Source organism: Halomonas sp. TP35, assembly GCF_052375975.1.
In the GTDB taxonomy this organism is placed as follows: Bacteria; Pseudomonadota; Gammaproteobacteria; order Pseudomonadales; family Halomonadaceae; genus Vreelandella; species Vreelandella citrativorans.
In genome coordinates this window covers 57400-115070 of sequence record NZ_JBQSUZ010000010.1, presented here as the reverse complement: position 1 = coordinate 115070, position 57671 = coordinate 57400, and the positions used below count along the sequence as shown (strand labels likewise).

The window sequence follows — 57671 nt, the reverse complement described above, 5'->3', positions numbered from 1 at the left end:
TTGCGTTGGGCACGGGCGGCCTGATCGCCTCTTACACGCTGGTGGGTGGATTGGGCGCTCGGCAAGCGGGCTCGGTACTTGGCTTTGCGGTGTTGTTGACGCTCGGCAACGGCTTACTGACGTTTGTGATTGCCCTGATGTGGAAAGCCAGGGAAATAAAAAAAGTCGTATGCGGCAACTTGGCACCCGCCATCGCTGGCGGTGGAATGCAGGTTGGCGCGTATTGGATCGTTATCTGGGCGATGGCCTACGCGCCTCTTGGCATGGTCTCGGCGCTACGCGAAACCAGCGTGCTGTTTGCCGCGCTTATTTCCACCATCATTCTAAAAGAAGGCTTCGGCGTATGGCGGTTTGTGTCTTCGGGGCTGATCGCTTGCGGCATTGCGTTGACGCGTTATAAGCCTTAATAGGATAACGTGTCGCTTATAATGGATCGCCAAACAAGTTACCAATCTGAAAAATCCTGTAAAACAATAATGAATACTGCCAGCATCCTTTTAATTAGCGCTAACCTTTCTCAGGTCGGTCAAATTTATTCATAAAAACAGAGTGGAGCTTTCACCGCGATCATACGGCCTGTCTTACGTTTGATCATGTCTTCTTAATGTGCATTTTCGGGTGGAATAAGGTGTTGTGATAGTTGCCAAAAAGAGTAAGAACGAAAATCTTACGTAGGCTAAAAATGTAGGTTTACGTGTAAATGCTCTTAGCTTACAGTATGCAAATAAGACGAGAAGTGGAATGAAAAGCTACCATTACGGTAGCTTTTATCAGTGCTCTATCCTATTTTTTCGAGGATTTGCTAGGTTTCAATTCTGGAGTGTTTCCCGGCGTGCTTTTATTGTCGCGTCGGCGTTAATCAGGTTTTCCTGTTGATTCAGCAATTGGTTTTGGACCTGGTTTTAGAGCCATGATGGTTTTTCCTATATGTTTGAGAGCAAGTCTCTCATTTATTAATATAATCTCACTAATACACATTATCAATGAAAATAATAGGATTGTTTTAACTTGATAAAAAATTTTATTTAGATTTGCTTGATGTTAGAATTTTTGAGTTATGAGTTTTCCATATGATAAGTTTTTGCTTTGTATTATGAATTACATAGGAAAGATAAAGCTGTCCATGATTTGTCGAGTTAAGATAGTAAATATATAAGATAACAATGCGTTTAAGACGAATTTACAACTTTAGGTTTTCTTCATCTTTAATATTTGCCGGCTATGGAGTAGGCAAAGTGGTAGTGTTGTTAACTGCTTAAAGCGGCGTTATGTAGGCGTTCCCATCAAGAACCCATATGGCATTTAGTGAGTATGAATCAAAGACTGCTTCCAAGTTTCTGGAAGACCGAAGACCGCCAGTCAAGATCCTATCCACGTGAGGTTTAGACGTTTGGATTTCTGGCTAAAGTGTGCAGATTGTTGAGATTTGCTCTATTTCCACGAGTTGTTCACTGGATGCCTCGCAGGCAAGTGGGACCAAGGCGGAGCGCCGTAGCGCCCCGCCTCTTAGGCCTTACTCGCTCAGGCCAACCTTCTCCATAAACGCCCGCGCATGCACATCCACTGCTTTAATAGCGTGAACAATCTGCTTGGGCGTTAGCTCATACGCCAGGTTATGGCTTGATTCGCCCTCTTTAAGCGCCGCTTCGGCCACTCGGTAAAGATCTTCCTCACTTGCCTGGTCAAGCTTCAGCGCTTTCAGTGTCACCGGAAGGCCCAGCGCCAGGTAGAGATCTAAATACTCTTCAAGCTCCGCCTGAGGCGCTTGGTCGAGAATCAGCTGCGCGACTGTGCCGTAGGCTACTTTTTCGCCGTGGGTCAGGTTGTGGATTTCTCCATGCAGGGCGGTAAAACCGTTATGAATGGCGTGCGCTGCCGCCAGGCCGCCGCTTTCAAAACCCAGGCCGCTGAGCAGAGTGTTGGCCTCGACCACGGCTTCAAATGAGGGCGTGACGATCTGCGCCTCGTTGGCTTGGTAGGCCAGCATGGCATGCTCAAAAAGGATGTCTTCGCATTTCTCACCAATCGTAGCACCCAGCAACGTGGCTTTGCCGCCCGCCATGTTGTTGGCGTTAGCGCGGATGGCGGCGCGGGCCTCAACCCAGGTGGCCAGTGCATCAGCAATGCCCGAGGCCAGAAAGCGCGGCGGCGCTTTGCAGATGATGCCGGTATCGACCAGCACCAAGTCAGGGTTCTTGCTGTAGAAGCGGTAGGACTCAAACTCGCCATCGTCACTGTAGATGACTGACAAGGCGCTGGTAGGCGCATCGGTAGAAGCAGTGGTTGGCAGTATGGCACAGGCTGCTTCGAGCTTTTCAGCCACACCTTTGGCAGTGTCGATGGCTTTACCGCCACCAAAGCCGATAACGACATCTGCCTGCTGCTTGCGGCCGAGCTCAACGAGGCGGTCGATTTCGCGGGTAGAAGCCTCACCTTCGAACACTGCACGCTCGAAACTGACGCCTTCGCCTTCCAGGCTCGCGCTTAGCTCCTTACCCGCGATGTCCCAAACCACATCGTCGGCAATCAGCAGCGCCGTTTTCCCGAGCGCTGACACATAGTGTCCGGCGCGGGCGGTAACACCTTCCCCCTGCACGTAGCGGCCGGGGCTGATGAAGACTTTCTCGTTGATGGCTGTCATGGCAAATCGTCCCTAAAAGAGAGTGGGTTGCCTAACCATTGGTAACACATGAAAGGTGCATGTGTATTGCGGTCGTGTGACTTATTAGCGCTTATGTTGATCGCTGTCAGCTAAATAAAGGGGTGCCAAATGCTTACCACCCAGGATGGGGCCCCGCTGGCTAATTTAGACAGAGGCCTTGCCTACCACTTGTTACAACGGGCTACCGAAGGTATCGGTAAAGCGTGACACTCGGCGAAGTTAAGTGGCATTTTGGGTATTCAAAATATTGATATCGCAGAGCATGTTTCAGTACCTGACTTTATTGTTTATTAATGAGGGAGTAATGATCTCTTTAAATTTGGGGAGTCGTGGCAATATGAGCGATGCATACGAATAATGGCGGCAATTCAACCGATTCACACGTTGGCTGGGTATTTTTCTCACTGTTTAGCGGCCATGCCGATACCAATCAATAGATGCCCCGGAAGAATATGAACTTACTGTTTCTAGGCACCTCCGCCGGTGTGCCCACCAAAAGCCGAAACGTCACCGGCATTGCTTTGCGCGAGAGCAAGGGAAAAGGCTGGTACCTGATCGATTGTGGAGAGGGCACCCAGCATCAGGTTTTGCGCACAAAGCTGTCGTTTCATTCATTAAACGCCATTTTGATTACCCATGTGCACGGCGACCACTGCTATGGGCTGCCGGGCATACTGGCGAGCGCGGGAATGAACGGTCGAAAAGCGCCGCTTACCATTGTCGCACCCGCAGGCATCAAAGCGTGGTTGGAGGCTACTTGCGAGGCCACGCAGCTAGGTTTGCCCTTCGCGCTGGAATTTATCTGCTCAGATGACCTGCCGAGCATTGAGTTTGAAAACATGGCGGTTGCCACGTTCAAGCTTTCCCATGGGGTGGCGTCTTATGCCTATGCGTTGACAGAGAAAAACGTCGATGCTGCCCTGAACATCGAAAAACTCATCCAGAAAGGGGTTCCCAGAGGGCCGTTGTGGGGGCAGTTGAAAAGAGGGTTCGATATTGAGTTCGCGGGGGAGACATTAACAAGCCATGAGTGCTTACTCCTCAAGCATGAGGCCAGGAAAGTGGTCATCGCAGGAGACAATGCCCAGCCTGAGCTGTTGTGGGAAGCGTGCGCTGGGGCGCAAGTGCTGGTGCATGAAGCCACGTATACGCAGGAAATGGCCCAGAAGGCGCTTGAGGTGGGGCATAGCTACGCCAGGCTTGTAGCTGATTTTGCCGAATCGGTAGCGCTGCCAAACCTGGTGCTGACTCACTTTAGCCCGCGTTATCAGCTAAACCCCTTGGCATCGCCTTCCATCGAGGATATCCGCAAAGAGGCCCAAAGCGCGTATTCGGGATCGCTTTACCTTGCACGAGATTTTCTCGAATTTAGTCTGGATAAGTCGGGCCACTTTTCTGAAGTGGCGAGCGAATAAGTTTTCCCGGTTTTAACGATTCTTGCGAATGGGCGGCTACCCGAAAGCAGGTAGCCGCTTCTTGTGATTGCCGGGAAAATCAGTCGCGGCAGTAGCCTTCGCCTGCCTGAACTACCAGGCAGTCTTCCTTCTCCGCTAGCCATTTCAAGCCGGTGGCTTCGCCATCACCTGCGCGAAGTAGCTGCTGGCCGTCATCGCGGCTGAAGCTAATGCCGTCGTCTGTGGCTTGCCCTTCGAATGTGCCGCTTTGGTCGGCGTCCAGGCCGTACTGCATTTCAAGCAGATAATGGCCGGGGCCAGCGGAATCGTCCTGGCTGACGTCCAGAAATAATCCTTCCACACCGATCCATCGGCCAACCCACTGATCGGTCATCTCATGATTGGGCTGGCTTTGCTCGGCTCCAGCCTCTGTTGCTGGTGCGTTGGAAGCGGCGGTGTTGTCGTCGTTACACCCGCTGATCAATGTCATGGTGCATAAAGCTAACGATAGGGTTAACGCTGTTTTCATCATGGCGAGTGGCACCGGCGGTGGGGAAAGTTGAAGGGTAATCTGAGATTCGTCTTGATCAAGCCCTTTGGCGGAGATTAAAGGTACAGCACTCCCAATAGCGAGCTTTACCAGAAATAGACTACCCCTTTTTTTGCTCATCTATTCGCTAAAACACGGTGCTTATATTAGTCACTAACACCTTCTGAGCGTATTCAACCCACAGACCGCTGCATTAATATTCAGTATCATTTAGAAAATCCGATATTGTTGCGTTGGAATGTTGGGGTGCCTTACTGGCTGAAGGCAAGCAAATGCATCACTGCATTGGCAGTTATGCGGCACAAGTCAGCGCTCGCCAGGTATTTGTCTACCACATGGAAGCACCAGAAGCGTTAACCATCGCGCTCTCCCCACAAGGCAGCCAGTGGGGAGTGCAAGAAATACGTGGCTATTGCAATGCATTACCGAGCGAGGCGTCACTTGAGGCAATACAGCGATGGTTAACTGCTCACTATTAGGCGAGGGTTGTGGCTTGGGTTTCTGGCAGGAAGGCGTGCTCGTTCACCCATTTCGCTAAATCGCCCAGCGCTTTCATGGCGCCTGCTTTAGTGTACTCGTGGGGCCATGCACTCAATGCTAACCAGCGCCCTTTAACTTCGTACCAGGTATGCGTGTCATTGCCGTCTCTGTACCAGCTACAGCTCGGCTGTTTAGTGACAGGCGTTACATCCAAGAAAGCTTGCTCGATATTTTTTAGCCAAGGGTCATTGCTTGTTTGGCTTTCCAGATATACCCGAACTTCAAAACCGATACTTTCATCGCCTTCTGACGCTGAAGAAGGATAATAAACGAGACATATTTGTGAGTCCCCGTTGTTACCCCAACCGCTAGGGGAAAACCGACACACGCGCATATCGTCACCCCAAATATCTGGGTTTTTCTTGGTAGTGATATCCGTTGTCGCTATTTGCAACGCAGCAGCAATATGACTTTTACCTTCCGCCACCAGTTCTTGCTCGAATTGTTTCAAACGTTGAGATGCTTCATATAAGCTATTGAAATGCTTTAACGAAAAATCCAGTTCGTTTTTTGTCATCGTCTTTTCTTCGGTTGGGTGGGCGATAGAGGCGAGATGCTGTAATAATTCCTGGTAGAAAACTTGCCATTTTGTCTGATTGGACGGGGCCACGTCTTGCCCGTACAGTTCATACGCCGAGGCCACTATTTCCGAGTAGGATAGCGTTGGCCAGCCTGCGTTCTGGGCGGGTATCCGAACATCTTCTCTGGTGTCATCCGGGCATAAAACGCACTTGTAGGTGGTAACCGCGTAGCTTCCCAGCAATTTGTCATAGGCATAAAACGGATTATTCGTCGCTGAAGCCCATACTTTATGCTCAATGCCTAATACGAAGTCGTTTCCCGAAACCACTAAGTCCAAGCGTTTGGTTGACTCGCTTTCAACATTCCAGCTTCCTACTTCCCGTTCGGTAGTGATTGCTTCCCAGTCGACTTGCTGTAGATCGTCATGATCAAACTTACGAGCTAGCGCATGCAAAATGGCTTTGGCTAACCAGTGCGGTGCGCCGGGATAGCCGCCCATAAAGAAGGCCATTAAGTTGGATAGCCGGTTCTCATGCTGACCTGGCCCTGCAACGGAAAACAAATTGGGTGTTAAAGGTTCTGGTTTAGGCAGCAGTGCCAATTTCTCGAAAAAACGCTCCAACGCTGCCAAATCGGCCGATTCTGAAGACATTGATTAATCCTAAAGAGTGGTAAACGGATCCCGTCCATTAGCTTGCTGCCTAATTATACTATTGGCGAATGCGAATCGTATGACTAGGTAACCTTAAATTATCCAGCGATAATTGGTCACGCGATAGCATAGCGTTAAGGGAAACTGTCGGTATTCGTCATCAGCGCCAAGCGAGCCACTTGGCGATAACGCCTTCTACGTTAACTGATAAGAGCGAATTAAAAGCGCAGCAATAGCTCACAGGTAACGCAGATAGCGTTTCGCCCAGGGGCAAGCGCTCCTTGATGTTGCTCGCCGCCGATACCGACAGAGACCGCTTGAAGTGAGGGTTGCCCATCTTTCAATGTTCCATCGAGTATCAGTATTTCATTCGCGTGGCTTTTAAGCTGGTGGCCGTCTGTAAAACAGGTTTGCACCAGGCTTCCAAGGCCCATGATCTGTGCCGTATCAATGCCGTAGTGTTTAGCCGTTGCTGCTATGGCGGCATTGAGGTCTTGATTCGGGCGTAGCGTCAGTAAAAGTGCATTGGGCTTAGCGGCACTGTTGGCGCCCTGGTAAGGCGCAAAAAGAGGAAACCGGGTTTCTTCATCAGCCGTGACGGCCAAATAGGCGCCTTCTATCGCGATACACGACACCTCAATGTCATTGGCTAATATCGACACGGGCGCTAGCAGATGGCCAACTGAAGTATGCCCATCGCCTCGCTGCCATATCCCGTGGCAATGCAGGAAAGGTTCACCATCACGCAGGCCTACATGAATGCCTGCGGTGTGTATGTTTGCCGGTGGTGATAAGCGATGCGTTTCACTGTACCAGGCGGCATGTTGCCCACTTGGGTCATCGTCCGGGATGACATAGTGAAGCGTTTGCATCGCTGCATTATTGATCGTTAAGTACGCTGATGAGATGGCCTGCTTTTGAAGCGTCTGGACGATAGCGTCATGTAGCGTCTGGCCGCCTTCAAGCGTGAGTGATCGCTCTTGTGTATGGCAGAGCTGCGCCTGGTAGCGCGTTTGTGCAGGCGTGCCTGGGTGTTCGATATAGCCAAGCGCTACCGCATTGCTGGGAGGAGAACTCATGTTGCCTCCTGTAATTCACCACGCTCAGTTAATGTTTCACGAATGAGCTTTTTAGTGATTTTTCCGTAAGCCGTTTTGGGCATTTCTTCCCAGAATACGTAGCTTTTAGGCATCTTGTAGCGAGCAATGCGCTCACTCAGCCATGCATTCAAGGAGGCAGTATCCAGTGGCTGGCCGGGGTAAAGCACACACACGGCCATGCCGACTTCACCCCAGACAGGGTCAGGTACGCCCAATACGGCTGTTTCGGAAATGGCAGGATGGCTAAGCAGCTTCTCTTCGATCTCGCGAGGATAAATGTTGGAGCCGCCCGATATATACATATCCGAAACGCGCCCGGTCAGGTAAATGAATCCTTCTTCATCCCGATGGCCCAGGTCACCCGTTAAAAACCAGCCATCTCGAAAGCTCTTTTGATTGGCTTCGGCGTTATTGTAGTAGCCCGCAAAAACAGCCGGCCCGATGACGGCGATTTCTCCCGTTTCACCGGCGGCCACTTCAGCACCGTTGCTATCCTGAATTTGCACCTGCATGCCGGTACGCGAAAAGCCGCAGCTCCCGATTTTCATGTGGTTATCGTCAACGTGGTGAAGCGCAGGGGGCAGCACCGTTATATTGCCGGTTACCTCGCCAAGCCCGAAATACTGAACCAGCACAGACCCTAATGTTTCCAGCGCTTTCACCTGGTCGGACCGGTACATGGGCGCACCAGCGTAGACAACGTAGCGTAAGGAAGAGTGGTCATGCCGCTTTACACTGGAGTGCTCAATGAGCATTTTGACAATAGTGGGCACGGTGAATAGGTTGGTCACGTTCCACTTTTCAACCAGTTGCCAAATCACCTCGGGGTCAAATTTCTCGTCCGCCGGGAGTATGGTTTTAACGCCGTGAGCGACTTGGGCAAGCTGATGAACGCCCGCGCCATGAGACAGAGGCGCGACGACGATAGACGCGTCAGAGGCGTTGGTTCCTGGCATCAAGTCACATAAATGATTCGTGACAACGAAGGCCATTTGGCCATGGGTCAGTACCGCTGCCTTGGGGCGCCCGGTGGTGCCAGAGGTGAAGAAAAACCACGCAGGGTCATCGCGATTAACCGCGGCGGTTGGCATGTGCTGGCCTGAAAAGCGTTCCACCAGCGTTTCGTAATCGACGGCGAAATCACTCTCTCCAATCGAGATCGTCACATCAACAAGAGGGGCGCAAGCGGTGGCGTGACGGGGAAAGCTGGCGCCACAAAGCAGGCCTTTTGCCCCAGAGGATTCAGCCAGGTAAGCCACTTCGTCGGGCGACTGACGATAGTTGGTCGGCACCCATACGGCGCCTATTCTCCAACAGGCAAACATCGCTTCAAACATTTGGTGGCAGTTGGAGGACTGAACCAGTAAGCGGTCACCCTTTTGCAGGCCCATTTCATGGCGGAGCGCGTACGCAAACGCTTGTGAACGCTCCTCCATCTCTTTCCATGTCCAGGTCTTTTCGCCCCACACAAAACCAATCTCATTCGAGAAGCGGCGCGAGCTTTCGGTGAGAAGGTGAGACAGATTCATCACTCGGGTAGAAACAGGCACGAGGCTATTGTGTTCATTCAGGCTCATTTCACACGCTCCAGAATAGACACGTAATTAGTGACCGCCGCGCCGCCCATATTGAAGACGCCAGCCAGGTTTGCATTGGGTATTTGCATTTGTTCCGCCTCACCCATTAACTGCATGGCGGCCATTACATGCATGGAAACCCCGGTAGCGCCGATAGGATGACCTTTGGACTTTAGCCCGCCGGATGGGTTGACGGGCAAGGCGCCATCTTTTTGCGTGATACCTTCCTGAATAACACGATAGCCCTCCCCCTTCTTGGCGAGCCCCATCGCTTCGTACTCAAGCAGCTCGGCGATAGTGAAGCAGTCGTGTGTTTCGACGAGGGATAAATCCATAATGTTGACGTCAGCGCTTGCGAGCGCTTTCTGCCAGGCCATCGATGCCCCACGAAACTCCAATATGTCTCGTCTTGAAAGCGCCATTAAGTCATTGGCTTGCGTTCGTGCCCGAAAGGCAATCGCACGCTTTAATTGAGCGGCCGTCTCAGCATCGGCAATAATCATGGCTGCGGCGCCATCCGATATGAGCGAGCAGTCTGTGCGACGCAAAGGGCCTGCGACCGTCGGGTTGTGGTCTGAAACGGTGGCGCAGAAATCGACGCCGATATCTTTGCGCATTTGGGCATAGGGGTTAAACACGCCGTTGGCGTGGTTTTTGGCCGCGATCATGGCGAGTTCGTAGGAGCGGTCCCCGTAGGTTTGGAAGTAACGTTCCGCAATTTCGCCGAACACCCCCGCAAAGCCCCCCGCAATATGGGCTTCTTCACGGTGATAGCTGGCGCTTAGCAGAATGTTGCCCACTTCAGCAGTGGGCGTTGCCGTCATTTTTTCAGCGCCGATGACCAGGGCGATGCGCCCACGCCCAGACTCTATAAAGTCGAGCGCGCCATGCAGCGCTGCGCTGCCTGTTGCGCAGGCATTTTCGTAACGCGTGGCGGGCGTGTGCGCAAAGCGCTCGTCGCCCATCGCCACCAGGGCTGCTTGGAAGTCCTGAGCCGAGAAACCGTTGTTATAGACACCGACAAAAATGCCGTCGATAGCCTCATGATCGACGCCTGCATGAACGAGCGCATCCTGAACCACGCTTTGCATCAGCGCTTGGGTGTCGGGTTCGGGCAATTTTCCAAAAGGGGAGTGGGCCCAACCGACGATCTGTGCTTTTGTCATTATTTGCTCCTGGCGAGGGGAGTGGGAGATGTTTGATGTCTTGTAAATTCAGCGGCTAACAGATGCTCAATCGCTAACGCCTCTTCTTTTAATCTCGGCACAAGCGTTTGGGAACGACGTGGTTCCTGCATACGGCTCTCTATCGCTGCTAGCGAAAGTGAGCCGGCCAGTACGCCATCAGGCCAACGTAGGGCAATGCCGATTCCCCATGAATCCGCAAACACCAGCCCAGGGTTAACGGCATAGCCCTGCAACCGCGTTTCGTTCACCAGGTTTACCATATGCTCTGGAGCCAGTTGGGGGTACTGCTGTTCAAGGAGCGGGCGTTGTGCATCTAATACGTGGGTAATTTCAGCGTCAGGCAGCGCTGCCAACATGGCGAGTGAGCCTGCGCCTACTCCCAGAGGATGATAGGCGCCTTGCACAAGGGCATGGGTCCGAATGGGATAAACGCCGTCTTCACGATACAGACACAGCGAGAAGTGGCCTCGGCGGATAGAAAGACAGGCGGCATCTTCCGTTCGCTGCGCTAAACGAGCGACATTGCACGTAGCCAGTCGCGTCAGGTTATGTTGCTCGGAAGCTCTGTGGCCCAGCAAATAGGCTTCTGGGCCTAATTGATAATGATGATTAGCGGGCGATTGCTCTACCATTCCTGCATTAATAAGTGCCAGCAGCAATCGTCTTACCGTGGGCTTGTTTAAACCACTGTGCCTGGTTAAATCGGCCAGTGAGCTGCCTTCGGCTTGTCGAGCAATCAGGCTTAATAACCCCAGTGCACGGTCGACGCTTTGTGCACCAGCGGTTGTGCTCTCCGTTATTAAGGCTTTGTGTTCCATATTATGGACCGATTGTTGTTTTAATGGCGCGTGTATTGAGCTTATTTTGCTGATACTTTGACTTTCTGGAGTGCTTTTGGCAAATTTTTATTGTCGTATATATAACGAATGGTCCATATTGTGGATTATAACAATCAAGTGCGTTAGCACGGATACGCCACGAGGAATAGAACATAATGAAACGCCATGCTTTTTTAAAAACTGTCTGGGCCACCTCTGCTGCAAGCTTGCTTTTTGCCAGTGCGGCATCCGCTGAAACATTAAGGCTTTCTCATAACACCGGTGACACCACCACGTGGCATGAAGCCGCTGAACTCTTTAACGACTTGTTAAATGAAGCCTCAGAAGGCGAACTGTCGGTTCGTACGTTTCCTAACTCGCAGTTAGCGGGTGGCGACCAGATGCGCCAGTTTGAAATGGTGGGTAGGGGCGCTATTGATTTAGTGATGACCTCCGCCATTAATGTCACGCCGTTAATACCTGAAATGGCTGTTTTTTCACTGCCTTATCTCTACGACGGTTATGATCAGGTAGACGCCACCATGAACGGCGAGCCGGTTAAGTTGCTTGAAGAGATCATGGATGAAAAGGGCGTTAAGGTGCTGGCCTGGGGTGAAAGCGGTTTTCGTGAACTGACCAATAGTAAACGGCCGATTCGTAGCCCTGACGATATGCGCGGGTTAAATATGCGCGTGGCAGGTCCTATGTATGTTGATGTTATGGATGCATTGGGCGCCAACCCGCAGCAAATGCAGTGGGTCGAGACGATCTCGGCATTGCAGCAAGGCGTTGTTGACGGTCAGGAAAATGGAATTGGTGCCGTTATCATTCCCCAGCGTATTTATGAAGTGCAAGACTATATAACGCTCTGGCACTACTCGTATGACCCTATCTTTTTAGGCATTTCCAAGCAGCGTTGGGAAAGCTTCGATGCTGAAACGCAGGAGATGGTTCAGCAAGCGGCTGACCAGGCCATGGCGCATCAGCTCGCCATTACACGCGAAAATACGGCTGAGGGCGTCGACTTCCTTCGTGAACAAGGCATGGATATTACCGAATTGACCCCGGAAGAGATCGAGGTATTTAGGCAAGCAACGGCACCTGCCTTTGATATCTGGGCTGAAAGAGTCGGTCCTGACATCGTTTCCAGCTTTGTCGAAACGATAGAAAGTTCCAAGCAGCAATAACGAATAGCATTTACTGACAATAACTCTGACTAACCTTAGTCAGAGTTATTGGTGTCAGTATAGGGTCAATGCCTTATGAAATTTATAATTAACGAATTTGAAAAAATAGTATGCACTGGCCTCTTCTTGAGTATGGCGCTACTTGGCTTCGCTAATGTCGTTGTTCGATACGGTACTAACTACTCGCTTGCCGCGACAGAAGAACTTCTTACCAATGGGTTTTTGATATTAACTATTTTTGGCGCGGCGATTGCGGCAAGGCGGGGTGAACACTTGGCGGTAACTGTTCTCTATAACGTATTGCCAAGGCACGCTAAAACAGTCGTCTTTATGTTGTCTGTGCTGCTGTCTGTAACGTTACTATGCATGTCAGCCTATTTCTCCTGGGAAGTGTTAAGCAATCAGTTTAATAGTGGAACCCGCTCTTACGGCCTAGGGTTACCCGCCTGGTACTACCACGTTGCGATACCTTTTGGCTTTATTCTCATTGCTATTCGATTTTTGCAGCGTGCATGGCAAGAAATGAACGGCAACGTGGAACCCACGATCGGAGGCGCAGATGTTTGATATCTTCGGCACGCTTTCGACAGGTTCACAGATGATTAGCGTCTTTTTCCTGCTGCTTTTGTTGAGGGTGCCCGTCGCATTCTCACTCGGTCTGTCCGCTATTTATGCCATGTGGCACATGGGGTTTGGATTAGATCTCGCCGGTGATTTGATTGCGACAGGTATTACCAAATTTTCATTATTAGCGATTCCCTTCTTTATTCTTGCTGGAACGTTGATGGGAAGGCTTGGAATCGCTGACCGGATGATCCGATTTTTCAGAGTACTGGTGGGTGGTCTTCCCGGTGGAATGGGCATCGTCGGTACGGTCGTTTGTTTGTTTTGGGGTGCTGTTAGTGGTTCTGGCCCGGCATCGGTTGCCGCCATTGGGCCCATGATCATAAAAGGCATGGAAGAAGACGGCTACCGCAAGGCCTATGCTGCAGGTTTGGTGTGTACGGGCGCGGCCTTGTCGATTGTTATCCCGCCTTCTATCGGGTTGGTGATTTACGGCGTTATTGCTGAAACCTCAATATCGAAGCTGTTTATGGCTGCCATTTTACCTGGCTTGATGATGGGCGGTTTAATGATAGTGACCCTGCCGTGGGGGCGCGTGAAAAACGCGGGAGCTGCGGGATCATCGGGCCTGTCATCTGAACCTTCCGTTATGTCGATGGGTGATAACCCTTACCCGCAACTGGGCTATGCAGGTCGATTATGGGCTTCCTTTAAAGACTCTTTTTGGGGCTTGCTCACGCCGGTCGTTATTTTGGGAGGGATATACGCCGGTGTGTTTACCCCTACGGAAGCCGCATTAGTGGCCACTATCTATGCGTTGCTGGTGGGTGCGGTCATTTATAAAACATTAAGCATCAAAAAATTGTATGAAGCCGTTAGTGATGCGGCGGCATCGTCTGCCGTCGTTATGCTGGTGGTTGCTTACGCAAGCCTGTTTGGTTGGGTGGTGACGGTTGATGACCTGGTAGGCACTTACTCTTCCATGCTGTTAGGCATGAGCAACAATGAGTGGGTTGTTTTATTGGTTATCATGCTGATTTTGCTGATTATTGGCATGTTTATGGATGCGGTGACGGTGATGTTTATTTCGTTACCGGTGTTTCTTCCTATTGTGCACCAGCTTGGCTGGGACCCTGTCTGGTTTGGTGTTTTGGTGATGATTAACCTCTCCATTGGCCTGATAACACCACCTGTGGGTATTAATCTTTATGTCGCTGCGAATGTGACAGGTCTTTCCATTGAAAAAATAGCGCGAGGCACCTTTATTTGTGTTGGCGCGTGTTTGGTAGGGCTCGCATTAGTGGCTTTCTTCCCGCAGATATCCATGTTTTTGGTCAGTCAATAATAACGAGAGAAGAGGTGCTTGATGGTCACTAAAAAAGTTGCCGTTGTAACCGGTGGTGCGCGGGGAATCGGGCTTGCTGCCGTAGAGATTTTTCTTGCAAAGGGTTATGACGTAGCCGTGGTGGACATGAGCTATACGGTTGCCAACGAATTGGCCGAGACGTATAGCAGCGTGCTGCCAATCGAATGTGATGTTTCTAATCCTGATGACGTTAGCGCCATGGCTGCGGTCATCGAGCGCCAATATGGTCGTGTCGACGCGCTCGTCAATAACGCAGGAATAGCCGCTCTTCATCCGATAGAGGAGACTGGCTTTGATAGTTGGAAAAAAATCATGTCGGTGAACCTGGACGGCACCTTTCTTGTTACGCAAGCCCTTACGCCGCTGATGAAAAAGGTATCCGGAGCGATTGTTAACGTAGCTTCTATCGCGGGTTTGCGCGCCAGTACGTTAAGAACGGCTTATGGTACGTCCAAGGCGGCGGTTATTCATTTAACCAAGCAGCAGGCAATGGAGTTGGGCGAGCACGGTATAAGAGCCAACTGCGTGGCGCCTGGGCCCGTAGAGACGGAGTTATTGGCAAAGCTGGTGGAAGCCGCGCCGGAAATGAAAGCAAGCTACCTTGAGACCATTCCTCTTAACCGGTTTGGCCAGGAGAAAGAAATAGCCGAGGTGATTGCCTTTTTATGCTCCCCTGAAGGCGGGTATGTCACGGGGCAGACAATTGCGGTTGACGGTGGTTTTCAGTCAGCGGGAGTGGGGCTCACCGCCTTACGAAGTACTAATAACCCGTAAGTAGCTGGTGCAAGCTCCACTACTTGGCAGCCTGCGCCACTGCGTTTACCGACCGTTATCAAATACTTTTATCCCCTCTTAAACGGATTCAACCCATTGGCCTGTTGCATCATCATGCGCTTGGCGAGTGGGAAGCGTTCGGCCAAATGCAGGCTTAGATCACCCAGCTGGCGCAGCGGTTTGGCGCCGGTGAACAGGTGGTGGAAGCTGTCGGTCGCGGCGATCATGGCCTGATTTGCCACGCGGCGCTGGCACTCGAAGCGGTGCAGGTTAATGTGGTCGCCCGGGTCGCGGCCTTTAATAACCATCTCGGCCAATGTATCGGCATCGTGCAGGCCAATATTTAACCCTTGGCCTGCCAGCGGGTGAACCACATGGGCAGCATCGCCAATTAACGCCAAGCGCTTGCCGATATAGCGGCGGGCGTGCTGGCGTTTAATCGGGAAGCTGGCGCGAGCGACAATGCGGGTCAGTTTGCCCAGCCGCTTGGGGTACGCGTTTTCAATCGCCGCTTTAAGCGCGTCGTCATCCAGCGCTTCGCGGGCTTTGGTCGTCTCATCATGGTCGTACCATACTAACGATGCCCGATGGCCGGGTAGCGGCAGCATGGCGATGGGTCCGGTCGGCGTAAAGTATTGCCAGCTCACATCCTGCTGAGGAAGCGCTGTTTCCACGTTCACAATCAGCGCCCGCTGATGGTAGTTATGGCTAGTGACCTCGATGCCCGCTAGCTGGCGTAGCGTTGAACGCGCGCCGTCGGCACCGACCACCAGGCGCGCGCTCAGCATCTTGCCGTTATCCAGTTCGACCACCCGTTTGTCGCCAGCAATCAGCGTATTGATAGGTGCGCAGTGGGTATAACAGGTAACGCTGGGCAGCTCTTGAAGGCGCTGCCAAAGGGCGTGCTGAAGTGTTCGGTTTTCAATAAACAGGCCAAAATCGTCCATGCCGCTATCACTGGCAGAGAACACGCTATGCCCAGTGCCGTCCAGGTTGGAGACATCGATGTGGCGGAAGGGGCAGCAGCGTTCCTGGGGCAGTTCTGTACCGCTAAGCTTAACAAACGCCAGCGAGCGGGCGTTTAACGATGAAATACGCAGGTCATAATCGCCGCTCATGGGGGTAGGCTCGGCACCTCGCTCGATCAGTCCGATAGCGTAGCCCGCGTTACCCAACCGGGCCGCCAGCGCGGCTCCCACCATACCGCCGCCAACAATAATAATATCGTGATCGCTCTGCATGAGGCGCTCCTTCAATGCATGGTCAGGCATCGCTGCTCAGTACGCTGAGACCAAGTACGTTAAGACCCGGTACGTTGAGACCAGGTACGTTAAGACCAGGTACGTTGCATGTGCCCATAATGTCCTACAGTATCGTCGAGATAGGGGAAACTTGCCTAGGGCATCAATTGACGCAGGCCGTGGAAATGGAAAAAAGTGTGGCCCAGGCGGGGTTTGAGCTTGCTCGCTTTATCGAGCAGCACCCCAGGTTGTGGGTAATTACCGGCGCAGGTGTGAGTACCGATAGCGGTATTCCCGACTACCGCGACGCTAACGGTCAGTGGAAGCGGCCACCTCCTGTTCAGCATGGTGACTTTATGGCATCGCTCAGCGTGCGTCAGCGCTATTGGGCGCGTGCGCTGGTCGGATTTAAAGCACTCCGCGAAGCCCAAATAAGTGGCGCTCACCAGGCGTTGGCAGCGCTAGAGGCGATGGGGTTTGTAGAGCTTTTGGTAACGCAGAATGTTGACCGCCTTCATCAGCGGGCAGGTTCAAAGCGTGTCATCGACCTGCACGGTCGGGCGGATCTGGTGAAGTGCATGACCTGCCATTACCAGATGATGCGCCATGCCATGCATAGCGAAATGGCGCGCATGAACCCTGCCTTTGCGGTACTTAATGCCACGCACGCGCCAGATGGCGACGCTGACCTGGAAACCGATTTCAGTACGTTTCGCGTGCTTGATTGCCCGCGTTGCGGCGGTATTTTAAAGCCGGACGTGGTTTATTATGGCGATGTGGTGCCTGCAGAGCGTCGCCAAGCGGCGCAGGCAGGCTTGAACAAGGCGGATGCGGTGCTGGCCGTAGGCACGTCGTTAATGGTGTTTTCGGGCTACCGCTTCTGTCGTGATGCTCATGCCATGGGCTTGCCCATTGCCTCGCTGTCGCTGGGTGTTACCCGGGCAGATACGCTACTCAGCCATCAATGGCGCGCCCCATTAACGCCGGTATTAACCCATGCCGTTAAGCGGTTGACGCTGGGTCAGCGCGCTTTGGATACCCACGGGTTGCCTTCCAGCCAAAACCGCCAGGGCGCATCACGATCATGATGCTCGGCGTAGTCGATGCCGACACGCGGGCCGCTGGCAATGGGCGTCGAGTGGCTGCCTGCACATACCCACAACTGCTCGGCGCGCGTCATATCGTGGCTGTAAAGTGCTTTATCCACGCCAAGTGCCCGGGTGAGTTTGCCGGGCCCGTTACATAATTGCCTACCCGGTATACTGCGCCGCTCGCGCATGGCCGGTTCGTTAAGCACGGGTTCAACAGCGCGGATCAGCACTGCACAAGGCGACCCTTCAGGTTCGGTGACGATATTAAGCAGCCAGTGCATGCCATACACCAGGTACACGTAGGCGTGACCGGGCTGGCCGAACATCGCCGCCGTGCGAGGCGTTAATCCACGGTGGGCATGGCAGGCTGAGTCGTGGACGCCACAATAAGCTTCGGTTTCGACAATACGCGCCGCCATTTGAACGCCGTCTATAACTCGTACTAACCAGCAACCTAACAGGTCGTTGGCGACGGCGACGGTATCGCGTTGATAGAAGTCGCGTGGCACCGGAGGCAAAGGTAACCCGTGAAGAGATGACATTATCTCACCGCCTGCTTGAGTGAACTGCTAGGGTATTAGGAGATAACGCCCAATGATAGAGGAGGTGACTGTGCTGACGTTTGAGCATTTTTACAAAACACTACCTGAGCCGCTGTGGATGGCGTGCCAGCCCACGCCGGTAAAAGCGCCCAGCTTAATTGCCTTTAATCACTCCCTTGCTCAAACCCTGGGGGCGAGTGAGGTACCTGATAACGCCACGCTAGCGCAGTGGTTTAGCGGCAATACGCTGCCCCCGGGCGCGGACCCTATTGCGCTTGGCTATGCGGGCCACCAGTTTGGTAATTTTGTCTCTCAGTTGGGGGATGGCCGGGCACTTTTGCTGGGCGAAGTGGTAGACGAGCAGGGCCAGCGGCGGGATATACAGCTGAAGGGCAGCGGGCGAACTCCTTTTTCACGCGGCGGTGATGGCCGCTCGCCCTTGGGGCCTGTGCTGCGTGAGTACCTGGTCAGTGAATTTATGGCGGCGATTGGCGTACCCACTACGCGGGCGCTGGCCGCGGTAGCCAGCGGAGAGGTGGTTAGACGCCAACTACCTGAGCCAGGGGCTGTTTTTACCCGGGTGGCTCGCAGCCACGTGCGCGTTGGCACCTTTCAGTTTGCTGCGGTGCTGCGTAATGAACAGACCCTAAAAGCCCTGGCGGATTACGCGATTGAGCGCCACTACCCAGACGCGGCCCAGGCCGATGATCCTTACCTGGCACTGCTGGAGGCGGTTGTTGCCCGCCAGGCCGCGCTGGTGGCGCACTGGATGAGCGTAGGCTTTATCCACGGTGTGATGAATACTGATAACACCAGCATCACCGGGGAGACCATTGATTACGGACCCTGTGCCTTTATGGAGCAGTTTGATCCGCAAAAGGTGTTTAGCTCTATTGACGAGGCTGGCCGCTACGCCTTTGGCAATCAGCCCGCGATTGCCCAATGGAACCTGGCCCGCTTGGCGGAAACGTTACTGCCGCTAATGCAGACGCAGGGCGATGAAGCGGTGGAGCAGGCAACGCAAGCCATTCATCGTTTTACCGATATACATGCCGATGAGCAGCGCAAGCGTCAGGCGGACAAGTTAGGGCTTTCGTCTGATAGCGAGCAAGCCAATACGCTGATGGCGTCGCTTGAAATCCAAATGGCCCAAGGCAAGATGGATATGACGGCAACCTTTGACGCGCTGACCCAGTACGCCGCCTCACCAGGTGCCCAAACCCATGATGCCGTGCTTGCGTTAACCACTCAGCCTGACGCCTTGGGCGCGTGGATAGAAGCATGGCAGGCCGAATGTGTTGCCCATCAGGATGCAGCGCGTTGGGAAGCGATGCGGCACGCCAATCCGGTCGTTATTCCGCGTAACCACCGCGTTCAGGAGGTCATTAATGCCGCTTACGAGGGCGACTACGCACCTTTTCATACCTTGCTTGCAGCGGTGACTAAGCCCTTCGAGGATTCACCGGAAGCGCGCCGTCTGGCCGTTCCCGCCACCAGCAGCGAACAAGTATTGAGAACATTCTGCGGGACCTGAACAGGAAAAACCTGTGATAAACTGTGTTTTTTTACAGGTGAGAAGGGTGGCCAGTGCGCAAAATTATCCACTGCGACTGTGACTGCTTTTACGCGGCGGTAGAAATGCGCGACAACCCGGCGCTCAAGGATATTCCCATTGCCATTGGGGGGAGCGTCGAGCAGCGCGGGGTGGTCGCGACCTGCAATTATCCCGCCCGCGAATACGGCATTCATTCCGCCATGCCGATGGCTCAGGCACTGAAACGCTGCCCACATTTAACGCTTATCCGTGGCGATATGGCCAAGTACAAGGAAGTGGCGCGCCAGGTCTTTGCGATTTATCGCGAGGTGACCGATTTAATCGAACCGCTGTCGTTGGACGAGGCGTTTTTGGATGTCTCCGAAGTGACGCTGCACCAGGGCAGTGCCACGCGCATGGCGCAGGCGATCCGCGAGCGGGTTCGGCGAGAGGTAGGCATCACCGTGTCGGCGGGAGTGGCGCCCAACAAGTTCCTCGCCAAAATCGCCAGCGACTGGAACAAGCCGGACGGCCTGTGTGTGATTACGCCTGATGAAGTGGAGCGCTTTGTGCAGGCGCTGCCGGTGAAAAAGATTCATGGAGTGGGCCCACGCACCGCTGAAAAGATGGCGCGGCTGGATATCCATACCTGCGCTGACCTGCGCGCTCGCCCACTTACTGAGCTAGTGGAACAGTTTGGCCGCTTTGGTAAACGCCTGCACGAGTTAAGCCTCGGCCATGACGAGCGGCCGGTTAAAACCCATCGTGAGCGTAAATCGGTAAGTACCGAGCAGACCTATGCCAAGGACCTGCCCACGCTTGCGGCGTGCCGCCAACAACTCCCCGTGCTGTTAGAAGATTTAGAGCGCCGCTATGCCCGCTTGGACCCACCGCCTGGCGTAAGAGGGTTAATGGTCAAGGTGAAGTTTAACGATTTTACCCAAACCACGGTGGAGCATGCCGACCCCGCGCCCAACCTTGAGCAGTTCGAGACGCTGTTGAACGTTGGTTGGGCACGCGGCGAGCGCCCGGTGCGTCTGCTGGGGGTGGGGTATCGCCTGGCAGAAGCCGCACCCGCTGAGCAGCTCTCTCTGTTTTAGAAATCAGCGCCTACCGATATTTTGTTAGCCTGTTAAACCTTATGTCGATTGACGCTCTTTAGTTCGCACGTTAAAACGGTTGTATGAAAACGCTTGTATGAGAACGATTGTATGAAAACGGTATTGCCACGTGTACTGGCGACCATAACGGCGGCGTTAAAGGCCCAAGAGTTTTTTTATGACAACAACCCCCGCACGGCCTCATTTGATGTTTGCCCATGCCAATGGGTTTCCTGGGCTAAGCTATAAAAGCCTGCTCGAACCCTTGGCCGATACCTTTGAGATCCACCCCGTGGATCGGCTTGGCCATCATCCAGACTACCCAGTGAACCACAATTGGGCCAACCTGGTGGATGAGCTATTAAGCTATCTGCCGGATACCCAAGCGCCCCTGCTAGGCGTGGGGCATTCGCTGGGCGGCACGCTGATGGCCATGGCGGCCGACAAGCAGCCCGAGCGTTTTTGCGGGGTGATCCTGCTCGACCCGCCGTTGATGTTGGGAGCCGATGCCTGGGCCATGAAAGTGGCCAAGCGTTTTGGTTTTATGGATCGCATCACACCGGCAGGTAAGACCCAGGGCCGGCGCAGCGTATGGCCAAGCCGCGAGGTGATGGCTAAATCCTTAAGTCAGCGCGGCCTCTTTAGCCGCTTTACCCCGGCAGCGCTTAACGACTACATTGAAGCAGGTACCCGGCTTTTAGAGGATGGCAGCGCAGAATTGACGTTTGATCCGCGTGTCGAGGTGGAGATTTTTCGCCACTTGCCGGACCACCTTTCGCGCTTGCCGAGCCGGGTAGGCGTGCCGCTGGCGATTATTGCCGGTCAGGAGTCGGATTTGCTTACCACAGCGCGTATCAAACGTTTGAAGCGGAAAGGCTTAACCGTGAGCGACACGCCAGGAACCCATATGTTTCCGATGGAGCACCCCGACGAAACACGGTTAGCCATTCTGGCCGCTTGGCAGCGCTTTTCGAGTGCAGCGGGTAGGCCACCACACACAGCGTAAGGAGGCGTTATGTATCTTTCTGTACAGCTTAGCTACTACCCGCTGGGCAATGATGTTAAACCGCTAGTAAAAGACGTGGTCAAGCGCCTTGAGGCAACGGGGCTAGAGGTGTATCCCAACCGCATGAGCACTCAGATATTTGGTGAGTTCGATGCGGTGATGGCAGCCTTGAGCGAGGTGATGAAGTGGTCGTTTGAGACCTACGGCAAAGCGGTATTTACGGCCAATTTCCTGGAGGGCGATCGACGACCCCGTGATTAAGTTACGGCCTATCTTCCCAGATCTGTTATCACGCAGTGTCGCTATCTGACGCTTTTATGTCGCTATAGGAAACAGTTGGTTGGTCAATGAATGTAGTTTAAGAAATACCTTCAATAATAAATAGTAGGATCATTGAATGATTTCTAAAGCTGCTGCGAAAAAAAATGGGCTTAAGCCGGTAATAAACACATCTCTTCTATTAGGTTCGTTACTGGTGAACGGCTACGCTTTTGCTCAGTCAGCTAATATGGACTTTTCCAATGAATATAATGCGAACTCCATACACGCCCAAGGCGATGCCTATTTTATTGATAAAGTAGGCGAACTTACGGGTGGCGATATCAATATTACGCTACATACGGGTGGTGCTTTAGGCTTTAATTCAGGTGACCACTTTTATGCCGTTGCCGATGGCGCCGTTGATATAGCTGATACGCTTTCGGGTACCATGAGTGGAATTGACTCTATCTTCCTGCTCTCTTCCTTGCCCTTTATTGTTGAAAACGTCGAAGATGCGCGACGTTTATATGAAATAGCGAAACCTCATTACGAAGAAGTATTTGAAGATAATGACCAGATACTGCTTTATGCATCACCTTGGCCGCCGAGCGGCGTCTGGTCCAAGACGGCAATAGAGAGTCCGGATGACCTGGAAAACTTAAAAATCCGCACCTTTGATCGCAGTGGAACGGAAACTTTCCGAAATGTAGGCGCTTCACCCGTCAGCCTATCCTGGGGAGATGTGGTGCCTCAGCTAGCTACCGGTGGAATCAGTGCTGTATTAACCTCGGCAGAGGCGGGCGCGAATGGCAGTTTCTGGGAGCATCAGAACCATTTTGCGGGAGTTCAATATGCTATCCCGCTCAATATGGTGCATATGAATAAAGGTGTATTTGAGTCATTGAGCGCTGAACAGCAAGATGCACTTCTTGAAGCCGCCAACCTCACTGATCAGTACAATTGGGCGGCTGTTGAGACCCGTACCAAAGAAAACTATCAAACGCTTGGTGAGCATGATGTAGCCATCAATGATCCGGTATCAGCTGAGTTGCTTAGCGCGCTTTCGGATGCATCAGACAGCGTTATTGAGAATTGGCTACAAAACACTGGTGATGTGGGGCAATCAATCCTGATTGAGTTTAGAGGCGAGCAATGATGTTTCTAAAGAGCATGGAGCGAATCTCCATGCTGCTTAATAGAATCGGCGCTGTGATTGCCATCGTACTGATTATTTATATGCTGGCCCATATTCTTCTGGAGATAGCGCTGAGGTTTTTTGGCCAATCCACCTATATCCTGGATGAGTATATTGGCTATGCCGTTGCCACTATGTCGTTTCTAGGCCTTCCTTACGTACTTGAGAAAGGTGGGCTGATCAGAGTCTCCCTTCTGCTTGAACGTATCCCTGTGAATAAGCGATGGCCGCTTGAATTCTTCAGTAGCCTGGTAACCGCTGGCTGCTTTCTATGGATATCTACGTTCTGGCTGCAGAACGTTCAGCGGAGTTTTAGCCGAGGGGTGGTCAGTGAAACGCTCGCTGAAACGCCTATCTGGATACCCGAGGGCGCCATACTGATTGGTATGTGGCTGATCTCTTTTTCGCTTCTTGTCAGAGCCCTGAAAATACTGATGTTGCGCTCTCAGTATTTGCCTGTAGCTGAATAAGATTTAACTGATGGGAAGTCATGCATGGATATTTTTTGGACGGCTATAGGCGTTGCGGTTCTACTGCTTTTCTTTCTGACCATGGGCATGTGGATTTTTGCTGCCATGATGGCAGTGTCTATCGGCTCTCTTTGGCTGTTTGGAGATTTTAGTGCAGATCGCATTGGCCTGATTTTTTCTCGGATTTTATATCGGGCTAGCAACAGCTGGGAATTATCTGCTATTCCGCTGTTTATCCTGATGGGAGAGTTGATATTTCGCTCGAATATCTCGGAGCGTTTGTTCAAGGGACTTGTACCGATTACCAGCCATTTGCCCGGCGGAATACTCCATACCAACGTTTTGGGCTGCACATTATTTGCAGCCGTGAGTGGCTCCAGCGCGGCTACAACGGCCACCATTGGTAAAATTACTACTCAGGAGCTGAAAGAGAGAGGCTATGACAGAAATCTTTCGATTGGCTCTCTGGCAGGCGCCGGTAGTCTAGGCCTGTTGATTCCTCCATCAATCGTGATGATTGTCTATGGAGTGCAAGCGGAGGTGTCGATCAGTCAGCTGTTTATGGCAGGCGTGGTGCCCGGGCTTTTGATCGCTTTTCTCTACAGCTGCTACATCTGCTTCAGGTCCTGGATGTCGCCATCCTTAACGCCTAAAGCCGTGGTGTCTGAACAGACTATCTGGCAATCCTTTATGTTGCTGTTGCCCATATTATTGCTGATCTCCATTGTGATTGGATCAATCTATCGCGGCATTGCAACACCATCAGAAGCAGCAGCAGTGGGCGTGGCAGCTACTCTGATGCTATTGGGATTTGAAAGACAGCTAAACCTCAGGCTATTTGTTGAAGCATTTCGCGGGACGTTAATCACCACCATCATGGTGTGTAGCCTGCTAATCACAGCAACGCTTCTATCCACGGCGATGGGGTATCTACATCTACCGCGCGAGTTGGCAGGCTGGATTGCTGAGCAGAACTTCAGTCCCATGGTATTGCTGTTTGCGCTAGCCATTTTCTATATCGTGCTGGGGCTCTTCCTGGACGGTATTTCGATTACCGTAATGAGTTTGCCGATTACGCTCCCCATCGTTTTGCTGGCAGGGTTTGATCCAATCTGGTTTGGTATTTTTCTGATTATCATGATTGAACTTGGTCAGATTACCCCGCCTGTTGGCTTTAATCTCTTTGTACTGCAAAGCCTGACAGGTGAAAGCATCAGCCGTGTTGCCTGGGCATCACTGCCGTTTTTCCTGCTCATGTGTGTTGCTGCCATGCTGGTGAGCATCTGGCCACAAATTGCTCTTTGGCTGCCAAGATTTATGACAGGGTGACGGCAGATAAGCACTCAACGCGCCGCTCAATTTGAGCGGCGCGTTTGTTTTCGACACGTGGTCGTTCTAAACCAGCGACTCCAAACATGACTCGATAATATCCAGTCCTTCGTTCAAAACGTCGTCTTCGATGGTAATGGGCATTAAAAAGCGGATGGTATTGCCGTACATCCCACAGGAAAGCAGGATCAAACCCTCTTCGCGGGCTTTTTTGCATAATGCGCTGGCAAGCTCTGCATTGGGTGCTCGGGTAGTTTTATCAGCAACGAGTTCAAAGGCGGCCATAGCGCCCATGTGGCGAACATTAGCGACGCTTTCGTAACGTGCCTGCCACTGGTTAAAATGCTTGGCCAGCTTATCGCCGAGGGCTTGGCTTTTCTCCAGGACGTTCTCTTTCTCAAACACTTCCATAACGGCAAGTGCGGCAGCGCAGGCGGTTGGGCTGCCTGTGTAGGTGCCACCCAATGAGTTGGGGCCTGAGGCGTCCATTATTGTATCGGTGCCTACCACGGCTGAAATCGGCATGCCGTCGGCCATGCTTTTGGCCATGGTCATGATGTCGGGCTCAACACCGCTGTGCTCAATGGCGAACATCTTGCCTGTGCGCCCGAAGCCAGACTGTACCTCGTCAATAATCATCAGAATGCCGTGCTCATCACAGATGCCGCGAATTTTTTTAAGAAACGAGGCAGGCGCCGGGTAAAAGCCGCCTTCGCCAAGCACGGGTTCCAGGATGATGGCGGCGGTATTGGACGGGCCCGCGTCAGTTTTAAGCGCCATCATCAGGCCGCGAAGGGCTTCATCTTCACTGACACCGTGATAATCGACCGGGTAGGGCGCCCGAAATACGGTGCCTGGCATGGGGCCAAAGTCGGTTTGGTAGGGCGCTACTTTGCCGTTCATCGCCATGGTGAAGAAGGTGCGGCCATGGTAGCCGCCATCAAAGCAGATGACGTTAGCGCGTCCGGTCGCTGCGCGGGCAATCTTGACGGCATTTTCCAGCGCTTCGGCGCCGGAGTTGGCCAGCATTACCTTGGCGTGGCCACGAACCGGTACCAGGTGGCTAAGTTTTTCGGCTACACGAACGTAGCCTTCATAGGGCATGACCGTTTGGCAGGTATGCATCACCTTGTCGAGCTGTGCCTTCACCGCGGCAACCACTTTAGGATGGCGGTGGCCGATGTTCAGGACGCCTATTCCGCCAGCAAAATCGATAAATCGGTTGCCATCAGCATCCCACACTTCGGCGTTTTCGGCATGGTCGGCAAACGCTGTGGCAGGGCTCGCTGCGCCGTTGGCAACGTATTTCCGCTTTAGTTCGTTTAGCTCAGCATTGCTCATGGCTCAACTCCTATCTAATAAGGGATAGGCTTTCAGCATAGTGCGTAATTAATAGGCGTAAACACCGTATACGCCGAGCAATCAAATAATACCTGCCTCACGCAGTGCCTGCTGTTGGGCCGGGCTAATGCCGATGTCGTCTAACACATGTTCAGTATGCTCACCCAAGCCTGGCGGTGCTGTGCTGGCGCTCATGGAGTGACCATTGACGCGAATAGGGTTAGCCACCAGGTCCACCTGGCCCGACTGTGTGTGGGGCAGGGTCTGTTTTAAGCCGCGCGCTTTTACATGCGGGTCATCAAATACGCGGTCAAGCGTATTGATGGGGCCGCTGGGCACGCCTGCTGCTTCAAAGGCGGTCAGCCATGTATCCATGGTTCGATGAGCAAGGGCCGCTTCGAGTAGGGGCACGAGTGTTTCACGGTGGTTAACACGGGCACCGTTGGTGGCGAAACGCTCATCAAGCGGCAGGTCGCTTAGCGATAGCACCTCACAAAAGCGCGTAAACTGTGCGTCATTGCCTACGGCCACAATGATGTGTCCATCCGCGGTCGCAAACGCTTGATAGGGCACGATGTTAGGGTGTGCATTGCCCAAGCGTTGAGGCACGTTGCCGGAGGTTAAGTAGTTAAGCGCTTGATTGGCCAGCACGCCGACCTGGACATCCATCAGCGCCATATCAATATGGCAGCCAACGCCGCTGTCACGGCGTTGGTAAAGCGCTGCCAGCACAGCGTTGGCGGCATACAGGCCAGTAAAAATATCGGTAAACGCCACGCCGCTCTTCACCGGGCCGCCACCGGGTTCACTGTCGGGTTTACCGGTTAAACTCATGATGCCGCCCATGGCTTGAATCATAAAGTCGTAGCCTGCGCGGTGGGCGTAGGGACTTTCCTGGCCAAAACCGGTAATGGAGCAGTAGATCAGTGCCGGGTTAAGCGCTTGCAGGCTGGCGTAATCCAAGCCGTATTTTTTAAGGCCGCCGACTTTAAAGTTCTCGAGCAGCACATCTGACTGGGCGACGAGCTGCTTAATCAGCGTTTGGCCTTCTGGCCTGGCCATATCAATCGTTACCGAGCGTTTGCCCCGGTTGGCGCACAGGTAATAGGCTGATTCTGCGGTGTTTTCAAGCCAAGGAGGCCCCCAGTGGCGCGTGTCGTCACCGCTGCCTGGACGCTCGACCTTCACTACATCGGCCCCCATGTCCGCGAGCATTTGGCCACACCAGGGCCCGGCCAGTACGCGAGAAATATCGAGTACCTTAATGCCCGCCAGCGGTTTGGTTACGTTGCTCATGATGATTCCTGTGGCCTGTTGTGGTTTGTGCGCGGCAGCTTAGAAAAATGCCTGAATGCCGGTTTGAGAGCGGCCAAGAATCAACGCGTGAACATCGTGGGTACCTTCGTAGGTATTCACTGATTCCAGGTTCACCATATGGCGAATGACCCCATACTCGTCGGAAACGCCGTTACCGCCGTGCATATCTCGCGACATGCGCGCAATATCCAGCGCCTTGCCGCAGTTGTTACGTTTGATCAACGAAATCATTTCCGGCGCCCAGTTGCCGCTATCCATCAGGCGGCCCACCTGAAGCGCGGCCTGAAGGCCCAGGGTGATTTCCGTTTGCATATCGGCCAGCTTTTTCTGGATCAACTGGTTAGCCGCCAGTGGGCGGTTAAACTGCTTGCGGTCCAGAGTGTACTGGCGGGCGGCATGCCAGCAGAATTCAGCAGTGCCCATTACGCCCCATGCAATGCCATAACGCGCTTTGTTCAAGCAGCCAAAAGGCCCTTTAAGGCCGCTGACGTTAGGCAGCAGGTTCTCTTCAGGGACAAAGGCGCCATCCAGTACGATTTCACCGGTAATCGAGGCGCGAAGCGACACCTTGCCTTCAATTTTTGGGGTGGAGAAACCTTCCGTGCCGCGCTCAACGATAAAGCCTTTGATCTGGTTGTCGTGGGCTGCCGACTTGGCCCATACCACGGCGATATCGGCAATGGGGCTGTTGGTAATCCACATTTTGGCGCCGGTTAACCGGTAGCCGCCGTCGACTTTTTCAGCACGCGTAATCATCGAGCCCGGGTCAGAGCCATGGTCGGGTTCGGTAAGGCCAAAACAGCCGACCATTTCACCGCTGGCAAGCCTGGGCAGGTACTTTTGTTTTTGCTCTTTTGAGCCGTACGCTTCAATGGGATACATCACCAGCGACGACTGTACGCTCATGGCCGAACGGTAGCCGGAATCGACACGCTCTACTTCTCGGGCTATCAAGCCGTACGCAACGTGGTTAACGCCTGCGCCGCCGTACTCTGGGGAAACGGTCGCGCCCAGCAGGCCCAGTTCTCCCATCTCCGTCATGATCTCTCGGTCAAAACGCTCTTCACGAAATGCACTTAATACACGGGGCTGCAGGTTGTTTTGGCAGTAGTCGTGGGCGGCATCACGAATCTGGCGCTCTTCCTCTGTGAGCTGGTGCTCCAGCAATAGCGGGTCGTCCCAATTGAAATGTGTCATTACGTAGTCTCCTGAGGATTCTTGAGGAAAACAGATTCGCGTCGACACATCCAGGCGCCCACGCCGATCCAGCGATCTACTTTGAAAGCCATTCCAATTTATCGCCGTTACTTTAAAATATCTACATTTTTTTAAAATGAAGAATTTATTGGATGCCGCGCGCCTTAAGCACTTGCGTAATGATGGGGACTGGCGTCATCAAGTGATCGCGCATTAACGTGTCAGCCTGCTCGGCATTGCGGGCCAAAATAACCTCAACAAGGGCGGCGTGCTCTTGGCGCTTTTGCGCGAGTGCGGTGGGCGACATAACGGTTTCCTGTAGCCACAAGTGGCGGTAACGTTCCACCTGATCAAACAGAGTGTGGCGCATTTGCAGCAGGTGAGGGGAGTTGCAGCCGCTGGCAATCGCGGTATGGAACGCCTTGTGACGTGTATCCCAGCCATCAAGTAGTTCATCGGGCGAGCTGATATCGGTTACCCTGGAAAGCCGGTGCGCCGTGGCTACCACCGAGGCTTCCCACTCATCGTCGCCCCGCTCAATGGCCAGGCGCAAAATAAGCCCTTCCAGTTGGGCACGTGCGTCATAAATATCGTTAAGCTCAGCAAGTGACATGGGTGCTACGCGGTATCCCCGCTGGCTAATAGCCACGACCAGGCGGTCGGCTACCAGTTGCGAAAGCGCCTCCCGCAGTGGCCCGGTACTAACGCCGTAATGCTCCTTTAAGCGGCTCATAAGAAGCTTCTCTTCAGGCGCATAGCGGCCTCGGATAATGTCGTGCTTGAGCGTGCGGTAAGCGTTAATCGCTAAATTTTGACGCGGCGCATCTGGCTCCATGGCAATCTCCATTGCTATAACATCGGCTCTCTGGTGATAGGGTGAAAAAACGGCGAAGATACAAGAATAGCGGTTATTATTACTAAAAATTAACACTTTGGCATAAGAGGCGTGATTGATGTGGGATTTCATCATTATTGGCGGCGGAATCCTTGGGATGTCTACCGCGATGCAGCTGCAGCAGACCTATCCTGATAAACGTCTGCTGGTGCTTGAAAAAGAGAGCGGCCCCGCCCAGCATCAATCCGGCCATAACAGCGGTGTTATTCATGCCGGGGTGTACTATACGCCGGGCAGTTTGAAGGCGCGGTTTTGCCTTGAAGGCAACCGAGCAACGCGGGCGTTTTGTGATCAGCATGGGGTCGATTACTCCATTTGCGGCAAGCTGCTGGTGGCCACTGATGCCCTTGAAATCCAGCGCATGCAAGCGCTTTGGGAACGTACTGCGGCCAATGGCTTGGAGCGTGAGTGGCTTAGCGCGGAGGCGCTGAAAGAGCGTGAGCCGAATATCCGTGGCGAGGCCGCTATTTACGTCCCTTCAAGCGGCATCGTCGATTATGCCCAAGTGACTCGCGCTATGGCCGCTGAGTTTGAGCGCCTTGGCGGGAAAATTCGCTATGGCGTTGAGGTGAAAGGGTTGGTAGAGCGCCGTGCCGAGGTGGTGGTCACCACCTCCAGCGATACGTTGAGCAGCCGCTATCTGGTGACCTGTGCCGGGTTAATGGCTGACCGGGTGATCCGCATGCTGGGTCAGAAACCAGGCTTTACCATCTGCCCGTTCCGGGGGGAGTATTACTTACTGCCCGAGCAGCATAATCATATCGTTAACCACTTGATTTACCCTATTCCGGACCCGGGCATGCCGTTTTTGGGCGTACATTTAACCCGAATGATCGATGGTCGCGTAACGGTCGGCCCCAACGCGGTACTGGCGTTAAAGCGTGAAGGCTATCGAAAACAGGATATGTCGCTACGCGATATAGGTCAGATGTTGTCCCATCCCGGTATTTTAAAGGTATTGGGCAAGCACCTTAAGCCAGGAATCGGGGAGATGAAAAACTCGTTCTATAAGCGTGGCTACCTGGAACTGGTCCGCAAATATTGCCCTGATATCAATATTGATGATCTTCAACCTTACCCCGCAGGCGTTCGCGCCCAGGCCGTATCCCGGGACGGTAAGTTGGTCGATGACTTCTTATTCGTGAATACACGGCGGACGGTGAACGTGGGCAACGCCCCTTCGCCAGCGGCAACGTCGGCGCTTCCTATTGGTGCGCATATTACTCAGCAGGTCGTGGCACTATTGTCCCATTAACATCAACACAACAGCCGTGCTAACGTCACGTGGCCGCCGCTGCGAATGCAGCGGCAAGCGCAACAAATATTCTGATCGTCACGCATACTTATAAGTCCAAGCCGGACGGAGGCAACTCGCATGCAAACACTAAAATATGCAGCCGCAGCATCCCTGCTCGCCATAGCACTGCCCGCCAGCGCCCAACAGCTCTCTATCGCCACTGGCGGTACTGGGGGCGTTTACTACCCTATTGGCGGCGGCCTGGCTGAAATGATCAATAACCATATTGAAGGTGCTCAAGCGACGGCGGAAGTGACCGGCGCCTCGGTTGAAAATATGGGACTCATCATGCGCGGCGACGCCGACCTTGCCACCGCACTTGCCGACACGGTGTACCAAGCCTATACCGGCACCGACGATTTTGAAGGGCGTCAGGTGGAAAACACCCGAGCGCTGGCATCCCTCTACCCCAATGCGGTGCAGTTGGTGACGCTTGCCGAATCCGATATTCAAAGCATCAATGACTTGGCGGGCAAGCGCGTTTCTGTTGGCGCACCGGGTAGCGGTACCGAGCTTAACGCCCGCGCCGTACTGGAAGCCAACGGTATTAGCTACGAAGACTTCACTCCCCAGCGGCTCAATTTTAACGAAACGGCCGATGCCATCCGTGATGGCGATATTGATGCCGGTTTCTGGAGCGTAGGCCCGCCAACCAGCTCAATTCTTAACCTGGCAGCCACGCGTGACATTCGCTTGATCAGCCTGTCCGATGAAGAAATTGCCAACGCGCAGGAAGAGGAAGCGGTATTTGCTCCCTACGAGCTTGCCGCTGGCATGTACGAAGGCATGGACGAAGCCGTTCAGACTATCGGCATTCCCAATGTCCTGGTGGTTAACGCCGATATGGATGAAGAGCTTGCCTACCAGCTGACCCAGCTGCTGTTTGAGCACACCGATGAGCTGATTGCCGTCCACCCAGCAGCCAACGACACCACGATTGAGTTCACCATGAACTCAACGCCCGTGCCGCTGCACCCGGGCGCAATTCGCTACTTTGAGGAAATGGATGTCGAAATTCCGGACCGTTTGCGTCCGTAACGACGCCTTCATCTAACGGAGCATTCGTCATGCAGTGGCAACAAAAACTGATGGCGCTCCTATTGGTCTGCTTACCGTTCGCCGAGGCTGGGGCTGCCCCCGCCTCGGCATCTGCGTACCTTACGGTTACCACCGAACATGGCGAAACGCTGTTGGAGGAAGCCGCTCCTGAAGGCGTGCGTTGGTGCATTCAGTGGCAGCATTCGGTTGAACACTTCACAGTACTGGATTGCTATCGCAACGCCGAAGGTGTCATGCAGCTTGAGCGCAGCCATCAGCCCGACTTTGCCGCAGGACTTGGGCACATTGTTGGCCGAGGTGAGCAGGTATCCGATGGCCAGGGCGGTTATTGGATCAATGCGATTAACGAGCCTGTCATCAATAACCGGTATGTACTTCGAGTAGGCGCTAACGCGGTCAACCATCAAGTGGTGTGGCCCGGTGGCGAGCACCCTGACATTAGCCTGAGCGAGCAAGCAGCAGGGCAGCGAGTCATCATCCAGCTGGTTGAGCCAGAGCGCTACTGAAAGCAATAAGCGTTTATAAAATCCGATCAGCTCAAACGCTGACTTGGTAAAAACAAGCTAGACAACACTTCCGAGGACTTCATGAACGAATCCACTCCACCGCCGGTATTAATGCCGGGCGGTAATGCGATTCAACCCCGTCTGGTGCTGCGGTGTATCACCATTGTGGCTGTAGGGCTTTCCCTGTTCCAGCTCTACTCAGCCGGTATTCAGCCGTTGGGGCTGTTTTACCAGCGCGGTATCCACTTGGCGCTGATTATGCTGTTGGCGTTTTTAATGTTCCCGGTTTTTGGGCCGAATCGTAAACGGGGCATCTTCGGCTGGGGAATTGATCTTGTCTTTTTAGCGGGGGCGCTGATCACCGGCGGCTACCTGGTGCTGTTTTTAGACGAGATTATCAATCGTGCAGGTTTTTGGAGTGAAACCGATATTCTGGTGGCCTGCATTGCGACCGTCACGGTACTGGAAGCCAGCCGCCGGGCTGTAGGCTTCGGGATGACGATTATTGGCGTGCTGGCCATCATATACGCCTTTGCCGGGCCACGCGGTGAGCTGCCTTGGTTAGGCGAGTGGATGCCCGGTATTTTAAATCATCGCGGCTATTCTCTGGACCGAGTGGCAGGCCAGCTTTACTTGGGCCAGGAAGGTATCTTTGGTTTGCCGTTAGGGGTTGCCGCGACCTACATCTTTATCTTTGTGCTGTTTGGGGCATTTTTAGAGAGCACTGGGGCGGGAAAATTCTTTATCGATATGGCTTACGCCGCGACGGGCCGCCAGCGCGGTGGCCCGGCGAAAGCGGCTGTGCTGGCGTCGGCGGGCATGGGGTCTATCTCGGGTAGCGCGATTGCCAACGTGGTAACCACGGGCGCGTTTACTATCCCGCTGATGAAAAAACTGGGCTATCAGCCCAAGCAGGCGGGAGGAATTGAAGCCGCAGCCTCCACCGGTGGGCAAATTATGCCGCCGCTGATGGGCGCAGGTGCCTTTTTGATAGCCGAGTACACCAATACGCCGTACCTGGATATTGTCAAAGTCAGTATTTTACCGGCGATCATGTACTTCGCGACGGTGTATCTGTTTGTACATATTATTGCCCTTAAACAGGGAATGCAGGGCATGCCGAGAAGCGAGCTGCCGAAAATGCGCCAGGTCATGAAGGATGGCTGGCATTTTCTGCTGCCGCTGGCCGTGCTGGTATGGCTTCTGGTAATGAATCTATCGCCCATGCGGGTCGGCTACTACGCGGTGATTACCATGATTGCCGTGGCCGTTTTACGTTACGCGTTATGGTACTTCTTTGTCGCGCCTGGCCAGGGCCAGCCGGTGACTTTGAGGCGGACCCAAGAGGTAGTTTGGATCGGCCTGGTGAAGCTGGTGCAGGGCCTTGAACTGGGCGCACGCAATGCCGTGGCTGTCTCCATGGCGTGTGCGGTGGCGGGCATTATCGTGGGTGTTGTTGGGTTAACCGGCTTGGGGCTTAAGTTCTCCTCCATGATGCTCGCTTTCTCGGGCGGCAATCTGGTGCTCGCCTTGGTCATGGTGTTGTTGGCAAGTCTGATTCTCGGTATGGGTCTGCCGGTCACTGCAAGCTATATCGTGCTCATTGTACTGGTGGGCCCGGCGCTAACGGCGGAGTTTGGCGTTCCGTTGCTGGTGGCTCACCTGGTAGTATTCTGGTACTCCCAGGACTCTAACGTGACGCCGCCCATCGCCTTGGCAGGGTTTGCCGGGGCTGCAATCGCGGGCAGTAAACCGATGGAAACCGGCTTTCAGGCGTGGAAATTTGCCAAGGGGCTTTATCTCATTCCGCTGTTTATGGTGTTCAATCCGGAGATTATTGTCGGCGGCCCGGTGCCGGTGGTGATCTGGAATGCGGTCATTGCGATTTTTGCGCTGTGCGCCTTTGCCGCTGCCCTTGAGGGGTATTTGTTTACCCGTATGGGCTGGTTGCCGCGTCTTGCCATTGGCGCCGCTATTGTGGGGGTTTTCTATCCCAGCCTGATCACCGAGATTGCCGGTGTTGTCGTCATGATCGTCGCGATTGGCACAAACTGGCGAACCAGTAAGCGTGAAGCGCCAACGGCTCCCCTCGCTTACTAACAACATTAGCATTTATGAGCAATACTCATGGGTTGGACAGTCGGTCGGCCTGTGAGTATTGCCTGACAAGCATTAGTTGGGGTTGTATATGAAGCAATATGCTGTGGTAGCTCATGATTACACGGATGAAGGTGCTTTAGATCGTCGTATAGCGTGCCGACAAAGCCATTTAGATGGGTTGCGTAGACTTTATCAGCAAGGCAGCTTTATCAGTGGCGGGGTTATATTGAGTGATGATGGCAAAATGATTGGTTCAAATGCACACTTTCAGTTTATCAGTCGGGATGCCTTACAAGCTTGGCTTGAGCAAGAGCCGTATGTTACTCAAAAGGTCTGGGAGCATATTGATATTCGCGAAGTGAAGCTTTTCGATCCAACCATTTGAGCCTGTTCTTTACTTAAAAAGCCCGGAGACCATTAGGTTTCCGGGCTTTTGCGTTTCTTGAGTTAGCGGTTACATGGCTTCAGGCTTGCTTAGAAGATGGATTCCGCTGTACCTGAGCCTTGTGAGCCGCTGGCTTCTTCCAGCTCGCGGCTAATTCCGCGCGGTTGGTAGTCGGGCAAGTGGTCGCGGTGGAAGAACTCGCTGATGCCTCCCGGCTGGTTGTCATGTAAACGTCGGCCTGAGTTAGGGTCTACCCGTGCAGTCACCACCGTGTCAGGACGCTCGGGCACGGCGGAGGGTGTGCCTTCAAGCGCTTTACCCATAAAGGCGTTCCAAATAGGCAGTGCAGCATTGGCGCCATACTCGGCAATGGTTTCGTTGCTGTCTTTGCCCACCCAAACGGTCGTCACCAGGTCGGTGTTAAAGCCTGCAAACCATGCATCACGCTGGCTGTTGGTGGTGCCGGTTTTACCGACGATATCTTCACGGTTAAGACTCAGCGCCCCACGGCCAGTACCCGAGGTAATAACATCACGCAGCATATCGCGCAGAATGTAGGTGGCCGCTGCGTTGGCAACGCGTTTGGCAACCGGGTATTCACGGCCATCAATCTCAACGGTTTCCTGGCCCTCTGCACAGCTGGGGCAAGCCACCTGGGGTGTCGCTTCATCAATGAGCTCGTGATCATCATTGCGGGTTACGCGTTCAATAAACCATGGCGCCACCTGAAATCCGCCATTGGCAATCACGGAGTAGGCGTTGGTCATTTCCATGGGCGTTAGGCTTGCGCTGCCCAAGGCCAAAGAGAGGCCATGAGGCAGGCGGCCTGGCGCGAAGCCAAAACCTTCCAGATAGTTGATCGTATGATCAAGCCCCATCGCCTGTAGAACGCGAATGGTGACCAGGTTGCGCGAACGAGCAAGTGCCGGGCGCAAGCGCATCGGTCCTGCGAAGTCGCGGCTGGAGTTAACAGGGCGCCAGAGTGAGTTACTGCCATCGTCCAGTACAACAGGCGCGTCATTGATCACGGTGGAAGCGTTCATTTCGCCATCTTCAAGTGCCGCAAGGTAAATGAAGGGCTTGAAAATAGAACCCGACTGGCGCTGTGCCTGAACCGCGCGATTAAACTTGCTGGCGTTAAAATCAAACCCGCCCTGCAAGGCGAGAATGGCGCCGGTACGCGGGTCCTGAGCAACGAGCGAACCTTCCGCATCTGGCCGTTGAGAAAGACGTACGGTGCCATCCTGAGTTTCGAGAATGCGAACCAGGTCGCCGCGTACGGCAATCTGGTCGGCAGAGCTTGGCTCAGCACCACGACTGCGCGGGCTGTTATAGGTACGTGCCCAGCTTAAGCCGTCCCAGTTAATGGTTTCCAGCTCGCCGCCACGGGTAAGTACCTGCATTTCACGACCACTGCTTTCCACGACGATAGCGGGTTTTAGCAGACCATAGTTGGGGGTGCGTTCAAGCACCTGCAGCCAGTTACTGACATCGCCCTCAACGCCGGCGATCTCCGTTTGGCTGCGCTCGGCAGCCTGGCGTGCGGTCTGACGAATTTCTGGTGACTCGGCAAGCTCTTCTTCCAACCCTTGGGTTGCCGTACGCTCCTGGGCTTCAACGAGACTGGGAGCTATATCGTGCTGTTCAGCGCCCCGCCAGCCATGGCGTAAATCATACTCAAGCAGGCCAGTCGCCAGGGCCTCGCGGGCAAACGGCTGAAGCTCGCTGTCCAGGGTCGTATAAATGCGGTAGCCGCCGGTATAGGCGGTATCGCCAAAGCGCTCAACTGCGTATTGACGTGCCATCTCTGCAACGTAAGAAGCATCTACTTCGGTTTGGGTGAAGTGACGACGTGCAGTGACCGGCTCCTGTACGGCAGCCTGATAAGTCGTGTCATCAATAAAGCCCAGCTCGCGCATACGGAACAATATCCAGTTGCGACGTATCAGTGAGCGCTCGGAGTTGGCCAACGGGTTAAACGCGGAAGGCGCTTTAGGCAACCCGGCAATCATGGCCGTTTCTGCAAGCGTCAGTTCGGAAAGCGGCTTGTCGTAATAGGTATCGGCAGCGGCTGCAATGCCATACGCTCGATTTCCTAAGAAAATTTTGTTAACGTAAAGTTCGAATATCTCATGCTTGCTGAGCAGTTTTTCCATCTGCAGAGCCAGCAGAATTTCACGCAGCTTACGAGTAAAGGTTTGGTCAAGCGTCAGCATATAGTTACGCGCGACCTGCATAGTGATGGTGGAGCCGCCTGATTGAATGGCACCACTTCGGGCAAGCTCAACGGCCGCCCTTGCGAGTCCTCGAGGATCAACCCCCGAGTGCTCAAAGTAATTGGTGTCCTCGGCGGCCACCAGAGCGTTGACCATGTTCTGAGGTATTTCGTCGAAATCAACGACGATGCGCCGTTCCTCACCAAACTCACCGATTAACTTACCGTCATTGGTGAAAATTCGTAGAGGTGAGTGAAGCTCGAAGTCTTGCAACTGACGAACATCAGGTAAGCCAGGCGAAAAATAGATAGCCGCGCCCACCATGGCTAACGCGGCGGCCCCGACTAACGACACGATAAGAAAGAACAGCGACAGAATGAGGGTTCGCAAAAACGTCATGAACAGAGGGCACCCATGAAAAGGAGAATAGGATCGGCATCCAAGCGGCCGTATCGCGCAATTGGCTGCCATTATAGGAAGGCGAGGCAGCGGCCACCAGTGTTGATATGCCGTAAATATAACGGCGCGTTACCTGACTAGCGCGTTATGCCACTACTTCTTGGGCATGTCAGATGGCAGGAATAAACTCATAATGCGCCTGTTTAAAGCCAGTAAGGGATTGATCGGCATCGATATTACATCGACCGCCATCAAGCTGTTGGAGCTTAAAAAGAGTCACGACACCTACCAAGTGGAAAGCCATGCGGTTTGCTCACTTCGTGACGGTGCAGTGGCTGAACGGCGTATTCAGGACATTAATTACGTCACAGATAGTTTAAAACGTGCCATTGACCACGCCAAGCCCTCTACGCGTAATGCCGTGGTAGCACTTCCTGCCAGCATGGCGATTACTAAAATGCTCACGTTTGCTGCTGAGTTGAACGAGCAGGAAATCGAGGAGCGTTTGATGATCGAATCAGACCGTCATCTGCCTTTTCCGTTCAATGAAGTGGCGTTTGATTTTGCATGCATGGGGCCTGCTCCCTTGGCTGCGCATTTACAACAAGTAATGTTGGTGGCTTGTCGTCAACAGGATGTTTGGCAACTGACAGAACCCTTAGTACGCGCAGGGTTGGAACCCGTTGCGGTGGACGTCGAAACCTTTGCGATTGAACGTGCCTTTGCTGCGCTGCGCCCTCAGATATCAGCGGCGTATGACTCTGACGCAAGCGTTGCGTTGGTCGATATCGGGGCGCAGACAAGTACGTTTCGCGTTTTTCATAATGCACGCACCGTTTACGTCCGCGAAAACCTGCAGGGCAGCGAACCGTTAACCGCCGCGACTCAAGAGCGATACGCGCTCAGTCGAGAAGATGCCTTATGGGCTCGGCAGCATGGCGGCTTGCCAGATGATTTTCAGGACGTGGTCCTGAAGCCTTTTCTGGATGCATTCGCACAAAGCATTGCGCGAGCCTTGCAGCTTTATATCGCCACCAGCCGCCAATCGCCTGTGGGTCATATCGTGCTAGCCGGTGATATAAATGCGCTGCCGGGGTTAGCGACCTTTATGGCTGATGCGTGTCAGTTACCGGTGACGCCGCTAAATCCGCTGCAGACGATGCCGGTCAACAAGCGCGTGGATAGGCAGGCGCTTACTCTGAATCTCCCCGGCTTGCTGACCGCAAGCGGCCTTGCGATGCGGGCACCTTTATGAGCATTACGATCAACCTGCTGGCTTGGCGGGAAGAGCGCCGAGAACAGCACACGCGACGCTTTTATACGGTCATGCTGTTGTTACTGATCGCCGGTATCGCGCTGGGTAGTGGGATTTCGCATGTCTATCAGAGGATGCTGGGCGCTCAGGAGCAGCGCAATGCGTATATCGCTGCTCATATAGAGCGTTATACACATGAAATTAGTGAAGCTGAACGCACTGTTCTGCAGGGAGAACAGCTGCGCCAGCAGTTAACCCGCTTCCAGCGCCTGCTTCAACAGCGGACACAGACGGCTCAGCTGTTTAACGACCTTGCCGCAAGTCTTGGCGAGGGCGTGGTCTTTCAGCACCTTGAACAGCGCCATAATCGGCTAAGCGTATCCGCGGCCGCAGAAGATGAGCGTCAGATAACCGAGCAGTTACGTCGTCTTGCTGAAATGCCGGGGTTTGATATTCCGGTACTCTCCGAAATGGTCAGTGATCCGCAGGGCAGTGGGAGAACCTTCCATTTTGAAGTAACCCTCACCCAGCCGAGCGTTTCTTTGGCCGATTCTGGAGTATCGCCATGAAATCAGGGGCGCCGCTATACTTGCTGCGATGGGGAAAAGTGTGGCAGCAAGAGTGGCAGCGTTTGCGTGCGCTTGACTGGCAGACGCTTGATCTACGTGATGCAGGCGCATGGCCCTGGTTGTTAAAAGTACTTAGCGGCGGGCTGGTGTTTCTAATGGCGTTAGTGGCGACCTGCGCATGGCTGGTGAGTGAGCATCGTGCGTCGCTGGCACAGGCACAGCAACAAGAGATAAGGCTGTTAAGCGATTACCGCAGCAGTGTTCACGCCGCCGGTTTGCTGAACGGTGCGCGTACCCAACTGGCTGGCCTGGAGGAGCAAATGACCCGGATGCGTGCCCTGTTAACACCCCAGGCGGCGCTTCCAGCGTTACGGGATAGCATTAGAGACGCTGCTGATGAGAACCAGCTCACCATCGATGATATTTATCTGCGTCCTGTCGTTAGCCAAGTGTCAGAACATCCTATTGATATTCAGGTAGTAGGCGATTATCACCAGTTAGCGCAGTTTGTTAATGATATTAGTCGGTTGGAACACCTTGTCACGCAGCATGACATTACGCTTGCGCCGATTGATCAAGCTGCGAGCAGATTGTCTCTGTCGTTTGTGGCTAAGGCCTATAGCGACGCTGATGCTGTCAGCCAGGATGAAAGCGAAAAGGGTGGCGGCGAAAATAGCTTAAATCGGCGGGAGGAAGATCAGTGAAGTGGCTTGCCCGCGTGATGAGCTGCCTGGTCAGCGTCGTTTTGCTTTCTGGTTGTCATGGGCCTGAGCTTGATCAACTGGATGGCACGCTCTCAAGGATTCGCCAAACCCCAGGCACTCCCTCCGCTTCGCGTATTGAGCCACTGGTTGTATATCCCGTAGAGGCGTATGGCTACTCAGACACGCGCAGTCCTTTCCAAGCAGTGCAGTCGCCTTTGCAGATAGCTGACGTAAACCAGGATGCCCCGCTGGTGCCTGACGCACAGCGAACCCCCGAGCCGCTTGAGCGTTTCTCTATTTCGGAGCTTCGCCTGGTGGGCACGCTGGTTATGGGAGAGCGCCATGTCGCGTTGATAGAAACGCCGGATGGGCATGTAACCAGTGCTCGTACGGGAGACCATGCGGGCAGCAATGGCGGGCGTATCACGCATATTGAGGCGCACAAAGTCCGTATTACCGAGCGCATTACTACTCAGCAGGGGTGGCAAGAGCAGCAGGTTCTCCTTTCGCTGACATCGCCGCCATGATCAACCCAGGCAACTCGGTGAGCTTACCGAAAGCCTCTTTTTTTCTTATCGGAGCACGCCATGGCCGTGGTTAGTCGAATCATTATGCTTGTGTGGGTGGTATTGCCTTGGCAGGCAGTGGCGTCGGTGTTAACCGATATTGAGGTGCATCCTGTAAGTGCTGGCGCCGTGGATATTGATCTGCACTTCAGCGGTGGCGTCGCCAACGTTCAGGGTTATCGCCTGGAGGCTCCGCCACGCCTGGCGCTGGACCTGGCCAATACACAAAATGGCTTGGGTCATCGCCACATTGAGGTAGCGCGTGCGGGTGTAGAGCACATTAAGGTATTGGAAGGCAGTGGCCGTACGCGGTTAGTTATCGGCCTGGCCAACTCGTCGAATTACACCTCCCGGGTAATGGGGGATCGGCTACGAATTTCCTTACGTGAATCGACAACGCTTGAATCGCCAATAGAGGGCTCCCTTGAAGCCCTCCAGGGCCCGCAGATTAGCGCTATTGATTTTGAGCGTGGGGCTGGTCAGGCAGGTCGCTTGCTGGTGACGTTTGACCGCGAAGGCGTCGTCGCAAGCGTTCAGGAAAGCGGCCATGCGAATGTATCGGGCGGTGAGGTAATTGCCACATTGCCTAACGTAACGCTGCCGGATGCGCTTAGCCAGATTTATGACGTTACCGATTTTGCGACACCGGTGATGCGGATCACCCCTCACGTTGATGCGCAGGAAACGCGTTTGGCACTTACCATCGACGGCCCCTATGCCATGCTCTCTTCACAACATGGCCGTGTGCTGAGTATCGAAGTGCAGCCTGCTGACCAGCAACGCTTGGCCGATCATGAGCTCCCGCAAGATAGTTTTAGTGGTGAGCGGATAAGCCTGAACGTCCAGGATATGGAGGTACGTGCGGTGCTGGTAACGCTTGCTGAATTTACGGGGCTTAACCTGATTGCCAGCGAAAATGTGACTGGACGTATCACGCTGAACCTTAATGAGGTGCCCTGGGATCAAGCGCTTGCCTTGATGTTAAAAAGCCAAGGGCTTGCAAGTCGTGAGCATGGCAACGTTATCCTGGTGGCGCCTGTCGCCGAGCTTGCTGAGCTCGAACGCCAGGAAATGGAGGCTCACCGCTATCATGAAGCGCTGTCACCAACCATTGATGAATTTATCGAGGTTAAGTACGCGCGTGCTGAAGATCTTGCCCAACTGCTGCAGGGTGGGGATGGCTTTGGGCTTCTGACCGAGAAAGGGCGAATCAGTGTCGACCCAAGAACCAATGCCTTATTGGTTCAGGACACGGCGAACCAGGTAAGTATTATCAAGCGTACTTTGGAGCGCCTGGATGTGCCGGTGCGTCAGGTGCAAATTGAAGCACGCATCGTTATCGCCCGGGATACCGCCTCTCGAGCGCTAGGCGTTAACTGGGGCGCTTCGACGACGCGAGGTTTTCAGGCGTTGGATAACGGCAATTTTGGCCCGCGCAATATCAACCCCGATGGCTTGAACCGTGCCCGCAGCGGTTTAGCGGTAGACCTGGGCGCGCCTTCAGGGCCAGGTACAGGATTTAGCTTTGGTTACTTGTCCGGCGACATTTTGCTGGACCTGGAGCTTCGTGCGCTGGAAAGTGAAGGCAAAAGCCAAACCATCTCGCAGCCAAGGGTCATCACGGCCAATCAGCGTACGGCAATTATTCGCCAAGGCGAGGAGCGCGCATTTCAGAGTGTCGATGCGCAGGGAAACCCCGATACTGAATTTAAAGAGGCCGAGCTTTCGTTGGAAGTGACACCGCAGATCACGCCGGATAATCGTATTATCATGGACCTGGTGGTGAAAAATGATAGTTTCAGGGAGTCGGGGTTTGGCGGAGAACCGCCCATCGATACCAATCAAATTGAAACGCAGGTGCTGGTCGATAATGGCCAAACGGTTGTATTGGGTGGCATTTTGACCACGGAACAATTAAACCAAATGACCAAAACCCCGCTTTTGGGTGATATTCCTTTGCTCGGACACCTGTTTCGCTATACCGAAGAGAGCAATGAAAAGGTAGAGTTGTTAGTCTTTATTACTCCACGACTACTTGACGATGGCTTGGCGGTTCGCTGATGCAGGATTTACCCAACCTTTTTTTGATCGGCCCCATGGGGGCTGGTAAAAGCACAATAGGTCGCTTGTTGGCGGCAGAGCTTACGCGCACATTTTATGATAGCGACCACGCCATACAGGATCGCTGCGGTGCGGATATCCCGTGGATCTTTGATGTAGAGGGTGAACCCGGTTTTCGCCAGCGTGAGCTGCAGATGATCGATGAGCTGACAAGGCTCTCCTGCGTGGTGATGGCAACAGGCGGCGGCGCCGTGCTGCACCAGGATAATCGCCGGATGCTGCGTGAGCGCGGAACGGTGATCTACCTGATGACCACGGTTGAACAGCAGCTTAAACGCACGGCGAAAGACCGTAATCGCCCGCTTCTTCAGTGCGCAAACCGGGAGCAGGTGCTCAACGATATGTTTGCTGCCCGCGACCCGCTTTATCGCGCCACCTCGGATATTTCAGTGCGCACGGATCGGCGTAGCCCGCGCGCCGTAGTCAATGAGATATTGCGCCGAGTGCGGCGTTTGACCGACCCGCTGGAAAATAGCGCCACGCTTAACTCAAAGGTATCCCAATGACACAGCCCGCCAGTGCTCAGCGTACACTTCATGTTGCGTTGGGTGATCGCAGTTATCCGATCCATATTGGCGCCGGCCTGCTGAGCGACCCAGAGGCGATAACGCCCTATCTGGCCGGTAAGCAGGTGATGGTGGTGACGAATGAAACCATCGCGCCCCTTTATCTGGAGGCGCTGTGCGCCAATCTTCCTGACGATGTGGAGGTGCGTACCGTCGTTCTACCTGACGGGGAGCAGTACAAGAGCATTGAGCAGGTTAGCCGCATTTGGGACGCGCTGTTGGAGGCAGGGTTTAACCGCCGCTGTACGCTGATTGCGTTAGGCGGCGGCGTAATTGGTGACATGGCTGGATATGCCGCCGCGTCGTACCAGCGTGGCGTGGCCTTCATTCAGGTGCCCACCACGCTGCTTTCCCAGGTGGACTCTTCTGTCGGAGGGAAAACGGGCGTTAATCACCCGCTTGGCAAAAACATGATTGGTGCTTTCTGGCAGCCGAAAGCGGTACTGATCGACATTGCAACGCTTGCGACGCTGCCCGAGCGAGAGCTTTCTGCCGGGCTTGCTGAAGTTATCAAGTATGGCTTTATTCGTGATGAAGCGTTTCTTGGCTGGCTTGAGGCCAATATGGCCGCGCTGCGTCATATTAGCCCCGACGCCATTGTCGAAGCCATCGCACGCAGTTGCCAGATTAAAGCCGACATTGTGGCCGATGACGAAACGGAGCAGGGCGTGCGCGCATTGCTCAATCTTGGTCATACCTTTGGTCACGCGATTGAGGCCCACCAAGGGTATGGCAACTGGCTGCACGGCGAAGCAGTCGGTGCAGGCATGGCCATGGCGGCTGCCCTTTCTCAGCAACTGGGGCGTATCAGTAGTGCGGATTTAACGCGTATCCAGGCGGTGATTGAAAGCGCTGGTCTTCCTCTTCATGCCCCAGCGGATATGCTAAGTGACGACTTTTTAGCCCGGATGCGTCTGGATAAGAAAAACGTGGATACCAGACTTCGGCTGGTGCTGCTAAACGCTACCGGCGATGCATGTGTTGATGACACGACGCCAGAGGCGTTAGTGCGTGCTTTGTTGGATAACTACCCACGGCTGTAACCCGCCTGTAAACGTATTTTGTGCTCACTAAGCCCACCGACAAGGTGGGTTTTTTTATGGCCCGATATTACCAGGCGATGCGCCGGATAATGTTATTAGCATGCCGTATGCCCTATCGGCATGGCTATATTAGGGGTATTTAGACTAAAGTTTAACGCTCGGCATCCTTCGTTGAAATAGCGTTATATGGCTTTTTAAGTGTTTGAAGTGTATGCATTTTTCGTTGAGGGGTGGTTTGCAACTATAGGATTTGAAAAGACTTTTCGGGGTTTTGATGTTGGCGGTGATTGCGCTGGCGGGGAGCAAGTCGCTATGCTGAGCGACCATTTTCTTGCGGCAGTGAATCGGGGAAACACCCAGTTATAGGCGGGTAGAGGTTTTTGTGTGAAAAGAAAAACCGTCTATTAAATCATAATAACGCTGCTAATAAAATACCTTTGACTAGAGGCACGCCCATGAATAAAGGTCTTCACCAGCCCGGCGAGTTTCGCGATAACTGTGGCTTTGGCCTTATTGCCCATATGGAAGGGCAGGCCAGTCACGATTTGCTGAAAACCGCTATCGAATCACTCACCTGTATGACGCATCGGGGCGGGATTGCCGCTGACGGTAAAACCGGTGATGGCTGTGGGTTGCTGCTTAAAATGCCGACCCGTTTTATGCGCGAAGCCGCACAAGACGCGCTGGAGATTACGCTGGGCGACCAGTTCGCCGTGGGCGTTGTTTTTCTACCCAACGATGATGCCCGTGCCGAGGCTGCGCGCGAGACGTTTGCGCGCGAATTGGGTACTCGTGGCCTAAATGTCGTCGGCTGGCGCGTTGTGCCCACTGATTCAAGCGTTTGTGGCCCCATGGCGCTTGACTGCCTGCCGCGTATCGAGCAGGTCTTTATCGAGCCCGGTGAGAGCGAGCAGTTCACTGTTGATCTGTTTATGGCGCGCCGTTATACCGAGCAGGCTTTACGGGCCGAAGAAGACTTTTATGTCGCATCGCTCTCCTCTGACGTGGTGTCGTATAAAGGCCTAGTCATGCCGGAAGATCTTCCGGCGTTTTATAAAGACTTAAACGACCCGCGTCTGGAAACCGCTATCTGTGTTTTCCACCAGCGCTTTTCAACCAATACGGCGCCGCGCTGGCCGCTGGCACAGCCGTTTCGACTGTTGGCGCACAACGGTGAAATCAATACGATCGAGGCTAACCGCGGTTGGGCGAACTCACGCAAGGCCAACTTCGTTAACGAGCGACTGCCCGATATCGCACAGCTGGATGAAATCGTTAACACCACGGGTTCCGACTCTTCCAGCATGGACAATATGCTGGAAGTACTTCTGACGGGAGGGATGGAGCTGCACCGTGCGGTGCGCATGATGGTGCCGCCTGCCTGGCAGAACGTTGAAACCATGGATGCTGAGCTGCGCGCCTTCTACGAGTACAACTCCATGCACATGGAGCCGTGGGATGGCCCGGCAGGTGTGGTCATGACTGATGGCCGCCAAGCCGTGTGTATGCTGGACCGTAACGGCTTGCGTCCCGCTCGTTGGGTCATCACCAAAAACGGCTATATCACCCTGGCATCTGAGATTGGTACTTACGGTTACAAGCCTGAGAACGTGGTCGCCAAAGGCCGTGTAGGCCCGGGTCAAATGCTGGCGGTGGATACCCAAACCGGCGAAGTACTGCATACCCAGGATATTGATGATCGCCTGAAGTCTGCCTATCCCTATAAGCGCTGGCTCAAGCAGGAAGCCAACTATCTGGAATCCGCACTCACCGAACTTGCACGCTTTCAGACCATGGGTGCTGATGCGCTGAACGTGCACCAGAAGATGTTCCAGGTGACGTTTGAAGAGCGTGACCAGGTGCTGCGCCCGCTGGCTGAAAGTGGCCAGGAGGCCGTGGGTTCCATGGGTGATGACACACCCATGGCGGTGCTTTCTAGCCGTCCGCGTCTGTTAACCGACTTCTTCCGCCAGAAGTTTGCTCAGGTAACCAACCCGCCGATTGATCCGCTGCGTGAAGCGATCGTGATGTCGCTGGAAACCTGCTGCGGTGCTGAGCTTAACGTTTTCAAGGCAACGCCTGAGCACGCGCATCGGTTGATCCTGACAACACCGGTACTTTCACCACGTAAATTTACCGCGCTGGTTAGCCAGGACGACCCGGCCTTTGCAAGCCACACGCTGTCAATGGGCTACGACCCGGAACAGCAGAGCTTAAAGCAGGCGCTGAATGCGCTCTGCCAAGAGGCCGAAGCCCAGGTGAAAGCGGGCAAGGTAATCCTGGTACTTACCGATGCGGAGCTACCCAAGGGTATTATTCCTATTCAGGCGCCGCTCGCCGTTGGCGCGGTGCATACGCACTTGGGCCGCCTGGCATTGCGTCCCAATGCCAATATTATCGTTGAGACTGGCTACGCCCGGGATGCCCACCAGATGGCCGTGCTGTTTGGTATCGGTGCGACCGCCGTGTATCCGTGGCTTGCCTATCAGATTATGGCCGATATGCACCGTACGGGTGAGCTTACCGGCAACCCGGCCGACGATCGTGAGAACTATCGCAAAGGCTTGCAAAAAGGCCTGTTCAAGATTCTCTCCAAAATGGGCATCTCGACGTTGGCCTCCTATCGTGGCTCCATGCTGTTTGAAGCCGTAGGCCTTTCTGATGACGTGATGGATACCTGCTTTGCAGGCATGGCATCGCGTATTCAGGGCGCGGGTTTTACCGAGCTGCAAATGCAGCAGGAGCTGTTGGCCAAGGATGCCTGGATTACCCGTAAAGGGATCTCCCAAGGCGGTATGTTCAAGTATGTGCATGGTCATGAGTACCATGCCTATAACCCTGATGTGGTGAAGTCGCTGCAGGCTGCCGTGCAGGAGGGCAGCTACGCCAAGTGGAAGGCGTTTGCTCAGCTGGTTAATGAGCGCCCTGTTGCCACTATTCGTGATTTGCTGACGCTAAAGCCTGCCGCGACGCCGTTGCCGCTTGAAGACGTCGAGCCGGTTGAAGCGCTGTTGCCGCGCTTTGATAGTGCCGGGATGTCGCTGGGAGCGCTCTCTCCTGAAGCGCACGAGGCGCTGGCCCAGGCAATGAACGAGGCGGGCGGGCGCTCCAACTCGGGTGAGGGCGGCGAAGACCCGGCCCGTTACGGGACGATCCGCAGCTCTAAAATCAAGCAGATCGCCTCGGGGCGCTTTGGGGTAACGCCTGCTTACCTGGTCAATGCAGAAGTGCTACAGATTAAAGTCGCCCAGGGCGCGAAGCCGGGCGAAGGTGGCCAGCTACCTGGCGGCAAGGTCAATCAGCTTATTGCGCGTCTGCGCCACGCGGTGCCTGGCGTCACGCTCATTTCACCGCCGCCGCACCACGATATTTACTCAATTGAAGACCTCGCGCAGCTGATTTTTGATCTTAAGCAGATCAATCCGGATGCGCAGGTGTCGGTCAAGCTGGTATCTGAGCCGGGGATTGGCACCATCGCCACCGGCGTTGCCAAGGCTTACGCCGACCTGATCACCGTGTCGGGTTACGACGGCGGCACCGCAGCAAGCCCGCTGACCTCTATCAAACATGCGGGCTCCCCTTGGGAGCTGGGCCTGCCTGAGGTACACCAAGCGCTGCGTATCAATGGTCTGCGCGACAAGATTCGCCTGCAAACCGACGGCGGCCTCAAAACCGGTCTGGACGTGGTCAAAGCGGCCATTCTGGGAGCGGAAAGCTTTGGTTTTGGTACCGCGCCAATGGTGGCGCTGGGCTGTAAGTTCCTGCGTATTTGCCATTTGAACAACTGCGCCACCGGGGTCGCTACTCAGGACGACTTCCTGCGCGGCGAGCATTTCCGCGGCACGGTGGATATGGTCAAAAACTACTTCCGCTTTATCGCTGAAGAAGTGCGTGAGCTGATGGCCATGCTGGGCGTGCGCCAACTGACCGACCTGATCGGGCGTACTGACCTGCTGGAAGTGCTTGAAGGCAACACGGCAAGCCAGCGCAAGCTCGATCTGATGCCGTTATTGGCCAATGACTTTGTACCCGCCGAAGCGCCTCAGTTCTGCACGGTGAGCCGTAACGTGCCGCACGACCCGGGCTCCAAAAACCAGGAAGTGCTGGAGGCGCTTAAAGACGCCATTGAGCATCAAACCGGCGGCGAGTTCAGCTTTACGGTCACCAACTGTGACCGCAGTGTAGGCGCACTTACCTCCGGCGCTATCGCCAAGCGTTATGGGGAAGAGGGCCTGGAAAACGCGCCCGTTACTGCACGCTTTACCGGTGTGGCCGGGCAGAGCTTCGGCGTCTGGAATGCCCGAGGCCTTAACCTGTATCTGGAAGGCGATGCCAACGACTACGTGGGCAAGGGCATGAACGGCGGCAAGATCGTCATCGTGCCACCCAGGGTCAGCCAGTTCGAAAGCTATAAAACCGCGATTATCGGTAACACCTGCCTGTATGGCGCAACCGGCGGCACGTTGATGGCCGCGGGCACCGCTGGCGAGCGGTTCGCGGTGCGTAACTCCGGCGCCACGGCGGTGATTGAGGGCGCCGGCGACCACTGCTGCGAATACATGACCGGCGGCCTGGTGTGCGTGTTGGGTGAAACGGGCGTTAACTTTGGCGCAGGTATGACCGGTGGGTTCGCCTACGTGCTGGATGAAGACCGTACCTTCGTGGACAAGTACAACCACGAGCTGGTCGAAATTCATCGCGTCAGCACCGAAGCCATGGAGGCCTACCGCCGCCACCTTCGCGAGCTGATCAGCACCTACGTCGAAGAGACGGGTTCTAGCCGTGGAGCAGCGATTTTAGAAGACTTTAGCGACTACTTGCGTCACTTCTGGCTGGTGAAGCCAAAAGCGGCGAGCCTGGGTAGCCTGCTGGATCAATCTCGGCGTCAGCCGCAATAAACCGCCTGTGTCTACGCTTCGAGGAGAAATATCATGGCTAACCGTTTAAATAACGATTTCCAGTTTGTTGATGTGGGTCGTCAGGACCCACAGAAAAAAGCCGCCCATACGCGTGCCAAAGAGTTCGCCGAGATCTACGAGCCGTTCAAACCCACGGATGCGGCAAGCCAGGCGCACCGTTGCCTGCACTGCGGCAACCCGTACTGCGAGTGGAAATGCCCGGTTCACAACTATATTCCCAACTGGCTGCAGCTGGTGGTGGAAGGCAACATCATTGAAGCTGCGGAACTGTCACATAAAACCAACTCACTGCCCGAAGTGTGTGGCCGCGTATGCCCGCAAGATCGGCTGTGTGAAGGCGACTGTACGCTTAACGACGGCTTTGGGGCGGTCACCATCGGCTCGGTTGAGAAGTACATTACCGATACCGCGTTTGCCATGGGCTGGCGCCCGGACATGTCCAAGGTCGTGTGGACGGATAAAAAAGTCGCCATTGTAGGCGCCGGGCCTGCCGGGCTTGGTTGTGCCGATATTCTGGCGCGCAACGGCGTCAAACCTGTGGTGTTTGATAAGTACCCGGAAATCGGTGGCCTGCTAACCTTCGGCATTCCTGAGTTCAAGCTTGAAAAGAACGTCATGGAGCGTCGCCGGGCGGTGTTCGAGGAAATGGGCATTGAGTTTCGTCTGAACACTGAAATCGGCACTGATATCGAGTTCGACACGCTGCTTCAGGAGTACGACGCGGTCTTCCTGGGCATGGGAACCTATAAGTACATGGAGGGCGGCTTCCCCGGTGAAGACTTGCCCGGTGTGTACAAGGCGCTCGATTTTCTGATCGCCAACGTCAACCGCTGCCTTGGGTTTGAAAAAGATCCCAGCGATTACATCTCAATGGAAGGCAAGCGCGTTGTGGTGCTTGGCGGTGGTGACACCGCCATGGATTGTAACCGTACCTCTATTCGTCAGGGCGCTGAGAGCGTTACTTGTGCTTATCGCCGTGATGAAGAGAACATGCCCGGTTCACGCCGTGAGGTAACCAACGCACGTGAAGAGGGTGTCGAGTTTCTGTTCAACCGCCAGCCGGTGGCGGTGGTGGGCGAAGACAAGGTCGAAGGCGTCAAAGTGGTGCGCACTCGCTTGGGCGAGCCTGATGAAAATGGCCGCCGCCGTCCTGAGGTGGTGCCGGGTTCTGAAGAGACTATTGTCGCCGATGCCGTGGTCGTGGCATTTGGTTTTCAGGCAAGCCCTGCGCCCTGGTTTGAAGGTTCGCGGATTGATCTGAATGAGCGTGACCTGGTGAAAGCCCCCGAGCACGGTCAGTACGCTTTCCAAACCAGCAATGAAAAAATCTTTGCCGGTGGCGATATGGTGCGCGGCTCCGACCTGGTCGTGACCGCTATCTATGAAGGGCGCCAAGCGGCAGAAGGCATCATGAACTACCTGGGCGTTTAAGCGATGAGCAGGCCGTGCTGCTACGGCCTGCTCATGGTGTATGGAAGCAGGCTTCAGCCAGCGATTGTTGGAGGCGGTGCTCAAAACAGAAGCTATGGCTTATCCGATATTGACAGTTCAAATTGAGCCTTGGGGCGTAGTCTGCTATTCTGTCGTCCCATCCTGGTGTGGCTTTCTGTTACGCCTTTTGATCACGTTTCGACAGGTTTTCCATGACACGATATATCTTCGTGACCGGCGGCGTTGTGTCCTCTCTTGGCAAGGGCATCGCGTCGGCCTCGCTGGCGGCGATTTTAGAGGCCCGCGGCCTTAAGGTCACCATGCTCAAGCTCGACCCGTACATCAACGTGGACCCGGGCACCATGAGCCCGTTCCAGCACGGCGAGGTGTTCGTCACTGAGGATGGCGCCGAAACCGATCTGGACCTTGGCCACTACGAACGCTTTATTCGTACCAAGATGACCCAGCGTAATAATTTCACCACTGGCCGTGTTTACGAGCACGTGCTGCGCAAAGAGCGCCGTGGTGATTACCTGGGCGGCACGGTGCAGGTAATTCCGCACATCACTGATGAAATCAAGCAGCGCGTTTATGCCGGCGGTGAAGGCTTTGACGTGGCGCTGGTGGAAATTGGTGGCACGGTCGGCGATATCGAATCGCTGCCGTTTTTGGAATCCATCCGTCAGATTCGCAGCGAGCTGGGCGCTAACCGCGCACTGTTTATGCATTTGACCTTGGTGCCCTATATCAAGACAGCCGGTGAGACGAAAACCAAACCGACTCAGCACAGCGTTAAAGAGCTGCGCTCCATCGGTATCCAGCCGGATATTCTGATTTGCCGTAGCGAAGTTGAGCTGGAAGAGAGCGAGCGTCGCAAAATCGCGTCGTTCACCAACGTTGAAGAGCGTGCGGTCGTTCCGCTTCAGGATGCCGATACGATCTATCGCATTCCGTTGATGCTCCACGAGCACGGCCTGGACGATATCGTGTGCGACAAGCTGCGTCTGGAAGCCGAGCCTGCTGATCTTTCCGAGTGGGTAAAAGTGCTGGATGCCAAGCTAAACCCGCTGAAGTCGGTCAGCATCGCCATGGTCGGTAAGTACATGGAGCTGCTGGATGCGTACAAGTCGCTTAATGAAGCGCTGATCCACGCTGGTATTCAAGGGCGTATCAAGGTCAACGTCGACTACATCGACGCTGAAGACATCGAGCGCCACGGCACTGAGCGTCTGGCAGGTAAAGATGCGATTCTGGTACCTGGCGGCTTTGGTGAGCGCGGCGTGGAAGGCAAAATTCTGACCGCCCAGTTTGCGCGTGAAAATAACGTGCCTTATCTGGGCATCTGCTTAGGTATGCAGGTAGCGGTGATTGAGTTTGCGCGTAACGTGGCGGGTTGGAAAGATGCCAACTCCACCGAGTTTACCCACGATACTCAGCACCCGGTGGTCGGCCTGATTACTGAATGGCTGAACGCTGAAGGTAAAATCGAGCTGCGTGATGCGGCGTCCGATTTGGGCGGCACCATGCGCCTGGGCGGCCAGGTATGCCACCTGACCTCGGGCAGTAAAGCACGCGAAGCCTACGGCTCTGATGAGATTGTCGAGCGCCACCGTCACCGCTTTGAGGTCAATAACCAGTTTATTGATGAGCTGGAAAAAACCGGCCTGGTGATTTCGGGTAAAAGTGTCGATCAGTCGCTGGTCGAAATGGTTGAGCTTGCGGATCACCCCTGGTACGTGGCGTGTCAGTTCCATCCGGAGTTTACCTCCACCCCGCGTGACGGTCATCCGCTCTTCTCGGGTTTTGTGAACGCAGCGCTTGAGTATAAAACAGCGCGGACCAGAACTCACACGACACCTCAGGAATAAGGGGGAAGCCAATGTCTTCTCAAGCACCTTTCCAAGAGCGTCATATCAACATTGCCGGCCTAACCGCCGGCAATTCTTTGCCTCTCATGTTGCTGGGAGGCATGAATGTACTGGAGTCGGCAGAACTTGCCGATGAAGTCGCCCAAGCCTACGTTAGCGTGACGCAAAAGCTCGGCATGCCTTATGTGTTTAAGGCAAGCTTTGACAAAGCCAATCGCAGCTCGATTCATTCGTACCGTGGTCCAGGTATTGAGAAAGGCTTGCAGATACTCGCTGACATTAAGTCGCGTTACGGTGTGCCGATCATCACCGATGTCCACGAACCCTGGCAGGCGGCTCAAGCGGCAGAAGTGGCGGATATTATTCAGCTGCCTGCTTTCCTGGCACGTCAGACGGATCTCGTGGTAGCGATGGCCAAAACCGGTGCGGCGATCAATATCAAAAAGCCGCAGTTTCTGGCACCTCATGAAATGCGCCATATTCTCAGCAAGTTTCAGGAAGCCGGTAATGATCGCCTGATGCTGTGCGAGCGCGGTTCAAGCTTTGGCTATAACAACCTGATTGTCGATATGCTTGGGTTTGGCGATATGAAGCAGACTGGCTACCCAGTGTTCTTCGACGTTACCCATGCGCTGCAACGCCCCGGCGGGCGTGCTGATAGTGCGGATGGGCGGCGTGCCCAGGTCGCCGAGCTTGCCCGTGCAGGCGTTGGCGTCGGGCTTGCGGGGCTGTTTTTAGAAGCGCATCCTGATCCGGATAACGCCAAGTGCGATGGTCCCTGTGCGTTGCCGCTTGACCAGCTTGAGCCATTTTTAACGCAGCTATCTCAGCTTGATTCATTGGTGAAAAATTTTGCGCCGTTGACCATTCGCTGATCACGGCCATCATGCGATACATAACCTTCTAATAGACCGCCAACCAAGGAGACTGTCATGACCAAAATTGTAGATATCAGTGCACTGGAAGTACTCGATTCACGCGGTAACCCGACGGTGCTAGCGCGTGTGCGCCTTGAAAGTGGGGCAACGGGTGAAGCCTGCGCACCCAGCGGTGCTTCGACCGGTTCGCGTGAAGCGCTTGAGCTACGTGACGGTGACAAAGCACGCTATCTCGGCAAAGGTGTACTGACAGCTGTCGATGCGGTCAATGGCAAAATCCGTGAGGCGCTGCTCGGTATGGACGCGCGCGATCAGCGCGGTCTGGACGATGCCATGCTGGCGCTGGATGGCACTGACAACAAAGCCACTCTGGGTGCGAATGCAATTCTCGCGGTATCGCTGGCGGCCGCTAAAGCCGCGGCTAACGCTAAGGGCGTGCCGCTTTATGCCCACATTGCCGAGCTTTACGGCCAGCCAAGTCAGTACAGCATGCCCGTGCCGATGATGAACATCATCAACGGCGGCGAGCATGCAGATAACAATGTGGATATTCAGGAGTTTATGGTGCAGCCGGTCGGTGCCAAAAACTTCCGTGAAGGCCTGCGTATGGGCGCTGAAATTTTCCACGCGCTGAAGAAAGTATTGTCTGCCAAAGGCCTGTCTACCTCTGTGGGCGATGAGGGTGGCTTTGCCCCTAACCTGGCGTCCAATGCTGATGCGCTGGCGGTTATCAAGCAGGCAGTAGCGGAGGCGGGTTATACGCTAGGCAGCGATGTCACGCTGGCGCTCGACTGCGCCTCGTCCGAATTCTACAAGGATGGCCAGTACAATCTTTCCGGTGAAGGTAAAAGCTACGATGCGCAAGGCTTTACTGACTACCTGGCGGGCTTGTGCGAGGACTATCCGATTGTCTCTATTGAAGACGGTATGGATGAGTCGGATTGGGATGGCTGGAAAGCCCTCACCGACAAGCTGGGCGATAAAGTGCAGCTGGTGGGCGACGATCTGTTCGTTACCAATACCAAAATTCTTAAGCGCGGTATCGACGAGCAGATTGGTAACTCGATTTTGATCAAGTTTAACCAAATCGGTTCGCTGTCTGAAACGCTGGACGCCATCAAGATGGCTCAGGATGCAGGCTTTACTGCGGTTATTTCGCACCGCTCCGGTGAAACAGAAGACACCACCATTGCCGATTTAGCGGTGGGCACCTGTGCTGGCCAGATTAAAACCGGCTCCTTATGCCGCTCTGACCGGGTTGCCAAATATAACCGCTTGTTAGTGATTGAGTCAGAGCTTGGCAATGTCGCTTATCCCGGCTTGAAGGCTATCAAGGGCCAATAACGGGTATTTTTATCTGTCTTGTAAGAAATGTCTCAAGATTTTGTAAGATATATCCTACAAAAACCGACGAAAATCGCTCTGCTTGGGTAAGAAAATCAGAAATTTTTGTTTAATTTAAATTTATCTCTTTGATTTTAAATTTGTTTTTATTGAAGGGCATGCCGCTTGGGCTTGCCCTTTTTGTTATAAGCCGCCTTGAGATGACGTTGTTATCTGCCACAATACACTCAGGACAGGGGAGGCAGGGATGCTTTAGACAGAATGCAACGCAATGGGGTGTAAACAGGTACGCCGAATGACACACTGAGGTGAGTTTCGGTAGGGAAGTGGCCTGAGGAAGTTGACACATGGAGCGGTCAGAGGAAGTGTTTGGAGCGGGCGACCTAAGGGTCGCCTTTTTTTTATGCTGACGTTTTATACCTACTTACGTTTAATACTTGGCAAAAGGTTGTAACCGATGTTTCTTACAACCGGCCGACGCAACCAACCAAATGATTCCTAGGTTATAAGTAAAATCCATTTTTATTCTTCTTCGCTATTACTTACCATGGCCCGCAGAATTAGCAGGCTATGCTTCTGCTGCTGCGCTTGTCACACGGTACATCGTTGATGTGCCGTTTTTTGTTATTCAGGAGGTGCGTTACATGCATGGGTTGATTGCGATCAACGTGTTGGTCTTTATGCTGGCGATTGCATTGCTGGCGCGCTGGCAGCGGCGTGGTGCCAGCCTGTCTCGCGTGGTGCTTGCAGGCCTGGTCGTTGGGGTGGTGCTTGGCGCGCTATTGCAATGGGGATACGCCGGTTCAGAGGTGCTTGAGGGTACCATCGACTGGGTAAACCTGGTGGGCGGTGGCTATGTCCAACTGTTAAAAATGATCATTATGCCGTTGGTGCTGGTGACCATTTTATCTGCTGTTACGCGCTTACATGATGCCAGTGCGCTGGGCAAGATTAGCTTGGGGGTACTTGGCATGCTCATGCTGACAACGGCGATTTCTGCCGTTATCGGCATTAGCATGACCCAGCTGTTTGGGTTGTCTGCCGAGGGGCTGGTACAAGGCGCTCGCGAGCTGGAGCGCGGCCAGGCGATTGTCGAGCGCAGTGTTCAGGTAGCAGACCTGACCATCCCACAACTTCTGCTCTCGTTTATTCCCAGCAATCCGTTTCAGGATTTAGCGGGCGCACGACCCACCTCCATTATCAGCGTTGTGATCTTTGCGACGTTTCTGGGCTTGGCCGCTCTGGGCATCAAGCGTGAAAATGCAGCGATTGGCGACAAGCTTATCGAAGGCATCGATATTGTGCAGAAGTGGATCATGCGGTTGGTGCGCATGGTGATTCGCCTAACACCCTACGGGGTGCTGGCGTTAATGGCCAAAGTGGTTTCTACGTCGAATCTCAACGATATCTTTAATCTGCTCGGATTCGTCGTTGCCTCCTATGTTGGCTTGGCACTTATTCTGGTCATGCATGCGCTATTTTTGATGGGCGTTGGGGTTAACCCCAAACGCTATTTTCAGAAGGTCTGGCCGGTACTCACTTTTGCCTTTACCTCACGTTCAAGCGCGGCCTCGATTCCTTTGAATATCGAGGCTCAGGTAGACCGCATTGGCGTACCTCCTGCGATTGCCAACTTTTCAGCCTCCTTCGGAGCGACCATCGGCCAAAACGGCTGCGCGGGGCTTTATCCGGCCATGCTGGCCATGATGATTGCGCCCACGGTGGGGATTGATCCGTTTTCACTGGAGTTTCTGGCAACGCTGGTACTGGTAGTGACGCTGGCCTCTTTCGGCATTGCCGGTGTTGGCGGTGGGGCAACCTTTGCCGCGATCATCGTGCTCTCAACACTTGATCTACCGATTGCTTTGGCGGGGCTTCTCATCTCGATTGAGCCGTTGATTGACATGGGCCGTACCGCCATCAACGTCAACGGTTCAATGACAGCGGGTACGGTGACCAGTCGTTTGCTCAAGCAACACGACGCGGCTATTTTTGCTTCCAATGACGACCAGTTGGACGAGCCGAAAGTAGCGTAATCCAACCGGCAAGTTAAGCAAACTACAAAAAGCCGCCTTCGGGTGGCTTTTTGCGTTTGCCGAGTGCGTTATCCTTGAAGAGGAGGGACAAGCAGGCATAAAAAAACCAGCGCGGACGCTGGTTTTTAAGCCGATGTCTAACGACACGGTACTTAAAAGCGTGCTGTGTTATCGCTCCAGCTTCTCGATCTTGCCGCTCTTGCCATCCCACTCTTCGGCATCCGGCAAGGCATCTTTCTTTTCAGCTATGTTGGGCCATACTTCGGCCAGCTCAGCGTTGATCTCGATAAACTGTTCTTGCCCATCCGGCAGCTCATCCTCTGAGAAAATGGCTTCGGCTGGGCACTCAGGCTCGCATAGCGCACAATCAATGCACTCATCCGGGTGAATTACCAGGAAGTTGGGGCCTTCATAAAAGCAATCGACCGGGCAAACCTCTACACAGTCGGTGTATTTGCATTGGATGCAGTTTTCGGTAACGACAAACGTCATCGCGCTATCCCTCTTGCGGGACCGGGGGAGGTCCCGGTCATAGGTCAATCATGAATGGTTATAAAACGGCTGTTTCTTATAAGCTAAAAAGTATGGGCGACATTCTAGTGGCGCCCATACTTAACGGCAAGCACTTGGCCATCTTCTCTTGTGCCGGTTACAACAAATCTCGCCATTGATAGACCAACGCCAGCGCCTCGCGGGGCGATAAATCATCAATGTCGGCACGCTCCAGTGCTTCTAAAACCGGATGCGGCGCACTGGCAAATAGATCATTTTGCTGGGGTGACGGGCTATTGGCTGGGGCGTGTTGTGTCGGGCTTGGGCGCGCTTGGTGGGAGTCTACATCGCGTTGTTCCAGGGCAATCAACTTTTCACGGGCGCGCTTGATAACGTGGCTTGGAACACCGGCTAGCTGGGCGACCTGTAAGCCGTAGCTTTGGCTGGCCGGGCCTGCCTCAATGCGATGCATAAACACAATGCTATCGCCATGCTCTGTAGCGGT

At 54.0% G+C, this 57671-nt stretch carries 49 protein-coding genes (2 of these 49 only partly in view); 33 read left to right on the top strand and 16 right to left on the bottom strand.

Annotated features, from left to right (window positions below; all coding sequences use genetic code 11):
- Window positions 1-407: the 3' portion of an EamA family transporter gene (locus tag ACT3RU_RS12780; protein ID WP_192528683.1), read on the top strand. The gene continues 439 nt to the left of window position 1, outside the view; the window shows 407 of its 846 coding nt (coding positions 440-846); the start codon falls outside the window, past its left edge; it ends in the stop codon at window positions 405-407.
- A 1106-nt stretch (window positions 408-1513) separates the two neighbouring features.
- On the opposite strand, the gene ACT3RU_RS12775 is transcribed toward ACT3RU_RS12780, so the two are convergent.
- Entirely contained in the window at window positions 1514-2641 is a 1128-nt protein-coding gene (locus tag ACT3RU_RS12775) for a glycerol dehydrogenase (protein ID WP_087110182.1), read from the bottom strand.
- A gap of 473 nt (window positions 2642-3114) precedes the next feature.
- Here ACT3RU_RS12775 and ACT3RU_RS12770 point away from each other — a divergent pair, with 473 nt between their 5' ends.
- A complete protein-coding gene (locus tag ACT3RU_RS12770; protein WP_192526539.1) occupies window positions 3115-4077 on the top strand; it encodes a ribonuclease Z in 963 nt (320 codons plus the stop codon).
- 79 nt (window positions 4078-4156) lie between these two features.
- Here the strand turns inward: ACT3RU_RS12770 and ACT3RU_RS12765 are convergent, their stop codons facing one another.
- Window positions 4157-4726, bottom strand: coding sequence for a hypothetical protein (locus ACT3RU_RS12765; RefSeq protein ID WP_225733673.1), 570 nt, complete (start codon window positions 4724-4726; stop codon window positions 4157-4159).
- Window positions 4727-4839: 113 nt separating this feature from the next.
- Here ACT3RU_RS12765 and ACT3RU_RS12760 point away from each other — a divergent pair, with 113 nt between their 5' ends.
- Window positions 4840-5085 carry a PcfJ domain-containing protein gene (locus tag ACT3RU_RS12760; RefSeq protein WP_192526540.1) on the top strand — a complete coding sequence of 82 codons (246 nt, stop codon included), beginning with the start codon at window positions 4840-4842 and terminating at the stop codon, window positions 5083-5085.
- Here ACT3RU_RS12760 and ACT3RU_RS12755 read toward each other — a convergent pair.
- From ACT3RU_RS12755 to ACT3RU_RS12735, 5 genes are all read right to left on the bottom strand, one after another.
- Window positions 5082-6320 (bottom strand): PDDEXK-like family protein, encoded by a 1239-nt coding sequence (locus tag ACT3RU_RS12755; protein ID WP_483392715.1) that lies wholly within the window; start codon window positions 6318-6320, stop codon window positions 5082-5084. The genes ACT3RU_RS12760 and ACT3RU_RS12755 overlap by 4 nt on opposite strands.
- Window positions 6321-6538: 218 nt before the next feature.
- Window positions 6539-7399 carry a PPC domain-containing DNA-binding protein gene (locus ACT3RU_RS12750; protein ID WP_192526542.1) on the bottom strand — a complete coding sequence of 287 codons (861 nt, stop codon included), beginning with the start codon at window positions 7397-7399 and terminating at the stop codon, window positions 6539-6541.
- Complete coding sequence (locus tag ACT3RU_RS12745; RefSeq protein WP_192526543.1) at window positions 7396-8997, bottom strand: acyl-CoA synthetase; 1602 nt, start codon at window positions 8995-8997, stop codon at window positions 7396-7398. Before ACT3RU_RS12745 ends, ACT3RU_RS12750 begins: the two co-directional genes overlap by 4 nt.
- Entirely contained in the window at window positions 8994-10163 is a 1170-nt protein-coding gene (locus ACT3RU_RS12740; RefSeq protein ID WP_192526544.1) for an acetyl-CoA acetyltransferase, read from the bottom strand. Before ACT3RU_RS12740 ends, ACT3RU_RS12745 begins: the two co-directional genes overlap by 4 nt.
- Window positions 10163-11002 carry an IclR family transcriptional regulator gene (locus ACT3RU_RS12735; RefSeq protein WP_192526545.1) on the bottom strand — a complete coding sequence of 280 codons (840 nt, stop codon included), beginning with the start codon at window positions 11000-11002 and terminating at the stop codon, window positions 10163-10165. The genes ACT3RU_RS12740 and ACT3RU_RS12735 overlap by 1 nt, the downstream gene beginning before the upstream one ends.
- A 176-nt stretch (window positions 11003-11178) precedes the next feature.
- Here ACT3RU_RS12735 and ACT3RU_RS12730 point away from each other — a divergent pair, with 176 nt between their 5' ends.
- From ACT3RU_RS12730 to ACT3RU_RS12715, 4 genes are all read left to right on the top strand, one after another.
- Entirely contained in the window at window positions 11179-12189 is a 1011-nt protein-coding gene (locus tag ACT3RU_RS12730; RefSeq protein ID WP_192526546.1) for a DctP family TRAP transporter solute-binding subunit, read from the top strand.
- A gap of 75 nt (window positions 12190-12264) precedes the next feature.
- On the top strand, window positions 12265-12756 hold the full coding sequence (locus ACT3RU_RS12725; RefSeq protein ID WP_192526547.1) for a TRAP transporter small permease: 492 nt from the start codon (window positions 12265-12267) through the stop codon (window positions 12754-12756).
- Window positions 12749-14098, top strand: a complete 1350-nt coding sequence (locus tag ACT3RU_RS12720; RefSeq protein ID WP_192526548.1) for a TRAP transporter large permease — start codon at window positions 12749-12751, stop codon at window positions 14096-14098. Before ACT3RU_RS12725 ends, ACT3RU_RS12720 begins: the two co-directional genes overlap by 8 nt.
- 21 nt (window positions 14099-14119) lie before the next feature.
- Window positions 14120-14893 (top strand): SDR family NAD(P)-dependent oxidoreductase, encoded by a 774-nt coding sequence (locus ACT3RU_RS12715; RefSeq protein WP_192526549.1) that lies wholly within the window; start codon window positions 14120-14122, stop codon window positions 14891-14893.
- A gap of 68 nt (window positions 14894-14961) precedes the next feature.
- Here ACT3RU_RS12715 and ACT3RU_RS12710 read toward each other — a convergent pair whose 3' ends face one another.
- Window positions 14962-16134 carry a UbiH/UbiF/VisC/COQ6 family ubiquinone biosynthesis hydroxylase gene (locus ACT3RU_RS12710; RefSeq protein WP_192526550.1) on the bottom strand — a complete coding sequence of 391 codons (1173 nt, stop codon included), beginning with the start codon at window positions 16132-16134 and terminating at the stop codon, window positions 14962-14964.
- 185 nt (window positions 16135-16319) lie between these two features.
- Between ACT3RU_RS12710 and ACT3RU_RS12705 the strand changes: the two genes are divergently transcribed.
- The gene (locus ACT3RU_RS12705; RefSeq protein WP_087107848.1) at window positions 16320-17222 is read left to right on the top strand and encodes an NAD-dependent protein deacetylase; all 903 of its coding nucleotides are present in this window, start codon (window positions 16320-16322) and stop codon (window positions 17220-17222) included.
- Here the strand turns inward: ACT3RU_RS12705 and ACT3RU_RS12700 are convergent.
- The gene (locus ACT3RU_RS12700; RefSeq protein WP_192526551.1) at window positions 17156-17767 is read right to left on the bottom strand and encodes a DNA-3-methyladenine glycosylase; all 612 of its coding nucleotides are present in this window, start codon (window positions 17765-17767) and stop codon (window positions 17156-17158) included. The two genes, ACT3RU_RS12705 and ACT3RU_RS12700, sit on opposite strands and share 67 nt — an antisense overlap.
- Before the next feature lie 52 nt (window positions 17768-17819).
- On the opposite strand from ACT3RU_RS12700, the gene ACT3RU_RS12695 reads away from it, so the two are divergent.
- The 7 genes from ACT3RU_RS12695 (at window position 17820) to ACT3RU_RS12665 (ending at window position 24662) form a co-directional block, all read left to right on the top strand.
- Complete coding sequence (locus ACT3RU_RS12695; RefSeq protein ID WP_192526552.1) at window positions 17820-19301, top strand: protein adenylyltransferase SelO; 1482 nt, start codon at window positions 17820-17822, stop codon at window positions 19299-19301.
- A gap of 53 nt (window positions 19302-19354) precedes the next feature.
- On the top strand, window positions 19355-20401 hold the full coding sequence (gene dinB, locus ACT3RU_RS12690; protein WP_192526553.1) for a DNA polymerase IV: 1047 nt from the start codon (window positions 19355-19357) through the stop codon (window positions 20399-20401).
- A gap of 178 nt (window positions 20402-20579) precedes the next feature.
- Window positions 20580-21407 carry an alpha/beta fold hydrolase gene (locus ACT3RU_RS12685; RefSeq protein WP_192526554.1) on the top strand — a complete coding sequence of 276 codons (828 nt, stop codon included), beginning with the start codon at window positions 20580-20582 and terminating at the stop codon, window positions 21405-21407.
- A 9-nt stretch (window positions 21408-21416) separates the two neighbouring features.
- Entirely contained in the window at window positions 21417-21668 is a 252-nt protein-coding gene (locus ACT3RU_RS12680; protein ID WP_172118653.1) for a thiamine-binding protein, read from the top strand.
- 136 nt (window positions 21669-21804) lie between these two features.
- Window positions 21805-22824, top strand: coding sequence for a TRAP transporter substrate-binding protein (locus ACT3RU_RS12675; RefSeq protein WP_192526555.1), 1020 nt, complete (start codon window positions 21805-21807; stop codon window positions 22822-22824).
- Between the two features lie 29 nt (window positions 22825-22853).
- Window positions 22854-23333 (top strand): TRAP transporter small permease, encoded by a 480-nt coding sequence (locus ACT3RU_RS12670; protein WP_225733674.1) that lies wholly within the window; start codon window positions 22854-22856, stop codon window positions 23331-23333.
- A gap of 24 nt (window positions 23334-23357) precedes the next feature.
- Entirely contained in the window at window positions 23358-24662 is a 1305-nt protein-coding gene (locus ACT3RU_RS12665) for a TRAP transporter large permease (RefSeq protein WP_192526556.1), read from the top strand.
- Window positions 24663-24728: 66 nt separating this feature from the next.
- Here the strand turns inward: ACT3RU_RS12665 and gabT are convergent, their stop codons facing one another.
- From gabT to csiR, 4 genes are all read right to left on the bottom strand, one after another.
- On the bottom strand, window positions 24729-26003 hold the full coding sequence (gene gabT / locus ACT3RU_RS12660) for a 4-aminobutyrate--2-oxoglutarate transaminase (RefSeq protein ID WP_192526557.1): 1275 nt from the start codon (window positions 26001-26003) through the stop codon (window positions 24729-24731).
- An 81-nt stretch (window positions 26004-26084) separates the two neighbouring features.
- Window positions 26085-27299 (bottom strand): CaiB/BaiF CoA transferase family protein, encoded by a 1215-nt coding sequence (locus tag ACT3RU_RS12655; RefSeq protein WP_087107868.1) that lies wholly within the window; start codon window positions 27297-27299, stop codon window positions 26085-26087.
- Between the two features lie 39 nt (window positions 27300-27338).
- Window positions 27339-28517 carry an acyl-CoA dehydrogenase gene (locus ACT3RU_RS12650; RefSeq protein WP_087107870.1) on the bottom strand — a complete coding sequence of 393 codons (1179 nt, stop codon included), beginning with the start codon at window positions 28515-28517 and terminating at the stop codon, window positions 27339-27341.
- A gap of 145 nt (window positions 28518-28662) precedes the next feature.
- Window positions 28663-29352, bottom strand: a complete 690-nt coding sequence (gene csiR / locus ACT3RU_RS12645) for a DNA-binding transcriptional regulator CsiR (RefSeq protein WP_087107872.1) — start codon at window positions 29350-29352, stop codon at window positions 28663-28665.
- Between the two features lie 118 nt (window positions 29353-29470).
- On the opposite strand from csiR, the gene lhgO reads away from it, so the two are divergent.
- From lhgO to ACT3RU_RS12620, 5 genes are all read left to right on the top strand, one after another.
- On the top strand, window positions 29471-30667 hold the full coding sequence (lhgO, locus tag ACT3RU_RS12640) for an L-2-hydroxyglutarate oxidase (RefSeq protein WP_192526558.1): 1197 nt from the start codon (window positions 29471-29473) through the stop codon (window positions 30665-30667).
- 120 nt (window positions 30668-30787) lie between these two features.
- Window positions 30788-31747, top strand: a complete 960-nt coding sequence (locus tag ACT3RU_RS12635) for a TAXI family TRAP transporter solute-binding subunit (RefSeq protein WP_483392714.1) — start codon at window positions 30788-30790, stop codon at window positions 31745-31747.
- Window positions 31748-31776: 29 nt separating this feature from the next.
- Window positions 31777-32274 carry a DUF1850 domain-containing protein gene (locus ACT3RU_RS12630; RefSeq protein WP_483392713.1) on the top strand — a complete coding sequence of 166 codons (498 nt, stop codon included), beginning with the start codon at window positions 31777-31779 and terminating at the stop codon, window positions 32272-32274.
- 81 nt (window positions 32275-32355) lie between these two features.
- Entirely contained in the window at window positions 32356-34374 is a 2019-nt protein-coding gene (locus tag ACT3RU_RS12625; protein WP_483392712.1) for a TRAP transporter permease, read from the top strand.
- A gap of 88 nt (window positions 34375-34462) precedes the next feature.
- On the top strand, window positions 34463-34759 hold the full coding sequence (locus ACT3RU_RS12620; RefSeq protein WP_483392711.1) for a YciI family protein: 297 nt from the start codon (window positions 34463-34465) through the stop codon (window positions 34757-34759).
- 89 nt (window positions 34760-34848) lie between these two features.
- On the opposite strand, the gene ACT3RU_RS12615 is transcribed toward ACT3RU_RS12620, so the two are convergent.
- Window positions 34849-37374 carry a penicillin-binding protein 1A gene (locus ACT3RU_RS12615; RefSeq protein ID WP_483392710.1) on the bottom strand — a complete coding sequence of 842 codons (2526 nt, stop codon included), beginning with the start codon at window positions 37372-37374 and terminating at the stop codon, window positions 34849-34851.
- Between the two features lie 193 nt (window positions 37375-37567).
- Here ACT3RU_RS12615 and pilM point away from each other — a divergent pair, with 193 nt between their 5' ends.
- From pilM to ACT3RU_RS12550, 13 genes are all read left to right on the top strand, one after another.
- Window positions 37568-38629 (top strand): type IV pilus assembly protein PilM, encoded by a 1062-nt coding sequence (pilM, locus tag ACT3RU_RS12610; RefSeq protein WP_192526563.1) that lies wholly within the window; start codon window positions 37568-37570, stop codon window positions 38627-38629.
- A complete protein-coding gene (locus ACT3RU_RS12605; protein WP_192526564.1) occupies window positions 38626-39198 on the top strand; it encodes a PilN domain-containing protein in 573 nt (190 codons plus the stop codon). Before pilM ends, ACT3RU_RS12605 begins: the two co-directional genes overlap by 4 nt.
- Complete coding sequence (locus tag ACT3RU_RS12600) at window positions 39195-39902, top strand: type IV pilus inner membrane component PilO (protein ID WP_192526565.1); 708 nt, start codon at window positions 39195-39197, stop codon at window positions 39900-39902. Before ACT3RU_RS12605 ends, ACT3RU_RS12600 begins: the two co-directional genes overlap by 4 nt.
- Window positions 39899-40429: a pilus assembly protein PilP gene (locus ACT3RU_RS12595; protein WP_318779680.1), complete on the top strand. Its 531-nt coding sequence runs from the start codon at window positions 39899-39901 to the stop codon at window positions 40427-40429. Before ACT3RU_RS12600 ends, ACT3RU_RS12595 begins: the two co-directional genes overlap by 4 nt.
- A gap of 60 nt (window positions 40430-40489) precedes the next feature.
- Window positions 40490-42529 carry a type IV pilus secretin PilQ gene (pilQ, locus tag ACT3RU_RS12590; RefSeq protein ID WP_192526566.1) on the top strand — a complete coding sequence of 680 codons (2040 nt, stop codon included), beginning with the start codon at window positions 40490-40492 and terminating at the stop codon, window positions 42527-42529.
- Window positions 42529-43095: a shikimate kinase AroK gene (gene aroK / locus ACT3RU_RS12585; protein ID WP_192526567.1), complete on the top strand. Its 567-nt coding sequence runs from the start codon at window positions 42529-42531 to the stop codon at window positions 43093-43095. Before pilQ ends, aroK begins: the two co-directional genes overlap by 1 nt.
- A complete protein-coding gene (aroB, locus tag ACT3RU_RS12580) occupies window positions 43092-44198 on the top strand; it encodes a 3-dehydroquinate synthase (protein ID WP_172118668.1) in 1107 nt (368 codons plus the stop codon). The genes aroK and aroB overlap by 4 nt, the downstream gene beginning before the upstream one ends.
- A gap of 455 nt (window positions 44199-44653) precedes the next feature.
- Window positions 44654-49096, top strand: a complete 4443-nt coding sequence (gene gltB, locus ACT3RU_RS12575; protein ID WP_483392709.1) for a glutamate synthase large subunit — start codon at window positions 44654-44656, stop codon at window positions 49094-49096.
- Window positions 49097-49129: 33 nt separating this feature from the next.
- Window positions 49130-50548 (top strand): FAD-dependent oxidoreductase, encoded by a 1419-nt coding sequence (locus ACT3RU_RS12570; protein WP_172118670.1) that lies wholly within the window; start codon window positions 49130-49132, stop codon window positions 50546-50548.
- A 212-nt stretch (window positions 50549-50760) separates the two neighbouring features.
- Window positions 50761-52416: a CTP synthase gene (locus ACT3RU_RS12565; protein WP_172118671.1), complete on the top strand. Its 1656-nt coding sequence runs from the start codon at window positions 50761-50763 to the stop codon at window positions 52414-52416.
- Between the two features lie 11 nt (window positions 52417-52427).
- Window positions 52428-53291 carry a 3-deoxy-8-phosphooctulonate synthase gene (kdsA, locus tag ACT3RU_RS12560; protein ID WP_087107934.1) on the top strand — a complete coding sequence of 288 codons (864 nt, stop codon included), beginning with the start codon at window positions 52428-52430 and terminating at the stop codon, window positions 53289-53291.
- Window positions 53292-53348: 57 nt separating this feature from the next.
- Window positions 53349-54638 carry a phosphopyruvate hydratase gene (gene eno / locus ACT3RU_RS12555; RefSeq protein WP_483392708.1) on the top strand — a complete coding sequence of 430 codons (1290 nt, stop codon included), beginning with the start codon at window positions 53349-53351 and terminating at the stop codon, window positions 54636-54638.
- A gap of 644 nt (window positions 54639-55282) precedes the next feature.
- The gene (locus ACT3RU_RS12550) at window positions 55283-56674 is read left to right on the top strand and encodes an L-cystine transporter (RefSeq protein WP_483392707.1); all 1392 of its coding nucleotides are present in this window, start codon (window positions 55283-55285) and stop codon (window positions 56672-56674) included.
- A gap of 168 nt (window positions 56675-56842) precedes the next feature.
- Here ACT3RU_RS12550 and fdxA read toward each other — a convergent pair whose 3' ends face one another.
- Together fdxA and mutS are read right to left on the bottom strand one after the other, a co-directional pair.
- Window positions 56843-57166, bottom strand: a complete 324-nt coding sequence (gene fdxA / locus ACT3RU_RS12545; RefSeq protein ID WP_192537399.1) for a ferredoxin FdxA — start codon at window positions 57164-57166, stop codon at window positions 56843-56845.
- 157 nt (window positions 57167-57323) lie between these two features.
- A protein-coding gene (gene mutS / locus ACT3RU_RS12540; protein WP_483392706.1) for a DNA mismatch repair protein MutS crosses the window boundary here: on the bottom strand, window positions 57324-57671 show its end. The gene runs 2241 nt beyond the window's last position; the window shows 348 of its 2589 coding nt (coding positions 2242-2589); its start codon lies beyond the right edge, outside the window — the gene reads right to left on this strand; it ends in the stop codon at window positions 57324-57326.

Coding starts and splice junctions, on each gene's coding strand:
- ACT3RU_RS12775 (WP_087110182.1), bottom strand. CDS start 2,641: ATGACAGCCATCAACGAGAAAGTCTTCATCAGCCCCGGCCGCTACGTG.
- ACT3RU_RS12770 (WP_192526539.1), top strand. CDS start 3,115: ATGAACTTACTGTTTCTAGGCACCTCCGCCGGTGTGCCCACCAAAAGC.
- ACT3RU_RS12765 (WP_225733673.1), bottom strand. CDS start 4,726: ATGAGCAAAAAAAGGGGTAGTCTATTTCTGGTAAAGCTCGCTATTGGG.
- ACT3RU_RS12755 (WP_483392715.1), bottom strand. CDS start 6,320: ATGTCTTCAGAATCGGCCGATTTGGCAGCGTTGGAGCGTTTTTTCGAG.
- ACT3RU_RS12750 (WP_192526542.1), bottom strand. CDS start 7,399: ATGAGTTCTCCTCCCAGCAATGCGGTAGCGCTTGGCTATATCGAACAC.
- ACT3RU_RS12745 (WP_192526543.1), bottom strand. CDS start 8,997: ATGAGCCTGAATGAACACAATAGCCTCGTGCCTGTTTCTACCCGAGTG.
- ACT3RU_RS12740 (WP_192526544.1), bottom strand. CDS start 10,163: ATGACAAAAGCACAGATCGTCGGTTGGGCCCACTCCCCTTTTGGAAAA.
- ACT3RU_RS12735 (WP_192526545.1), bottom strand. CDS start 11,002: ATGGAACACAAAGCCTTAATAACGGAGAGCACAACCGCTGGTGCACAA.
- ACT3RU_RS12730 (WP_192526546.1), top strand. CDS start 11,179: ATGAAACGCCATGCTTTTTTAAAAACTGTCTGGGCCACCTCTGCTGCA.
- ACT3RU_RS12725 (WP_192526547.1), top strand. CDS start 12,265: ATGAAATTTATAATTAACGAATTTGAAAAAATAGTATGCACTGGCCTC.
- ACT3RU_RS12720 (WP_192526548.1), top strand. CDS start 12,749: ATGTTTGATATCTTCGGCACGCTTTCGACAGGTTCACAGATGATTAGC.
- ACT3RU_RS12715 (WP_192526549.1), top strand. CDS start 14,120: ATGGTCACTAAAAAAGTTGCCGTTGTAACCGGTGGTGCGCGGGGAATC.
- ACT3RU_RS12710 (WP_192526550.1), bottom strand. CDS start 16,134: ATGCAGAGCGATCACGATATTATTATTGTTGGCGGCGGTATGGTGGGA.
- ACT3RU_RS12705 (WP_087107848.1), top strand. CDS start 16,320: ATGGAAAAAAGTGTGGCCCAGGCGGGGTTTGAGCTTGCTCGCTTTATC.
- ACT3RU_RS12700 (WP_192526551.1), bottom strand. CDS start 17,767: ATGTCATCTCTTCACGGGTTACCTTTGCCTCCGGTGCCACGCGACTTC.
- ACT3RU_RS12695 (WP_192526552.1), top strand. CDS start 17,820: ATGATAGAGGAGGTGACTGTGCTGACGTTTGAGCATTTTTACAAAACA.
- ACT3RU_RS12685 (WP_192526554.1), top strand. CDS start 20,580: ATGACAACAACCCCCGCACGGCCTCATTTGATGTTTGCCCATGCCAAT.
- ACT3RU_RS12680 (WP_172118653.1), top strand. CDS start 21,417: ATGTATCTTTCTGTACAGCTTAGCTACTACCCGCTGGGCAATGATGTT.
- ACT3RU_RS12675 (WP_192526555.1), top strand. CDS start 21,805: ATGATTTCTAAAGCTGCTGCGAAAAAAAATGGGCTTAAGCCGGTAATA.
- ACT3RU_RS12670 (WP_225733674.1), top strand. CDS start 22,854: ATGCTGCTTAATAGAATCGGCGCTGTGATTGCCATCGTACTGATTATT.
- ACT3RU_RS12665 (WP_192526556.1), top strand. CDS start 23,358: ATGGATATTTTTTGGACGGCTATAGGCGTTGCGGTTCTACTGCTTTTC.
- gabT (WP_192526557.1), bottom strand. CDS start 26,003: ATGAGCAATGCTGAGCTAAACGAACTAAAGCGGAAATACGTTGCCAAC.
- ACT3RU_RS12655 (WP_087107868.1), bottom strand. CDS start 27,299: ATGAGCAACGTAACCAAACCGCTGGCGGGCATTAAGGTACTCGATATT.
- ACT3RU_RS12650 (WP_087107870.1), bottom strand. CDS start 28,517: ATGACACATTTCAATTGGGACGACCCGCTATTGCTGGAGCACCAGCTC.
- csiR (WP_087107872.1), bottom strand. CDS start 29,352: ATGGAGCCAGATGCGCCGCGTCAAAATTTAGCGATTAACGCTTACCGC.
- lhgO (WP_192526558.1), top strand. CDS start 29,471: ATGTGGGATTTCATCATTATTGGCGGCGGAATCCTTGGGATGTCTACC.
- ACT3RU_RS12635 (WP_483392714.1), top strand. CDS start 30,788: ATGCAAACACTAAAATATGCAGCCGCAGCATCCCTGCTCGCCATAGCA.
- ACT3RU_RS12630 (WP_483392713.1), top strand. CDS start 31,777: ATGCAGTGGCAACAAAAACTGATGGCGCTCCTATTGGTCTGCTTACCG.
- ACT3RU_RS12625 (WP_483392712.1), top strand. CDS start 32,356: ATGAACGAATCCACTCCACCGCCGGTATTAATGCCGGGCGGTAATGCG.
- ACT3RU_RS12620 (WP_483392711.1), top strand. CDS start 34,463: ATGAAGCAATATGCTGTGGTAGCTCATGATTACACGGATGAAGGTGCT.
- ACT3RU_RS12615 (WP_483392710.1), bottom strand. CDS start 37,374: ATGACGTTTTTGCGAACCCTCATTCTGTCGCTGTTCTTTCTTATCGTG.
- pilM (WP_192526563.1), top strand. CDS start 37,568: ATGCGCCTGTTTAAAGCCAGTAAGGGATTGATCGGCATCGATATTACA.
- ACT3RU_RS12605 (WP_192526564.1), top strand. CDS start 38,626: ATGAGCATTACGATCAACCTGCTGGCTTGGCGGGAAGAGCGCCGAGAA.
- ACT3RU_RS12600 (WP_192526565.1), top strand. CDS start 39,195: ATGAAATCAGGGGCGCCGCTATACTTGCTGCGATGGGGAAAAGTGTGG.
- pilQ (WP_192526566.1), top strand. CDS start 40,490: ATGGCCGTGGTTAGTCGAATCATTATGCTTGTGTGGGTGGTATTGCCT.
- aroK (WP_192526567.1), top strand. CDS start 42,529: ATGCAGGATTTACCCAACCTTTTTTTGATCGGCCCCATGGGGGCTGGT.
- aroB (WP_172118668.1), top strand. CDS start 43,092: ATGACACAGCCCGCCAGTGCTCAGCGTACACTTCATGTTGCGTTGGGT.
- gltB (WP_483392709.1), top strand. CDS start 44,654: ATGAATAAAGGTCTTCACCAGCCCGGCGAGTTTCGCGATAACTGTGGC.
- ACT3RU_RS12570 (WP_172118670.1), top strand. CDS start 49,130: ATGGCTAACCGTTTAAATAACGATTTCCAGTTTGTTGATGTGGGTCGT.
- ACT3RU_RS12565 (WP_172118671.1), top strand. CDS start 50,761: ATGACACGATATATCTTCGTGACCGGCGGCGTTGTGTCCTCTCTTGGC.
- kdsA (WP_087107934.1), top strand. CDS start 52,428: ATGTCTTCTCAAGCACCTTTCCAAGAGCGTCATATCAACATTGCCGGC.
- eno (WP_483392708.1), top strand. CDS start 53,349: ATGACCAAAATTGTAGATATCAGTGCACTGGAAGTACTCGATTCACGC.
- ACT3RU_RS12550 (WP_483392707.1), top strand. CDS start 55,283: ATGCATGGGTTGATTGCGATCAACGTGTTGGTCTTTATGCTGGCGATT.
- fdxA (WP_192537399.1), bottom strand. CDS start 57,166: ATGACGTTTGTCGTTACCGAAAACTGCATCCAATGCAAATACACCGAC.